Here is a 57,671-nt window from a genome sequence, read left to right on the forward strand (position 1 = left end):
GTTCAGGCTTAGCGGCTGCGCGTAGTTGCCTTCGTTGCTGATGCTATCGACCCGCGCACCATCCACAAAAAACAGGGCACGACCGCCATTTACCACAAACTGGTCTATTTTGAATAAGTCGTCGTCAGTGAAAGGTTTGTCGGGTTTGGGCACTAAAATAGCGTCGAGACCGGCGATGGGGCCGGGCTTGGTCATGTCGATGAAAAACAGGTCGTAATTTTCCTGCACCGACGCCAGCAAATCGGCGAAGCGCGAGGGCGGCACCTGCGTATTTCCGTAAAGCAGGCCCACTTTTCGGCGGTTGCCTTCGGTTTGGGTCAGCTTCCGAATCGCCGATGCCAGTTGAAATTCTACGCCCTCATACGACTGGTTCAACTGCTCTTCTTTCGAGGCTGCTTTATTACCTTTCAGCAGCAGCACCGCCGTTTCCCGGCCTTTGTACGACACGACCGCTCCCGGAAAAATCAGCTTTTCGGTGCGTTTGCCGCCTTCGTTCGCTACCAGGTTGGTGGGGAGCAACCCCTTCTGTTGCAGCCGGTCGATGAGTTTGTTTTTCTCGTCGGGCGTTGTGATAGCGTCAGGGTCAACAAACCGATACGTGACGGTTTTGCCTGCGTTGGCCGCGAACTCATCGAGGGTTTCGCGCACGGCATTCTCCAGCCGCTTGAAAGCGGGAGGCAAATCGCCGGTCAGATACACGTCAACATGAACGTCGTCGGGCAGGTCGGCGAGCAGCGTTTGGGTGGCGTCGGAGAGGGTGTAGCGTTTCTCTTCGGTCAGGTCGAGCCGGAAAAACACAAACGCCGACAACACATTGACGGCGACGAGTGCAAACACGACAAGCAACGTTCGTAATGAAGCGGATTTCATACGAGATTATAACGAACTAATTCCACCGCTGTTGTGGAATGGTAATCAGGTTAAGGGCGCGGGCATCGTCTAAAGCGGCCTGGAGGGAATCAACCTGATCGGCAGGCATACCAAGTTCTTTGAGAATCCGATGCTGACGGGCTTCAATGTACGCTAATTTCAACGCCAACTGTTGCAGTTTGGCCTCCTGTTCATCTTGCCGGGCCATTAACAGGGCTGTTTTCAGTTCCAGTTCGTCTAAGCGTTGTTTATCGCGGTCGTTCATCGGTGGTAGTTGGTTTTAGGCAGGCAAGTTACGCATTTGATATGAGGTTGTGACACAGAGATGCGCAGAGAAACGAGAGATACGCAGAGAAATATATCACTCTGTGTATCTCCTTTCTCTTGGTGAATCTCTGTGTCCTATTTCCCACAATCTCGCTCCATCAGATTTTGCAACAATCCCCGTTTAGCCGTGTTGGTTAATAGAGTTATGAAAAACCCAATCATCATGGCAAAAACAACTGATTTAGCGAAAAGCGGCATCATCGACATGGCCCCCGTCGATCCGATAGCAAGCGGGTCGAGTCGTATCAACATCGGCGAAACCGAGCGGTATATTTCCGTTGGGGGCGGGGCGTTACTGACCACCGTTGGGCTGAAAACGGGCGGTTTCGGTGGCCTGATGCTGACCGCACTGGGTGGCTATTTGGTTTATCGCGGAGCCACGGGATACTGCGCCGTTAGCCATTCTCTGAACCGTGATACGTCGGAAGAAAAAACGGAAACCGACGTGCTGGAGATTAGCAAGAGCCTGACTATCAACAAGCCCCGTGCCGAAGTTTATGCCTTCTGGCGCAAGCTGGAAAATCTGCCCAAGTTTATGCAGCATCTTGAGTCGGTAACGGAACACGACAACAAACGCTCGCATTGGGTGGCTAAGGTTAGCACAGGCAATAAAATAGCCAGAGCCTTGCCCGCTGTTGAGTGGGATGCCGAGATTGTGGAAGAAGACGAAAACAGCCGCATCGTCTGGCGTTCGGTGCCGGGTGCTACCGTCGATAATTCGGGCGAGGTGCGGTTCGTAGATGCGCCCGGCAATCGGGGCACCGAAGTACATGCCACCATAAAATACCGCGCTCCCGAAGGAATTGTGGGGGAGGCCGTGCTGAAACTGCTGAATCCGGCTCTGAAACAAATGGTTAAAGAAGACATCCGGCGATTTAAACGACTGCTCGAAGCGGGCGAAATCCCAACGCTCGAAGGTCAGCCGTCGGGCCGCGAAAAAGAAGGCGAAGCATTTTACAAAAAACAACCTACTCAACACAAAGAATATGAAGGCGTTGTGCTATAACGGAAAATACGACCTGCGCGTAGAACGCGTACCCGACCCCGAAATTCTGAATCCACGCGATGCGATTATCAAAGTGAGCAAAACCGCTGTCTGCGGCTCCGACCTGCACCTCATCAACGGCTACATTCCGACCATGAAAGAGGGCGACATCATCGGTCACGAGTTTATGGGCGAGGTTGTGGAAACCGGCAAGGGTGTAACGAATCTGAAGAAGGGCGACCGCGTATCGGTGGCGGCAACCATCAGTTGCGGGCATTGCAATTACTGCTCAACCGGCTCCTACTCCCTCTGCGACAACTCGAACCCGAACGCGTTTATGCCCGAAAAAATCATGGGCGACTCCCCGGCGGCTATCTTCGGCTATACACACTCGTTTGGTGGCTATGCGGGCGGTCATGCCGAATACGTGCGGGTGCCGTTTGCCGACGTGGGCATGTTTAAAGTAGACGAACGTTTGACCGACGAGCAGGCCGTTTTCTTAGGCGATGCTTTTCCAACGGGCTTCATGGGTGCCGATATGGCAGGCATTCAGCCGGGCGATACGGTGGCCGTGTGGGGTTGTGGAGGAGTTGGGCAAATGGCTATTCAAAGTGCGTTTCTGCTGGGTGCCGAGCGCGTAATTGCCATTGACCGCGAACCCAGCCGGCTCGAAACAGCCCGACGTGTGGGCAGAGCCGAAACGCTCGATTTCTCGAAAGTCGACGTGCTTGAAGCCCTGCGCGAGATGACCGGCGGGCGTGGCCCCGACCGCTGTATCGACTGTGTGGGTTTAGAAGCCGTTGACGATAGCGCACAGTATTACTACGACAAAGCCAAGCAGTTTCTGGGGCTGGAAATTGACCGGGCCATTGTGCTGCGCCAAGCTATTATGGCCTGTCGGAAAGGTGGTACTGTGTCAATTCTGGGCGTTTATGCCGGGTTTGTGGATAGTGTTCCGATGGGCGCAGCCATGAACAAAGGGCTGACGTTTAAGATGGGGCAGCTTCACGCCCAGAAATACATTCCACGATTGATGGAATACGTTGCCAACGGGCAGGCCGACACCAGCTTTTTAGCGACGCACAGCCTTAGCCTTGAAGAAGGTATGAAAGGCTACGACATGTTCAACAAACGCACCGACGACGTAATGCGGGTCGTGTTTACGCCGTGATTGAATGATTGAATGATAGAGTGATAGAATGATTGAATGGATTAGCTACCTGACTGCTCCATTCAATCATTCAATCATTCAATCATTCAATCATTCTATCATTCAATTTTTAAAACCCTCCCCGGTCGTAGAAGCTTCGGCGACGGCTAAGCTTCAATTCCTGCAAAATGGCCGACCGAACGCGTAGGTCGAACGAGTAATTGCCCGACCGCAGGTTGCTGCCGGAGAAGGGTGTCCAGTTGAAGGCCATATCCCAGCAATGTAGGTCGCGGGTGATACCCACTTGCGTTAGTGTGGGTCGGCTAAACTGAAAGTCGTAGCCCGTGCTGAGCGTGAATTTCCATTTTGGCGTCAGGCTGAAGTCGCCCGTCAGTGTCAGCGCCTGAATCACCTGCGAACGTTTTGGGGTTAGCTTGGTTAAGCCGAAGGTGTAGCTGATGTTGAACGACCACGGAATGTCGAAATCAACGTACAGGTCAGGATTGTTGTTGATTGACTTCATGGTTTGGTCATTGGCATTGGGGCTGTTTTTGGGCTTATCGGCCCGTTTGGGCGCAAACCGGGCACTGACGAACGCCTGCAGGTTGGTGAGCCGAAGCAGGCCCTGCCCATTCTGAATGGCAAACAGATTCGGTACGCGTTCAAACTGAACGGTTTCTTCAATAAACTCGTCCGTTGGCCGTACCAGCAGGGGCGAATATGTCAGCGGAGTGCCTGTGATGGGCAGCGGGTAAATGGGCGTACCACCATAGGGCCGAAAGGCGTAAGGGTCGAACGTTGACGATAGGTTGAAGCTGATGTTTTTGGCAATCTGCGTGGTAGCATTGACCGAAATGGGCGATAGCTGATAATCGGGTGCCAATATGTTGTAACTGCCCTGAAGGCTGATATTGTCGAAAATGGGTATCTTTTTAAAGTCCTGCCCGGCTGAATCGCCCCGCGTTCGGACCTTCATTTCCAACTGATTTACCAGGCCAAACGTAATAAATGCCGACTCAGTTGTGCCTGTACCCGAACTGCCGCCCAGCCCCCGGAATCGCGACAGCGTTCGGCGATATTCAGGCAGATTTGCCAGCGAACCCACGGCAGGCAGTATCTGAAACTGCCCAAAAGCCGGATTGGTGAAGTCGGGTACGTAGCTGAACGAAATAGACGGCGCTACCGTGTGCCGGATGGCTTCGACGCGCTTGCCCCGAATGAAAAACGTGCCGTAGAAGCGCGTGTTCATGCTGGCGTTTACCGAGAAGTTGTACGATGGGAAAAAGCCCCGCGCCGTATCGATGCGTACGGCATCTTCTGAGGCAATGTAGTTATAATCTAATCGGCGGGTGAAGATGTCGCCCTGCAACGAGAAGCCTGGTGTTAAGTTGATGTAGCGGGCCAGTTTCACGTTTGGCAGTGAAATGGGAATGCTGTATCGGGCCTGAATGACTCGGTTGGCCCAGATGCGGTTGAGGTTCTGGAGGTTGAACGGAATCAGGTTTGGGTCGGGTTCTACAATGCCCAAGCGCAGGTTGTTGGCCCGGTCGATGCTGTCGAGGGTACGCTGTAACTGACTGATGGCCGGAATGTCGGATATGATTGGAAAGCCCAGCCCGGTGGTATCGACCTGCCGCCGGATGGTGTTGCTCACGCCGATAGAACCGCTGATGTCAAGCCCGACCCGGAAACTCTCGTACCACCGCCCCGACCCGCCTTTGAGCGCGAACGGCGCAATCTGATTCACGCCAATCGTGAAATCAGACGACACGTCGGTTTTGCCGTTTGTTCGCACGTTCGTGATCGGGTTTAATTGCCCAAACTGCTGATTCACCCGCACGTTGGCCCCGGCCCGCACGTATTGCCCAAACGTGCGGTTGTACTGCACCGACGACCCGGCCACGTTCGACGTATACTGCTGCGTACTGAACGAGTTGAACTGATTGAAACTGTTGCTGCTGACGTTGACGTTGGCCGAGAAATTACCCCGCCCGCGCGGCACCGGCGAGTGCGACCACGAAAACGAAAAGTCGTTGCGGGGCGTTTGGGTGGTATCGACGCGGTCGCCGGAGCGGTTGCGGTTAAATTGCAGGTTCACGCTGCCACTCAATTTGTAACGCACGTTGTAGGCCGACGACACACCCAGCCCCCAGCTACCCCGCGAATAAATCTGCCCCCGAAACTGCATTCCTACGTTTTCATTCACAGCCCAGTAGTAGCCGCCGTCGCGCAGATAGAAGCCGCGCCCGTTGGGTTCTTCGCCGTATTGCGGCACCAACACACCCGACACGCCAATTTCTTTTCGCTTCGGAAACGGGAAAAAACCGAACGGTAGCCCTATAGGCAACGGTATTTGATTGATGACTAAGTTAAATGGTCCGGCCACCACCTGTTTATTGTTAATAACTTTCAGCTTGCTGGCGTTAATATGAAAGTGGGGCGTAGCAAGATTACAGGTCGTGTAGATGGCTTTGCCAATATACAGGTTATCTTCGGCGTCTTTTTTCACGTTCTGACCGCGAATGTTACCCTCGCCCTGTTGCGTGATAACGCCCTGAATCTTGCCCCGTTTCGATTTGAAGTTGTACCGAATCTCTTTGGTGTCGTACTGCCCTTCGCCGTCTTTGAAAATGGGCCGTCCAATCAGTTTTTGGGCTGTTGAGTCATAGCGGCCTTTGGCATACACTTCATTGGTCAGGTAATTTATTCGGATAAAATCAGCTTTCAATGAAATGTCGCCGTACTCAACACTGGCATCGCCGAAGAGTTCAACGGTTTGTCCATCGGCTGCATAGATTGTCGAATCTTTGGCCTGATATTTGACCGTAGTTTTGAACGAATCGGCAGATTGAACAGAGTCTTTACGGGACGAATCGCGGGTGGCTATCTGCAACGAATCGGCCCGTAAACCGGCAACTGACTGAGGGCGAACGGTATTGGGGCTTACAAGGCCGGGCGTAATACGTCGATTGCCGGTTGGGGCCGTCTGCGAACGGGGTGTAGTGGCGGTGCCGCCTGCCCGTTTCACTGCCGGATTGCTCGACGAAGGTGCGTCAGTCACGCGTTGAGCGGGTTCGGTGGCCGGTGGCAGACCCCCTTTGGCGGGGTCTTTTCGGAGTGAGTCGCTTTGCCCCAATGCGTTGACAGACCAAATCAAACCGAGCAGGAAGCAGAACGCCCGAAGCCGGGTTCGTTGGAAATGCAGGAGCCGCAAAATAAAGTACTTGTTTTTCAGTTGTATCAAAAAAATTACATTTGCCAAAAGGCCGTTGAGCAGATAGCTTACAAAGTTATTCACGAACATTTATCCCGCTATCGCTTTGAAACGTTTTCGGCTGTTAAAAATTATTAACGCTATGAACCGGTTGACCCGCTTTTCTGCTCCCGGAATAGTGACAACAGGAGCACTGTTGGTGCTGCCTTTTCTGTTTGTGCTGATGCTGTCGGCCTGGGTTTCAGTGGTTCCGCAACTGCCGCAGGACACTGTGCGCCGGGCCGATTCGGAAGCCGAACCCGAAAGTATTCCCAATAAGCTCCGCACCGTTGTCATCGACGCCGGACATGGCGGCAAAGACCCCGGTTGCGTTGGCCGCCGAACGCGCGAATCGCGGGTGGTGCTCAAACTTGCGCTGCAATTAGGCCGCAAAATTAAACGCGAGATGCCGAATGTACGGGTTATTTACACGCGTTCGACCGATCATTTTGTAGAATTAGCCGAACGCTCAGCCATTGCCAACCGAAACCGCGCCGATCTGTTCATCTCGATTCACTGCAACGCCAGCCCGAGCAGCAGCCGGGTCTATGGCACAGAAACCTATACGATGGGTCTGCATAAGACGCAGGGGAACCTCGACGTAGCCAAGCGCGAAAACAACGTTATTTTGCAGGAAAGCAACTACCAGCAGACATATAAAGGCTTTAACCCCAATTCACCCCTGGCCCACATCATGCTGGCAAACTATCAGCACGCCTTCATGGGCAGCAGTATCAACTTCGCCGAGAAAGTTGAACGCAGTTTCCGGCGACATGCCGACCGGAAAAGCAACGGCGTAAAACAGGCTGGTTTTCTGGTACTCTGGCGCACAACCATGCCGAGCGTACTGATCGAAACGGGATACCTCACTAACCCAACCGAAGAATTGTATCTGATGTCGGAAGATGGGCAGGAACAGATTGCCGGTGCTATCTTCAAAGCCTTCGCCCAGTATAAAGAAGAAATCGAAGCGGGGGGCTAATTCGCGCTTCTTTGGCACAAACTGAGCCGAAACAGAGTTATACGGTCAACCAGACGGGTTGTTGCGTCCGCCGGGCGTTCCCTCAAACACACATGAAAATTTCTCAGGAAGTAAAAGTTGGCCTGTTGGGCGTTGTTGCGCTGCTGATGCTGTATTTCGGATTCAACTTCCTCAAAGGCTCCGATTTTTTCTCGTCAACGAGCAAATACAAGGTCGTTTATGATAACATCGACGGCCTGACAGCCTCAAACCCGGTCCGAATCAATGGTCTGGTAGTCGGGCAGGTAAAGAGCATCGATATTTTGCAGGATCAGAACAACAAACTGCTCGTTACGCTCGAATTGAAAAAAGAAATCGTCGTAACGCAGGGAACGCAGGCTATTTTGGCCGACGATGGACTGCTGGGCGGCAAGTCGATCCGGTTGGCTGTGGCCCCCGGTAAGCCCCAGCTTAAGGATGGCGGTATGCTTATCGCAACGAAAGAAACGGGCATTGCCAATCTGGTTCGGGAAAAAACGTTGCCCGTACTGGCAAACGTCGATTCGCTGACGTATCAGTTGAACAAGATTGTGAAGCAGTTCGACCAGACGGGGCTTGTGCTGAACAGAACCCTCACGACTGCCAATGCCGCCGTTGGTACGCTCGACCTGACCATTGCCGAAAACCGGGCTGGCCTGAAGGCGACGCTCGCCAACGTAAACCGACTGTCGGCGTCGTTGATCGAAACAGAAAAGCAGTTGAAACCCATTCTGGCAAAAGCCGATAATCTGGCCGATTCGCTGCAAAGTCTGCAACTCAAACAAACGCTGGGCAACGTCAATAAAACCGTCGATAATCTGCAAAAACTGTTGGCAGGCATTCAGCAGGGGCGCGGTTCGCTGGGTAAACTCACCTCCGACGAGCAATTGTACACGAACGTAAACGCCACCACGGCCAGCCTCGAAAAGCTCCTGACCGACCTGCGCGAGAACCCAAAACGGTACGTGCATTTCTCACTCTTTGGCCGCAAAGACAAAAAAGCCGACCCTGCTAAAGCTGGCAGCACCACCGTAGTATCGGCAACCATAACGGCTGATTCGGTGCAGTGACCAGCAGCGAGTGCTCGCGCCAGCGAACAACATCATCCGTCAATATATACAGGCTCTATGTGCCGGCTTCCGTTTACACCATACCGTTCAGCACACAAAACCACAATATGCAAATCTTTCTTGACGAACTACAGACCCGCACTGCTCAGACTAAACTCGGTGGTGGACCAAAACGCATTGACGATCAACACAAGAAAGGCAAACTAACCGCCCGCGAACGCATCGATTACCTGACCGATTCTGAAAAACCGTTCGTTGAAATTGGTCTTTTTGCGGGCGAAGGATTATACGACGAACATGGCGGTTGCCCATCGGGGGGCGTTGTGGTGGGTATTGGCTATGTGTCGGGGCGGCAATGCGTTATCGTTGCCAACGACGCGACCGTAAAGGCCGGGGCATGGTTCCCGATTACGGCTAAAAAAAATCTCCGGGCGCAGGAAATCGCGATGGAAAACCGCCTGCCTGTTATTTACTTGGTCGATAGCGCGGGTGTGTATTTGCCGTTGCAAAACGAAGTGTTTGCCGATAAAGAGCACTTTGGCCGTACTTTCCGCAACAACGCGCAACTGTCGGCAATGGGCATTTTTCAGGTGGCTGCCATTATGGGTAGTTGTGTGGCGGGCGGGGCGTATCTGCCCATTATGTCCGACGAAAGCCTGATTGTAGAAGGCACGGGCAGTATTTTTCTGGCTGGGCCTTACCTCGTAAAAGCCAGCATCGGCGAAGACGTTGATGCCGAAACCCTCGGCGGAGCTATCACGCATACCGACATTTCTGGGGTAGTTGATAATCGCTATCCCGATGATAGAAGCTGCCTGGATGCTATCAAACGCATGTTCGATAAACTGGGCCGTGCCGATACTGCCGGTTTCGACCGCGTTCAACCGGCTCTACCCGCCAAAGACACCGCCGAAATTCATCAGCTTCTGCCCCTCGACCGCACCAAACCCTACGACATGCGTGAGATTGTGGATAGACTTGTGGATAGCTCTGAATTCGATGTTTATAAACCCGGCTACGGGCAGTCGTTACTCTGTGGCTATGCCCGCATCGACGGTTGGGCGGTCGGTATTGTGGCGAATCAGCGTAAGGTCGTAAAAGCGAAGGGCCGCACCGGACCCGGAACGCCGGACCGACCCGCCGAAATGCAGATGGGGGGCGTTATCTATGGCGATGCTGCTGACAAAGCCGCCCGGTTTATTATGAACTGCAATCAGAAACGGATACCGCTGGTGTTTTTGCAGGACGTATCGGGCTTTATGGTCGGGAGCCGGGCCGAGCAGGGGGGTATTATCAAAGACGGAGCCAAGATGGTGAGTGCGATGGCAAACTCAGTAGTACCCAAATTTACGGTGGTGGTGGGCAACAGCTACGGTGCGGGCAACTACGCCATGTGCGGCAAAGCCTATGACCCGCGCCTGATGCTGGCCTGGCCCACGGCGCAAATGGCCGTAATGAGCGGAGCCTCTGCCGCTAAAACGCTGGTGCAGATTCAGGTAGCTTCGTTGAAAGCCAAAGGCGAAGTGATTACGCCCGATGCCGAACAAGCCTTGTTACAGAAAATCACCGACCAGTACAACGCCCAGCTATCACCTTATTATGCAGCCGCCCGCCTGTGGGTCGATGCCGTAATTGACCCCCTCGACACCCGACAAATTCTTTCGGAAGGTATCGCTGCCGCCAATCACGCGCCTATTACAAAACCGTATTCTGTCGGCGTGATTCAGACGTAGCAAGGGCAGTGGCTTATGCGTCGTAAGTCAATCAGTTTCGCCATTTGAGCGTTTGAAGTAGATGCAGTACATCTTTCCGAATGTACTGAATAACAGGCTGGAGCGAGTCGTTCTGTGTGGCTGTGTTGAAATACAACGCCCCGCGAAGAAAGTGTTTCGTAGAATCCGTTACCACGAACTGCACTTGGCTCGGCACCTCACCCGACAGGTCGATCAGGCTTGCTTCCAGCCCCGATTTGAGCCGGATGGTACGCTGCTCAATCGAATACGCTTTTATATTGTGTCGGGCGGCTAATTTGTATGAATCTTCGAGCATGGCCCGCAGCCGGTTCTCGTCGTTGCCAACGGGCTTGTAGGTCAACTGGACACTTGCCTGAAATTTTGGATAATGGATAAAAATCCAATGCGGTTCCGAGCGGGCAAACGAATCGGGTCGAAGCTGAGCTATCTTGTTATACTCAAACTGATACGGATGCACGGGCGGCAACGGCACATACTGGTGCGCGGGCAAATCGAGCCGGGGGTAGCCTTTCGGCTTGGGAATGTAAGTAGTGGCCGATTCGCTACCGCAGGCAGTAAGCAAAAGCACAACAGGAAACAGAAAAATTCTCATCATAACCTCAATTAAACGGCGTGTCGCGGAAGCGGTCACGTTTTTTGGCAAAAAACGTCAGGCCAAACTGGTAATACAACAGGCGGGGCTGGAAGCTGGGCAAATCAGCTACGGAACCATCATTCAATGCCCATTTTCTGTCCGTAAGCAGAAACGGCAACTGATAACCAACGCGCCCACCCAACCGGATTTCTTCATAAACCTTTCTTAACCAATAAAGCCGAACATCGGCTCCAATAGCACCGTGCAAATTCAAATTGAACCCCTGGTGCAGGTTAGTAACTGAAAACGTGGCCGGATTATTAACGACCGTAGCCAATGGTACATTGTTGCGCTGAACGGGCAATAGTGCCAGCCGATACCACATGATGTCATAACCCAATGTGTGGCCCATCTTCGCCCGTTAGTGTGCCGACAAAGCGCGTTTCGCTTGTATTACGGCGACCGTCGCGTACAAACGAAATCACAAAGTTGCCGAACGTATCGCCCACACCATCGGCATCGACGTTGGTCTGGAGCAGCTTATCCTGAATAGTCTGCAAACTGCTGTTACGCATCAGGGGTGCTTCCACTCCTATTCTCAATCCAACCAGTGTTTTTGTTTGCGTAGAGTCCTGCCCGAAGCTGGCAAACGAACCAATAAAAACCGACAAAAAGATCAAAGTTGAACGCGTTTTCATAGTTGAGTTTATTAGTTAAGTTGATGATTATTGGTAAAAATAGACAAGTAAAAACCTGCCCTGATGACATAGAGCAGGTTTACGTAAAATTTAATGCGATGATGTCAAACTTTCACATCTTCCAGTTCTTCCTGCCGCACGGGCTGACCGAGCAGTGTAGCAAAGCGGTTGATGTTGAACGTCGGCTCAAACCATTGTACGCCCAGCACGGGGTGTTTTACGGGCACGTCGGGGTTTTGGATCTCATTGAGCAGCACGCCCGTGTCGCCGGTAGTGTGGCGTTTCACCTGCCGGATGCTGTAGAGCTGATCGCGCTTAGGCGTTTGTACGCCATATTCGGCATAAAAAGCCAGCACCTCAGCCGGAAAATTGTCGTTTATGCAAATAACTTCCATGCCCTTCGGTAATGAAAAATGTATAGTGAAAAATGAATAATGACGTAAGTGAAAGAACATTATTCATTTTTCACTATACATTTTTCATTAAAACTTTGTTCAGTCCAGCAGCCCGCCTAACTGACCCAGTACCGAGCCGCCTTCTTTGTGTGATTGAACACTCCCGACCGACAGCCGCTGTACGAGTTTGGAAATCGGCATACTCTGAATCCATACTTTGCCCGAACCACGCAGCGTAGCCAAGAATAGCCCTTCTCCGCCGAAAATCATGCTTTTCAGACCTCCTGACCGCTGAATGTCGAAGTTGATACTGGGTTCAAAACCTACGACACAGCCTGTATCGACCCTTAGCATTTCGTTGTTCAGGGTGCGTTCAATTACCACGCCCCCGGCATGAATGAAGGCCAGGCCATCGCCCTGAATTTTTTGAAGAATAAATCCCTCGCCCCCAAAGAAGCCCGCGCCAATGCGTTGATTCAAATGAATGCTCATTTTGGTGCCGAGAGCCGCGCAGAGAAACGAGTCTTTTTGCACAATGAGCGTATTGCCGTAAACGCTGGAAAGATTAATGGGTTTCACAGTGCCGGGGTAGGGGGCCGAGAACGTGACTTTTCGCTTGCCAACGCCCCGATTGGTAAAGTGTGTCATGAACAACGACTCGCCCGTGACCAGCCGTGAGCCGGCCTGCAGAAGCTTGCCCATAAAACCCTGGTCGGGCTGTGAGCCGTCGCCCATTTTGGTTTCAAACTGGATTCCGTCTTCCATATAGAGCATGGAACCGGCCTCGGCAATGACAGTCTCGTTGGGGTCGAGTTCAATTTCAACGATCTGAATGTCTTCGCCAATAATTTTGTAATCGATCTCGTGAGAATACATAATCAGTAAGTAGTTAGTACCAGACTGGCGCACCAGCCAGGAATAGAACAGTGGGCGAAAGCTACGATTTTTGGAAAAATGGGTGAATCGGTTTTCGTACTAACGGCTAAAAAAAAGCCCGACCGGGCGTTTTGGCGGGTCGGGCGTCAGGGCTTCTCGTCGTCCAGATTCAAATCACCGTCTATGTTTAATTCCTCATCCTCCGCCTGCTCCTGCTCGTCGGATTCGTCGGGAGGTGTTTCGCCTTTGAGATTCAAATCCGTGCGATGACGCAGTTTTTTGTCATCGACGGTTTTGTTCAGAAACTGGTTGATTTTGTCGATATCGAAACTCGTCGTGATTTCGCCGAACGAGTTGATCTGAATGTCAAAGCCTTCGAGTTCTTTGTGAACGCGTGGCTTGTCGTTTTCGTCGGGTGATTTTTTCTTTGCCATATCTCTGGTCTTTTTGGGTTAACTGACCGGTGTCTTCAGTGTTTCGAGTGCCTGTTCCAGTCGGGCCATTGTTTCGGCTTTACCGATAATTTCGAGCGTCAGCATCAGGTCAGGGCCGGCACCAACGCCTGTGAGGGCCAGCCGCATAGCCTGCATGATTTTGCCCTGCTTGATGCCTGCCTGTGTAAGCGTATCAGACAGTAGATGTTTGATGTCGTCGGCCACAAACAGGCCGCTATAGCGTTGCAGCGCGTCGCGGAAGGCCGTTACTGCCCGCACGGCGTCGGCGTTCCACTTGGCGGTTGCCACGGTTTCATCATACGAAGTCGGCGCGTTAAAAATTGTACTGGCTTCATCGAAAATTTCGCGGGCGAAACTAACGCGGCCTTTCAGCAGCGACACGATTTTTTCGGCCCGTTCGAGTGGGCAGTCGTAACCGGCGGCTTCGGCCTGTTGCTGTACGGTTGGGGCCAGTTCGGCATCGGGCCGTTGCCGAATATACTGTTGGTTGAACCATTGCGCCTTCTGAATGTCGAACCGCGCCCCGGCTTTATGCACCTGGGCCAGATCGAAACTGGCAATTAGTTCGTCCATCGTAAACAGTTCCTGCTCGGTGCCGGGGTTCCAGCCCAGCAGAGCCAGAAAGTTGACCGTTGCTTCGGGGAGGTAGCCTTCTTCGCGAAAGCCCCGCGCCACCGTGCCCGTTTGGGGATCTGTCCATTCGAGCGGGAAAATAGGGAAGCCGCCGACATCGGCATCGCGTTTGCTGAGTTTGCCATTGCCTTCGGGTTTGAGCAGCAGCGGCAGGTGGGCAAACTGTGGCATCGTGCTTTCCCAGCCGAGGTAGCGGTACAGCAGCACGTGCAGCGGAGCCGAGGGCAACCACTCTTCTCCACGAATTACGTGGGTGATGCCCATCAGATGATCGTCAACGATATTGGCGAGATGGTAGGTCGGCAGGCCGTCGGACTTCAGCAGAATCTTGTCGTCGATAGCCGACGAATGCACGTTTACCCACCCCCGGATGATGTCGTTGAGCCGTACTTCTTCTTTGCGTGGCGTTTTGAGCCGAATCACATACGGCTCACCAGCGTCGATGCGGCTGCTGACCTCATCGGCTTTCATTGTCAGTGAGTTGCGCATTTGCATCCGCGTGATGGCATTGTACTGAGCAGCGGGCGCGTTGGCTGCTTCGAGCCGGGCACGCATGGCATCGAGTTCGTCGGCAGTATCGAAGGCGTAATACGCTTTGCCTTCGTCGACCAACCGCTGTGCTTCTTTCTGATAAATCTCGCGCCGTTCCGACTGGCGGTATGGCCCGTTGTCACCGCCAACGCCTTGCCCTTCATCAATCTGAATACCAGCCCAGCGCAGGCTTTCAATGATGTACTCTTCGGCTCCCGGCACAAACCGATTCTGATCGGTGTCTTCGATGCGGAGGAGCATTTTTCCGCCCATCTTGCGGGCGAACAGGTAATTGTATAGTGCCGTTCGCACCCCGCCAATGTGCAGCGGGCCGGTAGGGCTGGGCGCGAAACGAACGCGAACAGAGTTTTGCATAGGAAATGGTTCAATGACTGAATGATTGACTGATTGAATGAAGACCTGAACCACCTCATTCAATCAGTCAACTACTCAATCATTCAAAAAATGGCTATCACTGAAATTTCAACATTGACGTCTTTGGGCAGGCGGGCCACTTCAACCGTTTCGCGAGCCGGTGGGTTTTGGCTGAAAAACTGGCCGTATACCTCGTTGATGGCCGAGAAGTTGTTCATGTCTTTCACAAAAATGCTGGCTTTCACGATGTTGGCATAATCCATGTCGGCGGCTTTGAGAATGGCTCCGATGTTTTCCATTACCTTTTGCGTCTCGGCCCGGATGTCGCCCAGCGGGGCCAGTTCAATAGCTACCTGACCCGAAACGTACAGTGTGTTGTTGGCTTTTACTGCCTGACTATACGGACCGATAGGCGCGGGAGCCTGTTCGGTGTAAACAATTTGCTTGCTCATGGTTTTTACTATATCGTGCAAAGTTACCACCAAAGTGCGGCTTACCCGAAACAGCCTGTACCAACTTCATGTTTCCGATTTCTGCGTCATGACCGATCAATCTACCTTCGAGCGACTGAAAAACCGGCTGCTGGGCCGTCTCGATGCCCACAAGCCTTATAAAATTGTGTATTACCGGGGTTTTGGTTCACCAACGGCGGTGTGGCTCAAAGGCCGCGTGCTGCGTGAGCGCGACCTCAGTACGCCTTCCGACAACGACACGTTTATCGAGAATCTGCTGGCAACGTATCAGCGTTTTGAAAGCGATGAAGTGCCGGGCGTAACGGTGAGCGTCGAAGCATTTGGACAAACACACACCACCGTGACGGATAGCGAAGGCTATTTTGAGGTGACAATTAACCCGCCCAACGACCTGTTGGCAGCATATCCCGGTCGGGTATGGTTTCCGGTGCGGTATGCACTCAACGGCATCATGCAACCGGTCACGGGCGAACCTGTCGTGAAAGATGGGCATCTGATGGTGTCACCCCCGTTTAGTCAGTTTGGCGTTATCTCCGATATTGATGATACTGTTTTGGTAACGGGAGCCACGAGCTTGGTGCAAACGGCGAAACTTACGTTTTTGGGCAATGCCTACACCCGTCTGCCGTTTGGTGGTGTGGCTGCGTTTTACCGGGCGTTGCAGAGCGGGCCGATCACAACCCTCTTTAACCCAATTTATTACGTGTCGAGTAGTCCGTGGAATTTGTATGATCTGCTGGTCGATTTTTTCCGTATCCAAGGCGTGCCAAAAGGGCCATTGCTGTTGCGTGACTTTGGCCTGAATCGCGAACTGCTGTCGTCGGGGGGGCACCACACGCACAAACTGGCGATGATTCGGAAGGTGCTGGACGTGAATCCGCAACTGGCGTTCGTGCTGATTGGCGATAGTGGGCAACAGGACCCCGAAATTTATACGCAGGTAGTAAAGGAAAATCCGGGTCGTATCCGGGCCATCTACATCCGCGACGTAACGGCGAAAGATCGGCGCGACGAGGCCGTGCGCGAACTAATTCGGGCTGCTGATGCGCAAAACGTGCCGATGCTGCTGGTGCCTGATACCGTTGCTGCCGCCGAACATGCCGCCCAGCTTGGCCTGATTGACCCCGACACGCTGCCCGAAATCCGCGCTGACCGGCAAGCCGATGAGGAGTGATGCTGCTGGCTAAACCTTGTCAATTGACGGTAGCAGCTTTTAAAATTCCTAAACAGCTTCTATATTTAGAAAATAAAGGCAAGTGAACCGACAGGGAAAAGAATGAAGATACTGGTTGTTGAAGATGATCCAAAGCTGGCATCGTTTGTCCGCAAAGGCTTTGAAGCTGAAGCCTGCGAGGTAGTGGTAGCTTACGATGGGCAGACGGGTCGGGCTATGTTCAACAAGCAACCTTACGATGTAATTATCCTCGACGTGAATATGCCACATATCAACGGGTTTGAGTTGTGTCGGCAAATCAGGCAGCATAATACGGAGATTCCTATCCTGATGCTGACCGCTCTGGATAGTTTAGACGACAAGGCCGAAGGCTTCGGTGCCGGAGCTGATGATTACCTGAGTAAGCCCTTTGAGTTCCGCGAGTTGTGGCTACGTACTCAGGCACTTACCCGTCGGCACCATACCGCTCCGCAGCGATCCCTCCAGTTGGCCGACCTGGTGCTGAATCCTGAATCTAAAATAGTTACGCGGGCGGGCAAACGCATTGACCTTACCACCCGCGAATACGCATTGCTGGAATACCTGCTGCGCAACCAGGGCCGGATTATTTCACGCGTCGATATTGCGGAGCGGGTATGGGACGTCAATTTTGATACGAATACTAATGTCATTGATGTGTACATTGGCTACCTGCGCCGTAAAATCGACCGGGATTTTACGCCTAAACTCGTGCATACGGTAGTGGGTATGGGATACGTACTTCGTGAATAACTGGTCATGCTTATTCGGAATAAACTGACGCTGCTGTTTACGATTCTGGTGCTGGCCATTCAGTTTACGTTCTCCGCTTTTGTTTACTCATTCTATTCGGTATACCGTCGGCAGGAGTTTTATGGGCAACTGCGGGCTAAGGCGCAGGTATTCGGGCGCGTGCTGATTGGGCGACAGGATGTGGCCCATTTGCTTAGTGCGCGTGTGCGGGCCAGCGACTTGCTCACCCTTACTGATGAGCAGATCAGTATTTATGATCGCCAGTTCCGCCCCCTGTTCGATAACCAGAATGCTTCTTATGAACATAAAGAACGGTCATTGCTGCCGACCTTGACGAAACAGCCGGTGGTGGCCTTCACTATTGATAAAGCTGAAGGCGTTGGCGTGGTGTTTCGTCAGGGAACCCAGCCATATTACGTTTTTGTGACAGGCTACGACGGGCTGGGCCGCTCCAAACGCGAAAACCTGCTGCTCATTATTCTGATTGGCAACCTCGGTGGCTTCGCGCTCATTCTGCTGGCTGGCTGGTACGTATCCGGGCGATTTTTGCAGCCCCTTGCCGATATGGCCCAGACCGTTCGTGAAGTATCGGCCAACCACCTCCATACCCGTGTCAACGAAGGCAACCGGCGCGATGAGATCGCTCAACTGGCTATCACCTTCAACGGCTTGCTGGGAGAACTGGAGCGGGCATTTGAGAGTCAGCGGCAGTTTGTAGCCCACGCATCGCATGAACTGCGAACACCCCTAACCAACGTACTGGGTACGCTCGACATCTCACTGACCTACGATACCGACCCGGCCCAATGGCGGCAGAGTATGCGCAGTGCTATAGACGAAATCAGAAAGCTAATTCAACTGACGAATAGCTTACTTAATTTAGCAAAAGCATCGGGTAGCTCCACCACAATGGCACCCATTCGGCTCGATGAGTGCCTGCTCGACGCCATTGCCCAGGTGCAACAGAAATATGCCGGACGGCAAATCAACCTGTCGTTTGGCACCTTATCCGACGATTATTACATCGTAACTGGAAATCAGTTACTGCTAACCACCGCTTTCGCGAACATTCTCGACAATGCCTGCAAGTATTCAGAGGCATCGGTGCGCGTAGTGCTGGAAAAGTTAACTGACGCCGACCGATATACTATTCAGGTAACTGATCAGGGGCGTGGCATTACCAGCGATGACCTGCCGCACGTTTTTAGCCCTTTAGTGCGGGGGCACAATGTGGCGGGGGTGCAGGGCTTTGGTGTAGGGCTGGCTATTACAAAGCAGCTTATCACGCTGCATCACGGAAGTATTCAGATTGAATCCAGCCCGGACGTAGGCACAACCGTTCATATTGAGTTGCCTGCTCTGCCCGCTGCGTGATATACAATCTCATATTGTTCTCATCTCGTTTTTAATCGGCCAACTGACTTTTGGGGCATTACACGCACAAAAGAACCTGTTGCCATGAAAACCCAACGCCCTTTCAATATCCTTCCGGCGGGTTTACTGCTGGGGTTAGCCGGCTCACTGCTACTGAATCTATATCAGCTCAATGAGCGAAATAGACAAACGGCTGGTATTCTGCCAGCAGAATCGAAAAATACGGGTCAAACGGCCATCGCCGAAGGTATGGCTGTGCATCGACGGCACAATACCCACAAAGACAGTCTGCCGCTGACCTCGCCACCCGGCTCCCTGATGAAACCCCATGCCCGTCGCTAAAGCCATTAACCTGATTCTAAGATACAGTAATGAACCGCTGCCACTTTTTCGTCTTCGGGTTGCTGCTGACCGGTACTCTGTTGCTGGGGCAACGGCGTCAGGCTGAAGCCGCTTCTCCTGCTGATACCCTGACGCTGACTCTGGCTCAGGCCGAAGCACAGTTTCGTTCGGGGAACCTGCAATTGCTTGCCTCTCAGGCCGGTATCAGTGAAAATCAAGCCTATGAATACCAGGCTCGGCTAATCAACAATCCCACCATTTATGTAGAACAAATGCCTTATAACCACCAAACGGGAGAGTTTATGCCGTTTCGGAGAACCAACTCCGAGCAGGTAGTGCAGGTGCAGCAACTGCTGCTGCTGGCAGGGAAGCGAAACAAGCAGTTAGCTATTGCCCGCCAGCAGACAACCTTAGCCGCCGACCGCTTTTATGACCTTATCCGAACGCTGACATATCAGGTACGGTCTACGTTCTACGATCTCTACTATGCCCGGCAGGCTCTCGGTGTGTATGGACAGGAAATCAGTACGTTACGCCAGACGGTGAACCTGTTTAAGCAACAGTACGATAAAGGCAACATACCACTGAAAGACCTTGCCCGCCTGAAAGCATACCTATTCAACCTGACTACCGAACAGCAACAATTTCTTCGCCGGGTTGCCGATGCTAATGCTGATCTGACAGTGCTGCTCAACGTGTCCCCAACCATAGCCATACAGCCAACGGTCGGCGAAACCGCAGCAACCGATTCGGCGACCGTAGCCCGGCTCAACGTAAGCGACTTGTATCAGACCGCCGAAAAAAGCCGATTCGACCTGAAAGCCTTTCGCGACGGGGTTAAACTGGAACAACAGAACCTGATTCTGCAAAAAGCACTGGCCGTGCCCGATCTGACGCTTCAGGGGACTTACGACCGTAATGCGGGCTTCATTCCCAACTATTTTGGGATTGGTGTGGGGAGCAGCCTGCCGTTTTTCAACAGAAATCAGGGCAACATTAAGGCGGCAGCCATCCGTACCCAGAGTAGTCAGCAATTGAGCCGGGCCTATCAGTTGCAGGTAGAGGGCGAGGTACAGCGGGCATACGAAAAAGCGCTGCAAACCGAACAGCTTTACTACACCTTCGATAATCGCTTCAACGCCGATTTTGCCCGGCTAATCGAAGGCGTGATTACCAACTACCGCAAGCAAAATATCGATGTAGTGGAGTTTCTGGACTTTTTCGATTCCTACAAAAACAGCCAGATTCAGTACAATCAACTACAGAACGACCGACAACAGAGCCTCGAAGCACTCAATTTTGCCGTGGGAGCCAATGTCTTAGTCGCAAAATAACCTGCTGTAAATCAATAACCTGATTCGTTATGAACAAGCATATTCATGCATACCTGATTCGGATGGTCTGGGCAACTCTTGCCCTACTAACAGGTGTTTTGGCCGGGTGTCAGTCGACGGCCAGATCAGATCAGTCGGCGCAGACCGACAAGCCAACCGTGAATCTGCTGGCAAATGCCCGTATCGACACGGCCCGCTTGGCCCCCGTTGCCGACGAGATTGCGCTGACGGGTAAAATCACCTTCAACCAGGACCGGATAGTCAAAGTATTTCCGCTGGTAGGCGGACATATCGAAACCGTCAGGGCCGACCTCGGCGACTACGTACGCAAAGGGCAGGTGCTGGCTATGCTTCGTTCCGGCGATCTGGCCGACCTCTCGCAGCAGGCTGTGGCGGCTCGCGGGCAGGTAGCCGTAGCGCAGAAAAACCTACAGGTGGCTGAAGACATGACAAAAGCCGGGCTTAGTTCGCAGCGCGACTTAGTGGCTGCCCGCGAGCAATTTCTGGCGGCCAAAGGCGAGCTGGCCCGCGTGGGCGAACGGCAGCGCATTATGGGCAGTGCGGGGTCGGCATACGCCGTTAAAGCCCCTATGAGCGGATTTGTAGTCGAAAAAAGCGCGTCGCCCGGTATGGAACTCCGCTCCGACGACCCCGAAAACCTGTTCACCATCTCAAATCTTGATCAGGTCTGGGTTATAGCCAACGTATATGAGTCTGATCTGTCGCATATCCAGGTAGGCAATCAGGCAACCATAACCACCCTCTCATATCCTGACCGCGTGTTTCGGGGAAAAATCGACAAGGTATTCAACATGCTCGATCCCGACAGCAAGACCCTCCGGGTGCGCGTCACACTGCCCAACCCCGATTTCACGCTCAAACCTGAAATGTTTGCCAACGTAAGCGTACAGTACGCCGGACACGAGCAGCGGGTGGCTATTCCGGCCAACGCAGTTTTGTTCGACAAGAGCCGCAACTTCGTGGTAGCCGTTACGCAGCAGGGGCAACCGGTGGTGCGGGAGGTGAACGTCTTCAAAACTATTGGTGATAGAACCTACCTGACCAGCGGCCTACAGGCGGGTGAGCGGGTGGTATCACAAAACGGATTACTCATTTACAATGCACTGAGCAACTAACCGGGTAATCACGCCATGACGACATTCATCAAAGCAATCATTTCCTTTTCGCTCAGAAACCGCTTCTTCGTGTTCTTTCTGACGGCATTGGCCGTTGTGGCTGGCTGGTTCTGCTACCAGCATACGCCCATCGAAGCCTTCCCCGACGTAACCAATACACAGATCACCCTCATCACGCAGTGGCCTGGCCGCTCGGCAGAGGAGATTGAAAAGTTCGTGACCATACCACTGGAAATCGGGCTGAACCCCGTACAGAAGAAAACGGACATCCGCTCTACTACCCTTTTCGGGCTATCGGTGGTAAAGATTATGTTCGAGGATGGGGTCGATGACAGTTTTGCCCGACAGCAGGTCAACAACCTGCTTGGCAGCGTTGATCTGCCCGATGGCATCCGGCCCGACGTGCAGCCACCCTACGGCCCGACCGGCGAAATATTCCGCTACACGCTCCGCTCACCCACCCGCTCGGCCCGTGAACTGAAAACCATCCAGGACTGGACCATTGAGCGGCAACTGAAAAGCATACCGGGCGTAGCCGACGTGGTAAGCTTCGGCGGGGAGGTGAAAACCTACGAAATATCAGTTAATCCGCACCGTCTGCTCGATTACAACATTACACCCCTTCAACTCTACCAGGCCGTTGCCAACGCCAACGTTAACGTGGGGGGCGACGTAATCGAGAAAAATTCTGAAGCCTACGTAGTGCGCGGCATTGGGCTGTTGCGTAACCAGCAGGACATCGGCAACATTGTTATCAAAAACGTGAACGGTACGCCCATTATGGTCCGTAACGTAGCGCAGGTGGCCGAGTCGGCCCTGCCGCGCCTGGGGCAGGCAGGTCGCGACAATCAGAACGACGTAGTAGAGTGCATTGTGGTGATGCGGAAGGGCGAAAACCCCAGCGAGGTAATCGAACGGGTAAAAGCCAAAATCGACGAACTGAACACGAACATTCTGCCCGCCGATGTCCGGCTCGATACGTTCTATAACCGCGAAACGCTCATTCATTTTGCCACGCACACCGTCACCCATAACCTGCTGGAAGGAATTGTGCTGGTAACGGTCATTGTGTTTCTGTTTATGGCCGACTGGCGCACCACACTCACCGTATCGATCATCATTCCACTGGCTCTGCTGTTTGCTTTCATTTGCCTGCGGCTCAAGGGCATGTCGGCCAACCTGCTGTCGATGGGTGCCATCGATTTCGGGATTATTGTCGATGGTGCTGTGGTGATGGTCGAGGGAATCTTTGTGACACTTGATGAACTGGCACACAAGGAAGGGATGACCAGATTCAATAAACTGGCTAAGCTGGGCATTCTGCGAAAAACCGGCGTTGAGATGGGCAAGGCCATTTTCTTTTCCAAACTCATTATCATCACCTGCCTGATTCCTATTTTCTCGTTTCAGCAGGTGGAAGGCAAAATGTTTTCTCCACTGGCCTGGACGCTGGGTTTCGCCCTGCTGGGAGCCTTGATTTTTACGCTGACGCTGGTGCCGGTGCTCGCCAGTTTTCTGCTTCGCCACAATGTACGGGAGAAACACAACCCGTTTGTCGCCTTCATTACCCGCAACGCCACCCGCGCCTTTGGCTATACGTTTGCCCATAAGCGGATGAGCCTGCTCGCAGCAGCCGTGTTGGTAGTGGTTGGGCTGTCGGGCTTTAGCCTGCTCGGTACGGAGTTTTTGCCGGAACTGGACGAAGGCTCAATCTACATCCGGGCCTCGATGCCGATGAGCATATCACTGCCCGAATCGGTTCGGCTGACTACGCAGATGCGCCATATCTTCGATCAGTTTCCTGAGGTGAAGGGGGTTGTGTCGCAAACGGGGCGGCCCAACGATGGCACTGACCCAACGGGCTTTTATAACGTCGAATTTCTGGTCAGCATCTTCCCCAAAGAAGACTGGAAACGCAGCCTTACCAAAGCGCAACTGATTGAGCAGATGCAGGCGAAGTTAAGGGCATTTCCGGGCGTTGATTTCAGCTTTTCGCAACCCATCATGGACAATGTGGCCGAAGCGGTATCGGGGGTGAAGGGGTCTATTGCCGTGAAGGTGTACGGCCCCGACCTGTACACCTTAGAGCGCAAAGCGGGCGAAATTCAGCAGCAGTTAGCCACCGTATCGGGTATCAGCGACCTGGGCGTTATCCGCAACATCGGTCAGCCAGAGTTGCGGGTCGAACTGGACGAGCAGAAACTGGCCCTCTACGGCGTAAACAAAGCCGAAGCTGAAGCAGTGGTCGAGATGGCAATTGGCGGCAAAGCAGCCACCCAGATTTATGAAGGCGAACGTAAGTTTGACCTTCGTATTCGGTACGAAAAACCGTTTCGCTCCGACGAAACCGAACTGGCCGCCCTGATGGTGCCAACCCAGAACGGGGCACAGATACCAATTCGGGAATTGGGCCGCATCTACGCCCAGACCGGCCCAATTCTGATTTACCGCGAGGGCAACCAGCGGTATGGTGCCGTGAAGTTTTCGGTGCGGGGGCGCGATATGGGCGGGGCCGTTGCCGAAGCGCAGCAAAAAGTAGCGGCTCACGTCCGATTACCGGCGGGTTACTCGGTCAAGTGGGCGGGCGATTTTGAGAATCAGCAACGGGCCACCCTCCGGCTTGAGCAGGTAGTGCCTATTAGTTTGCTGGGTATTTTCCTGATTCTGTTCGTGCTGTTTGGTAATGCCCGCGACGCTGGTCTGGTGTTGCTCAATGTGCCGTTTGCCATCATCGGCGGTATTGCGGCCCTGCTCATAACCCACGTCAACTTCAGTATTTCGGCGGGTATCGGGTTCATTGCCCTATTCGGTATCTGCATCCAGAACGGGGTAATCCTGATTTCAGTATTCAAGAAAAACCTGCACAACCGGCTGTTGCTGAACGACGCCATTCGGGAAGGCGTCATCTCCCGCATTCGGCCCGTAGTGATGACAGCCCTAATGGCTACCATCGGACTGATCCCAGCCGCCGTTTCCACGGGTATCGGCTCCGAAACGTCCAGACCGCTGGCTATTGTGGTTATCGGTGGCCTGATAACCGCCACCCTGCTCACCCTGCTCGTGTTTCCGCTGATGTTCTACGCATTCTACCGGGGCCGCATAATCGGATCAATTCAATAGAAAATAGTACTATTTATGGTTTATTGCGCTCATACGAGGGCGTCGAAGCCCTTTGCTTTACATTTTTCTAATTCATTTCTCATGCGGTTCTCATCTGGCAAAGGCTCTTTTGTACCCGTAAGTACGCATGTTCGGGCCCATTGGCCGTACTGTATTTGCAAAACCTGGTTCGACCCGATAAACGTGAAAATCTATATGAATCGATACCTCCCGCTCATTAGCTTATGCAGTTTGCTGAGCCTTGCCAGTTGCCAGAAGAAGGAAGAAAAGAAGGAAGAACTGGTCGAGTTCATGGTTACCAGCCCCTTGAAAAGAGACACGACGATCACGAAAGAGTACGTGTCTCAGATTCACTCGTTCCGCCACATTGAATTACGGGCGCAGCAGCGCGGCTATATACAGAATGTCTTTGTTGATGAAGGGCAGTTTGTGCGGCAGGGGCAGCTCATGTTTCAGATCATGCCCAAACTCTACGAAGCCGAACTGAAGAAAGCGCAGGCAGAAGTTAACTTCGCCGGTATCGAATACCAGAATACTAAAAAACTGGCCGACAACAAGATCGTGGCTCCTAACGAGCTGGCTATGGTAGGGGCCAAGTTAGACAAAGCAAAAGCCGAAGCAACCTTAGCCCAGACGCATCTGGAGTTTACAAAGATTAAAGCACCTTTTTCGGGTATCATGGACCACTTTCAGGTCCGGCTGGGGAGCTTAGTCGATGAAGGCGATTTGCTGACAACGTTGTCGGACAACAGCAAAATGTGGGTGTATTTCAACGTGCCGGAAGCTGAATACCTCGATTACAAAACGCACCAGCAAAACAACCAGGTACACGTGAACTTAGTGATGGCGAACAACGAACTGTTCGCCTATCCGGGCGTGGTGCAAACTATCGAGGCCGACTTTAACAATCAGACCGGCAACATCGCCTTTCGCGCCACCTTCCCCAATCCGAAAGGACTCCTGCGGCACGGTGAAACTGGTAATGTCCGAATGACCGTACCGCTCAAAAATGCCCTGATTATTCCGCAGAAAGCCACCTTCGAGGTTCTGGAAAAAAAGTATGTGTACGTGGTGGATAAAAACAACGTGATTCGATCCAGAGAAATCACCATAGCCGCCGAAATGCCACACATTTTCGTGGTGCAGAGCGGGCTGAAAAAAGACGACCGGATTCTGCTGGAAGGGCTGCGTCAGGTAAAGGAGAACGAAAAAATACACGCCAAATTCATGCAGCCTGAGTCGGTTATAGCTCATTTGGGTCTGTATGCTGAATAGAAGAATGCGCATTCATCATTGCGCATTACACATTAATATATTGACGTTATGTTCACCAAATTCATACGCAGACCAGTATTCGCTATTGTGATTTCAATCATGATAGTTTTCGTAGGTACTCTGGCTATCAAGCAGTTGCCCATTTCTCAGTTTCCCGATATTGCTCCTACCACTGTCAATATATTTATTGCGTATCCTGGAGCGAGTGCCGATGTATTGGTTAAATCCACGCTGATTACGCTGGAGCAGGCCATCAACGGCGTTCAGGACATGCGCTACATCGCTACCGATGCCACCAGCGCAGGTGAGGCTACCCTTCGCATTATTTTTGAGCCTGGTACCGACCCGAACGATGCCGTTATCCGGGTGAAAACAAGGGTCGATCAGGTGATGCCGCTTTTGCCCGAACTGGTGCAGCGTGAAGGCGTTATCATCACGCCAATCCAGCCCAGTATGTTGATGTACGTCAACCTCTATTCTAAAGATAAGAGTATCGACGAAAAATTCCTGTTCAACTACGCTACCGTCAAAATGATCCCTGAAATACAGCGGACGAGAGGGGTAGCGAGGGCACAGATACTGGGAAGCCGACGCTATGCGATGCGCGTTTGGCTAAATCCCGAACGGATGCGGGCCTACAACATCTCCGTTGAGGAGGTCATGAAGGCTATTGGCGAACAAAGCATTATTGGTCGACCGGGCCGGATCGGTCAAAGCTCTGGTATTGCTGCCCAGTCGCTGGAATATGTACTTACCTACAAAGGAAGGTATAACAAGCCGGAAGAGTATGAGGGCATTATAATTCGGGCCAATTCGGAGGGGGAAAGCATACACCTGAAAGATATAGCCAGGGTTGAACTGGGCAGTGAGTTTTTTGATATCTATTCCAATTTAGATGGCAAAGCTTCGGCGGCTATCGTGCTGAAACAGAATTATGGCAGCAACGCGAGTGATGTCATAGCCGAGGTGAAAGCGAAGCTGGAAGTGATGAAAGCCTCTTTCCCGCCGGGCGTAGATTACAAAATAAGCTATGATGTTTCTCAGTTCCTCGATGCGTCCATCGAGCAGGTCATCGACACGCTGCGCGATGCGTTTATCCTGGTCGCTTTAGTTGTTTTTATCTTTCTGGGCGATTGGCGTTCTACACTGATACCAATTCTGGCGGTTCCGGTATCGTTGATTGGAGCGTTTTTTGTCATTCAGTTTTTTGGTCTTTCCATCAATTTAGTGACGCTGTTTGCCTTAGTGCTGGCTATCGGTATTGTGGTCGATGATGCGATAGTGGTGGTAGAGGCCGTACACGCCAAGATGGAGGAAGAGCCGCACCTGTCTCCGTTTAACGCGGTCAGAAAAGTGCTGGGCGAAATCAGCGGAGCCATTATCGCCATCACTGCCGTTATGGTGTCGGTGTTCCTGCCTATTTCATTTATGTCGGGGCCGGTCGGTACGTTCTACCGCCAATTCTCCATCACGATGGCCAGTTCCATTGTAATCTCGGCCCTCATCGCGCTAACACTCACGCCCGTGTTGTGCGCCATGTTGCTGAAAAACAATCATGGAACTGGCCGGAAGAAAAACCTGCTGACCCGCCTGCTCGACCGGTTCAACCGGGGGTTTGATACCCTGACAGGACGTTATGTGAGTCTGCTGAAAATAATTGTCAACCGCCGAGTTCTTACGTTTGGTATCCTGCTCGCGTTCGGGTTGGGAATCGTCTATGAGAATACTGTTCTGCCCGCCGGGTTTATCCCGAACGAAGATCAGGGTACGATTTACGCCATTATCCAGACGCCACCGGGGTCAACCCTGGAAAAAACCAATGAAGTGTCGCAGCGGCTCCAGAAAATCTGTGAGGAAATCGAGGGAGTAGAAACGGTGTCTTCGCTGGCTGGTTACGAGATTATGACCGAAGGACGTGGTTCTAACGCCGGTACGTGTCTGATCAACCTGAAAAACTGGTCGGATCGCAAGCATACCGTCAAGGAAATCATGGAAGAACTGGAGGAGAAATCGAAGAGCCTTGGGGCCGTTGTTGAATTCTTTGAACCACCAGCCATTCCCGGATTTGGTACGTCGGGCGGTTTTTCGATGCGTTTATTAGACAAAACCACCGATACGGACTATCGTGAATTCGACAAAATCAACAAGCAATTCATGGATAATCTGGGCAAGCGGAAAGAACTAACGGGCCTGTTTACCTTTTTTGCCGCCAATTACCCGCAATACGAACTTGAAATCGATAATAAGCTGGCAATGCAAAAAGGCGTGTCTATCGGCAAAGCGATGGACAACCTCAACATTATGATTGGCAGCACCTACGAACAGGGATTTATTAAGTTCAACCAGTTTTTCAAAGTCTACGTGCAGTCTGATCCGAGCTTCAGAAGGTTGCCCTCCGATATTCTGAAGCTGTTTGTTAAAAACGACGAAGGCGAAATGGTGCCCTACTCAGCCTTCATGACGCTGAAAAAAGGGCAGGGGCCGAATGAAATCACCCGGTTCAATTTGTACAACTCAGCAGCCATACAGGGGCTTCCGGCGAAGGGCTATACCACCGCCGATGCCATACAGGCCATTCGGGAAGTAGCCAGTCAGACATTGCCAAGGGGCTACGACATTGCTTTTGAAGGGCTATCCTACGACGAGTCGATTCGGGGGAACGAGGCTCTTTATGTATTCCTGATTGTATTGGCTTTCGTTTATTTTGTTTTAGCTGCCCAGTACGAAAGTTTTATCATTCCATTGGCAGTAGTGTTTTCATTGCCGGTTGGCGTATTTGGTTCGTTTCTGGTACTCAAGCTGATGGGGCTGGAAAACAACATCTATGCTCAGATTGGCCTTATCATGCTGATCGGTCTGCTGGGTAAAAACGCCGTATTGATCGTTGAGTTTGCCGTTCAGAAGCGGCAGCAGGGCGAAACTATTCTAAACGCGGCCATTGAAGGGGCAAGGGTCCGTTTCCGCCCAATTCTGATGACCTCCTTCGCCTTTGTAGCGGGGTTGATTCCGCTGCTCATTGCAACCGGCGCGGGAGCAATTGGCAACCGTACCATTGGCGCATCGGCCCTGGGGGGCATGCTGTTCGGAACCGTTTTCGGGGTTATCATCATCCCTGGCCTGTACTACATATTTGGCAGTCTGGCCGATGGCCGGAAAATGATTAAAGACGAAGATGACGAGTCGCTGAGCGACAATCTGGTTCATCAATTAGATGCTTTTCCCATACCTGAAGAAAGTACCAATCATGCTGAAAAGACGCATATATAACTGCCTGGCAGTGGGTTCGCTGGCGGTAGCAATAATGGCCTGCAAAACTCCCGCTTTGACTACCCGGACAGAGAACCGCGCTGTTCCGGTACAGTATGGCAATTCGACCGACTCAACCAATTCGGCTCAGCTAAAGTGGCAGACGTTTTTCACCGATGCCAACTTGGTAGCCCTGATCGACACGGCCCTTCGTAACAATCAGGAACTGAACATTACAGCGCAGGAAATTCAGATTGCCCAGAACGAGATTCGAACCCGAACCGGCGAATACCTGCCCTTTGTAGGGCTGCGGGGCGGGGCGGGTATCGAGAAGATAGGCCGTTATACGCTGCTTGGTGCCACCGAAGCGGGTGCCGAAATCCGGCCCGGCAAAGAAATTCCCGAACCGTTGCCCAACTTTTCGGGCGGTGCTTTTGCCACCTGGGAGGTAGACATCTGGCATAGGTTGCGGAACGCCAAGAAAGCAGCCGTGAATCGGTATCTGGCGAGCGTAGAAGGGCGTAATTTCACCGCAACAAATCTGATTGCCGAGATTGCTACGTCGTACTATGAGCTGCTGGCCCTTGATAATCAGCTCGATATTGTTCGGCAAAACATCGAGATTCAGACCAATGCGCTGAAGATCGTTCGGTTGCAGAAAGAAGCCACCCGAGTAACCGAGTTGGCAGTGCGCCGGTTTGAAGCGCAGGTACTCAACACGCAGAATATCCAGTATGGCATTCAGCAGCGTATTGTAGAAACGGAGAACCATATCAATTTTCTGGCAGGGCGGTATCCGCAACCTGTTGCCCGCAACTCAGCGGCATTTAATACGCTGTTGCCAGCTACTATCCACACTGGCATCCCGGCGCAACTACTGGCTAACCGCCCGGACATTCGTCAGGCCGAACAGGAACTGGCGGCTGCCAAATTAGACGTGCAGGTAGCCAGAGCAAGGTTTTACCCATCGCTGGGTATTTCGGCTGGACTTGGTTATCAGGCATTCAATCCGGCGTATTTACTGAAAACACCTCAGTCGCTGTTGTTTTCGCTGGCGGGCGACGTAGCGGGACCGCTGATCAACAGGAATGCAATCATTGCCACGTATTACAGTGCCAACGCCCGGCAGATTCAGGCCGTTTATAACTACGAGCGTACTATTCTTAACGCTTATGTCGAGGTTGCCAATCAGCTTGCCAGAATTGGTAATCTTGAGAAAAGTTACGATACCAAATCGAAAGAGGTAGAGGCACTGACCCAGTCGATTACGATTTCCAACACGCTGTTCAACTCGGCCCGCGCCGACTATATGGAAGTCTTGCTAACCCAGCGCGAGGCCGTACAGTCGCGGTTCGAACTGGTCGATACCCGGATGCAGCAGATGAACGCAGTAGTCACTATTTATCGGGCGTTGGGGGGCGGATGGAAGTAAGCGGCAAAAACCATGTGATGAATTTGTTGCCATTGACTGCATAGAATTACTATTTTGTTAAGGTTGCTATCGGAAGTGGTTTGGAGCAGGGCATGTCCCAATTTTGTGCCCTCAACCAACATAGCACATTCGATGCATACCGAACTTTACCGACGATTTTTCAGGCTTGTCTACGTTCTGTGGGCGGGCCTTTTTTGTGGCTGCATGGCCCAGGCGCAAACTCCGCTGAATAGCACGTCTGGCTCGTTTACACTGACCTGGAAGCCCCGCGAGGATGTCAATGTGCTTTTACCGGGCAGCATTCGTGTGTTCGATACATACATGCCGTTGCCGGGTACGTCGGCCCCTATCCGGGCGATGTACGCCGTAATCCGTACCGACGACCCAAACCTGCGTCTGCGGGCCGTTGGCGAACCCCGTGGTGCTACCTTCCGACTCGAAACAACCAAACAGGCGTCGGAACGAAACCGGGGCATTTTCGCTGTAAACGGCGGTTTTTTCTCATCGAATGAATCGGTTAGTCTGATTATCCGCGATGGAGAGTCCGTTGCCAGCAATATTCTCTCGCTCGTCCGCAACGGTCGTACTTACTTCCCAACGCGGGGCGCGTTCGGTCTCGTTAATCGCCGACCCGACGTTGCCTGGGTCTATACGTTGCCCGATGGGCAGGTGGTGCAGTATGCCAGTCCCAGCCCCATCAACGATACCCAGCCCGCTCCCGCTCAGCCTACGTCAACTACGCCAACCGCAGCCACCGCCTGGAATCCCAGTCAGGCCGTTGGGGGTGGTCCTGTGCTGGTACAGGGTGGTCAGATTCGTCTGACCGCCAACGAAGAGTTATTTAATGATGCGGCATTTGTCGATGTTAACCCGCGCACAGCCATCGGCTACCGCGACGATAATGCGCTTATCGTACTGGTGGTCGACGGGCGACAACGGGCCAGTGCCGGTGTGACCTTGCCTCAGTTGGCCGGTATGATGCAGGCATTAGGCTGTCGTGAGGCTCTGAACCTCGACGGTGGAGGCTCATCGACTATGCTCGCTCGCGACGAAGTAGTGAACAACCCAACCAATGTCGACGGGGGCGACCGCAACAACCTGCGCGCCAATGCATCGGCTTTGGTATGGACAGAGGCTACCGAAACGCCCCCGCGTGAGGTACAGATTTATGATACCGACAGCCCCAATTATGCCGAAACGGGGTTATGGTCGCGGCTGAATCAGTCGAGTTTTTACGGCAGCACGCCCGCTCGCGGAACGGCTCCGGGGCAAGGCAATAAAGCGGTGTATCGGTTCAACGGACTGGCCGCCGGACGCTACCAACTTGCCGCCTGGTGGACGGTCAATGAAGCCAATGCCGCCAACGTGCCGCTCGTATTGCACCGGATGGGCGGTCGGCGCGATACAATCCGCGTCAATCAGAACGACTATGAAACGGTAGCCAAATGGAACGTACTGGGCTACTTTGAGCTGGCTGCTGGCGATTACCTCGAACTACTGGGGCAGGGGCGTGGCAACCGGGTGTCGGTCGATGCTATCCGGCTCGTAACGATGGAGAAGTTTCCGGCTCTGCCTCAGCGGGGCGACGTTCGGATTGCCGTAGTGAGCGACCTGAACTCCGGCTTAGGTTCGGCAACCTACGAATGGCAGGTAGACAGCATCATGCAGCGCATCCCGCGTATCTGGCGACCCGACCTCGTTCTTTGCGGGGGCGATATGGTGGCCGGGCAGGGACCTATCACCAGCACAACCGTGATTCAGGGCATGTGGCGCGGCTTCGACCGGAGTGTGATGACACCGTTCCGTGCCAGTAAAACACCGTTTGGTTTCACGATTGGCAATCACGATGGCATCCGGTCGGCGGCTTTTGCTACGGAGCGTAATCTGACCAAAACCTATTGGGATACTACGCAGACGAACCTGCCTTTCGTTGACCGCAGCAACTTTCCGTTCTATTACTCGTTCAAGGTAAGAGACCTGTTTGTTGCCTCCTGGGACGCGTCTTCATCGACCATTACGAACGATAACCTGAACTGGTTACGCACGCAGTTGGCTACCCCCGAAGCCCGGTCGGCCCGGATGCGGTTTGTGGTCGGGCATTTGCCGCTGTACAGTGTAGCGCAGGAACGCGATGCGCCCGGCAACATTCTCGACCGTGCCGATTCGTTGCGGAGTATACTGGAGACAAACAATGTTCAGACCTATGTGAGTGGGCACCACCACGCCTACTACCCCGGCAAACGCGGTAAGCTTGAACTGCTCAACGCGGGCGCGGCTGGTTCAGGGCCGCGTCAGTGGCTCTTTCTGGATCGGGCTGCCACCAACACCGTAACGATTATGGACGTGTTCTATGCCAACGGCACCACCCGCCTGCGCGATACAACCGTGTATACAACCTACGAAATTGCTTACCGAGACCCTGCCGACATGCCGCTGTTCGATTACAAGGTGTTGCCCCGAATCATCTATGGCTATAACGGTACGTACTCGGTTCGTCGGGATATTCTGTCGAATCAGCGCGAGGCTAATGCACGCCTGTCGGCTCTGAACCGCGAAGTGGCCCAGCCCGAACAGGCCGTAGGCAATGCCCACGCCAGCATTACCGGAAACCGTATTCTCATCGATGGCGATTTCAAAAACCTGAAGGGTAATTTGCTAAATCGGCCCGATGCTGTTGCGCTCTATGCCGGACGTAACGGCGACGCAGGACGGCTACTCTTCCCTATGGCCGTTAGCAGCCCTGATCGCCGAAACGGGACCTATTCATTTGCCCAGGATAACGCATCCGACGATCTGGTCGAGCAATTGAAAGCGGGAGCCGTGTTCATTCGCATTCGCACCGAGGCCGACACCACTGGCGAAATCAGGAGTCAGTTGTATGAACCCAACAATCGGCCTCCTATGACTACGAAGGTTGCTAATCGACCCGAGCGCAATGTATTTGCAGTACGCAACATCGAGGCTATTTTCGAGATCAACTGGGACGAAGCTACCGACGCCGAGGGCGATGCCGTAAGTTATTTCTATCAGGTAGCCACCGACTCTATGTTTACCAACGTAGTTTACCAGGCTGGCACCGGACGCGTGCGAAATCTCAAACAAACCGAAGCCGATTGGTATAACCTGCTGGGCAATACGCCCGCTGGACAGTCTCGCACGTTCTTCCACCGCCTGATTACATCAGACGGGCGCAACCTAACGAATGGTCCGGCTACGCGCATTACCCTGACGAAGAGCGATGCACCCTTAGATGAACTGGTTGAAGTACCCGCGCCAGCGTATCGCTACGCCGGTCGGCTACCCAACGCGCCGAATGGTTATGGAGCAACCTTCGACAGAAATGGTAATCTGTGGTACGTTGACTTTAGCGCGTCGGGTGGTGCCGTGTACATAGAGCGACCCAACGGAACTCCGCTACCATTTTCTCCGATTATCGGGTCGGCTTTGGGGGGCAACAGTAATAACACCGGTATTGGCACTGACACAGATGGTAACATTTTGCTATCGCGCAACAGTCGCCTGTTTAAGCTGGATGCCCGCACGGGTCGAATTATCGCGTCGTGGCAATCGCCGGTACGCTCGAACGGGAGTGCCAACACGCTGACGGTGCCGCAGCCGAGCAGCACGGGCGACGTGTATGTGCCAAGTTTATGGGGAGAAGATTTTCTGTACGTGCTGAAGCAAACCCAGATAAGCGGGCGCGATACCTTTCAGTTGGTACGCCGGATTACCTTGCCCGGTCGGATTCTGTCGCGTTCATTTGCTATGGAACCCGATGGGCGGGTGGTATATCTGCCCAATCCCGGCTCGGCACAGGTGCAGAAGTTCGTTAGCACCAACGGCGTTACCTACACGCTGGCTGAAGAAATCAACAGCATAGCCGCCGGTAGCAGCGGAATACGGGTTACAAACGATAAGAAAGCCTATTTTGCTGTACGGGCCAGCGGAGTCTTACCCGCCACGTTCCACTTTCGGGATGAAGTTAACAAACGACTCTGGACCCTGCCGCTGCCTGACCTGGGCAACATTGAAGCACGCGGTCTGGGCGTATCGCCCACTGGCGACACGCTGATTTTCTGTGGCTGGAACAGCACGGGCACTCACCGCTATGTGCGCAATCGCCCGAACGCTCCCGCCCAGGAGACGCAGCCCGATTCGGCAACGGCGTCTGCCGACACAACATCCCAGGCCCGTTCAGCCGCCCGGCAGGCCAGTACTGAGACCAATGCTGAACAGTTGATTACGCTGTTTCCAAATCCGGTAAACGAGGTGCTCGAGGTTCGCGCCGACGGACTGGCTATCGAAACCGTGATTGTGACAGACGTGCAGGGCCGAACCATGCTGGAGCCGTTTCGCCCTGGTAGCGGAACAATCCGGTTATCTGTACAGCAACTCCCCACCGGAACCTATCTGCTGGTACTACACACGGCCACGGGGGGCATTAGCCGCCGATTTGTAAAACAATAAGTCTTATGTTTTCCTGAAAATTATGCGGGCCGACGTTGCTATTCACAACGTCGGCCCGCACGTTATCAAAAGTTAGCATATAGGAAAATCGCAGAAAAAATTTGCGTAGTTAAATGACTACACGTATATTTGTAGTCAAATAGCTACATAATGAATTTACGACGAGACGTATTCCAGGCTATAGCAGACCCGACAAGACGGGCTATACTTCTGTTGGTGGCATCACAATCTATGACAGCCGGTGCAATAGCGGCAAACTTCGACACAGCCAGGCCGACTGTTTCAAAGCACCTGCAAATACTCACCGAATGTGAATTAGTTGAACAAGAACAGAGCGGCAGGGAGGTTTACTACCATATTAATGCAAAAAAAATGAAAGAGGTAGCCGACTTCATCGAGCCGTTCCGCATAATGTGGGACGATCAATTCAACAAACTGGAAACGATTATGAAGCAGTACCAATCAAAACAATAAACTACGTGGAACGAAAAACGAAGATAAATGCCGAAAGTGGCAAACAGGAATTGACGATTACGCGGGAGTTCGATTTGCCGTTGGAATTGCTTTTTAAAGCGTATGCAGAGGCCGAACTTATTGAGCAGTGGATGGGAACAAAAGTGCTGAAACTGGAAAGTAAAAAACATGGCAGTTATCAATTTGAAACAACTGACGCTGAGGGTAATACCATATTCAGGGCGAATGGAGTGATCCATGAGTTTAGCTCAAATCAGAAAATCACCCGCACATTTGAAATAGAGAATACCCCCTTCCCCATCCAGCTTGAGTTCCTTGAATTTCAGAAGCTCACCGATCATGCCAGTAAACTAAGTATTCATATACTATACAGGTCGGTTGCTCACAGAGACCAAGTGTTGCAATTACCTTTCGGCCACGGTATGAACATGGCACACAACCGATTACAGGACATCGCAAACAAGCTAAAGTAACTCATCATGAATCCTAAGGTTGATTGGTACTACAATAAAGCCAGGAAGTGGCAGGAAGAACTGGAGCAGTTGAGAATAATTGCTCTTGACTGTGGGCTGACCGAAGACTTAAAGTGGGGCGTTCCTTGTTACACGTTTCAAAAAAGTAATATTCTTTTAATTCATGTGTTCAAAGAATACTGTGCCTTTTTGTTTGTTAAAGGTGCTTTGTTACATGATGCCGAAGGTATTCTAATCCAACAAACGGAGAATGTGCAGGCCGCCCGCCAGATTCGATTTACCAGTGTTCAGGAAATAGTTAAGATGAAACCTACCCTGAAAGCCTACATTTTTGAAGCGATAGAAGCGGAGAAAGCTGGTTTAAAGGTAAATTTCAAGGAAAGAACAGAATTTGTAATTCCTGAAGAATTCCAACAGACATTAGATGAAATGCCTGCCCTCAAAACTGCGTTCGAGACATTGACACCAGGGCGGCAAAAAGCGTATCTCCTTCATTTCTCTGCGCCTAAACAAGCCAAAACCCGGCAGTCAAGGGTTGAAAAATGTGTACAACAAATTCTTGATGGGAAAGGATTGAACGATTGAAGCTTCTGATTCATCAGATTTTCCTCAGTACAACATTTACAGAACGCCACCGATAGTGTGGCTTTTTTGTATCATAGGCGCAGGTGACTATCCCATATCGGGGTGATAAAAAATTTTTGACCCAACGCAACCTGTTTGGGCAAGCGTCCGTATAGCTGATAAACCGGTTCGAGTGCTCAGTTTTTCACCTGTCTAACCCAGTCACCGCAATGAAACCATTCGCTTATTCCAACCGCCTGTTGCTATCGGTAGCTCTGTTGCTGACGTGCCTGCTGGCCTGCACCAACGAAGACCCAACGTTGCCCGTCGCCGATGTGGCCCTGCGTTCTACGTCGCTCGGTCGGGTGCTGACCGGGCCTGATGGTAAAACGCTCTATGTGTTTGCCCCCGATGCCAATGGGCAGTCGAACTGCGCCGGTAATTGCCTGACCAACTGGCCCATTTATTATAAAGAAAATCCGGTAGTAGGGTCAGGCATGGTGGCGTCCGATTTTACGACGATCACCCGCGCCGACGGCAGCAAACAAACCGCGTATCAGGGCTGGCCGCTGTACTATTTTAAAAATGATGTGAAGCCGGGCGACGTGGTGGGCGAAAACGTAGGGAATGTCTGGTTTGTTGCCAAGCCAAACTACAATATCCTGATTGCCTCGCGGCAGTTGGTAGGGATGGACGGAAAAAATTATACCTTCGATATGAGAGAAGGAACCGGCAATTCGCTATATTTAACTGACGGCCAGGGGCGAACACTCTACGCATTCATTAACGACCGGCGTAATAAAAACAATTACACCCGCGCCGATCTGAGCAATAACCCCACCTGGCCCATTTTTGAATTGCCTTCGGGGCAGACTGCCATTGGTGAACTACCCTCTACACTGAATCGGGCCGACTTTACTACGACTACCATACATGGCAAAACACAGGTGACGTATAAGGGTTGGCCGTTATATTATTTCGGGGGCGATCAGGGGCAGCGTGGTAGTAATAAAGGCGTAAGCGTACCTCGTCCTGGTGTGTGGCCTGTTGTATTCAAAAATACGCCCGAAGCACCAGTCCAATAGGTTTTGGCTGGCAGAGATTAATGCCAAAAGCACCGACGACTGCTAACAAAAGACCGCCAACTATACCATGGCTAACGCTTCTGTCATACCAGCTTTGCCTGACTTGCTGGCGGGTTGTTTACGCAACCACCGCAGGAGCCAGGAGTTGCTGTACCGGCAGTTCTACGGCTATGCCATGAGCGTTTGCCTGCGCTATGCGCCTACCCGCGAAGGTGCGCTGGAGGTGTTGAACGATGGATTTTTGAAGGTTTTTACGCGTTTGGAGCAGTACGACCCCACGCAGCCGTTCAAAGGCTGGCTTCGGCGGATTCTGATCAATGCCGCCGTTGATCACTACCGACAGGAAGTACGGCATCATTACCACGAAGACGTAGAAAAAACCAGCCAGACGCTGGCTACTAATGCCGCCGACGCAAACAGCCAACTCGCCCACGAAGAATTACTGGGTCTGATTCAGCAGTTATCGCCCGGATATCGGTTGGTATTTAATCTCTACGTTATGGATGGGTTTACGCACGAAGAAATTGCCACACAACTTGGCATTTCGGTGGGTGCCTCGAAGTCGAATCTGGCGCGGGCGCGCGAAAATCTGCGCCTGTTGATTAAACAAGTAAACTACGACGAGTATGCAAGAGCTAACCGATGACCAATTGGACGGACTCTTCAGAAAGTCGACTGAAGAGTTTACCCCACCTTTCGACCCGCTGGCCTGGCAGGACATGCAACGGCGGTTGGATACGCACGAAAAAACCCGGTTAGTGCCAACGCCCCTTTGGGAGCATTTTATTCGCTGGGGAATACCGATGTTGCTGTTACTATTGCTGACCGGGGGGGGCTGGTATGCGTATGACAAAAACCATCGTGGCCCAACGCCCGCCCGTGTGGCATCGGCCCCTGTCGTTCGCAGCGAGACGGACCAACAAACGAAGCAGAGCAATCGGCGAACTGTTCCAGATCAGGTTGGCGAGCCGGGGCGTTTGCCAACAGCGAATGCGGTCGTAAACGAACCCGTGTCTGGAAATGCGGTCGAGTCGGCCACACAAACGACTCTGCCGGAGCAGGTTGCTTCATCTCCCAAACCCGTGATTAAGGGCCGGACTCAGATTCCGGTCGTTACTCGAAGAATGGATAATGAAAAACCGACTGAGAAAACCACGGACGGGTTAACCGAAAATGCGGACAGGCAACGCCCGGCTGCGAATCGGCGTATTCGTAAAAGCCAGCGAGCCAACGATTTACTTTTTGCCGATTCGCGCAATCGAAAGCCAGTTGTCGGTATTGAGTATATTCGCCAGAATGGGCAGGCCGAATTAGCGGTAAACTCGACGAACGCGCCGATGCGTAATCTGGATACAGCCACAACTAACGCCGAATTGATGATACCGGCAACGACGTCTTTTGAGAACCTGACACCCAAACCCGCCCGGTGGCCGAATGCGTTGCCGTTCGTGGGTCGCCCTGTGGTGGCTCCTGCCCAACCCGCAACAGAAACCGAACAGCCTGCGCGTCGACCGGTAGTTTCGGAGCGGGGGTTGAGCATTCGGTTTGTCGTTTCGCCGGATTTGAGCGCGGTGGGGCTGCGTAATTTTGAGCGGCCCGGCACCAATATTGGGCTAATGGCCGAGTATCGGCTGGCAACGCGCTGGAGCGTTCAGGCAGGCGTATTGCGTAGCACGAAAGTCTACCGCGCCTTGCCGTCAGACTATCAACTACCCTACAATTACAAATACTGGCCAGTAAAACCCGAGAGTATCAGCGGGCAATGTGACATGCTCGACATACCGATCAACCTGCGCTACGACGTTATTCGGCGGGCCGATGCCGACGGGCAGGTACGCAGCCGCTGGTTTGTGAGTGCAGGCGGCACCAGCTACATCCTGAACCGCGAAGAGTACACGTATAATTACGCCAACCCCGACGACCCGGCAATTCGTAACACGAATAAACTGATCGATAGTACGAGCCGTTACGGGTTTAGCCAGTTGAATCTGTCGGTAGGCTATGAGCGAACCATTAACCGGCGGCTGTCGTGGCAGGTGGAGCCGTTTCTGAAAATGCCGCTGAAAGGCGTTGGTTTTTACAAGGTTAACCTGCTCAGCACAGGTGCGTTTTTTTCTGTTCGTTATAAATTTTAATCCTGTTTGCCACAGAATGGCATAACTCAGACCCAGTGTAAACCGTTATTGATGTAACTACACGAAAATCAGATTATGGAAACCAAACCAACTATCAACAATCAACAAAGCCGGGCCGAATTTCTGCGGAGCCTCGGACTAAGCAGCGCGGCTCTGATGGCCTTCTACTGCATGGGAACGCTCACGTCCTGCTCCAGCGACAGCGATGACCCTGCCCCCGCTCCGGCTCCCCCCAGTAATGTTGACTTTACGCTTGATCTGACTACCAGCGACTTCAGCAAACTCAAAACAATCGGTCAGTTTGCATATCGCGACAGCATTATTGTGGCGCGGGTCAAAGACGGGAGCTATGTTGCGCTCTCGAAAGCCTGCACCCACCAGGGCACCGACGTGCAGTATCGACTGAATGAAGATGATTTCTGGTGCAGTAATCATGGCTCTGAATTTGGTGCCAATGGGGTAGTACAGGTTGGCCCGGCAGCCCGTGCGCTGACGGTGTACAAAACAGCGTTGAGTACCGACGGAAATCGTCTTCGGGTCACAGCCTAACAGCGTTACTGCTTATCTTGCCATCATGCGCTATACTCTGCTGCTTGTTTGCTGTTTTCTGATGGGGCCGTGTTGGGGTCGAAACGCCATTCGGTTGCCATTTGCCGATTCGGTTGGGTTGCTGGCTCCGGTTGGAATAGTAGCCGACGCCGACACATTGCCAGCCCCCGCCGATTCGGCGGCCACTTCTGCCGACGACCTGCTGGCCGACCTGACCGAACCGGCTGAAAAACAGCCGCTGTTGCCAGACCGCATGATTTTTACGCAGCGGGCTTTCTGGGGGCCAAAGGGACTACTACGGGCTATGAACGTAGCCCCGCTGACCATCGAGGGCCGGGCAAAGGAGCTGAAAATCAGGCGAACGATGCTGGTAGCGCATCAGATTGGCGGATTCATTACATTGGCCGGTTTTGTGGCGCAGGGTCTGCTGGGTGCCAAACTTTATAATGCCCAGGGGCAGGAGTACGTCGATACAAAACGCTGGCACGAACGAACGGCTACGTTCATCAACATCTCGTATGCCACCACCATGACGCTTTCGCTCACCGCTCCGCCCCCGGCAGTGGGTGCCCGGCGCGGGTTTACCTGGATAAAGGCGCATAAGTATCTGGCAATTGTGCATATCGCCGGTATGATTGCCACCAACGTGCTGGCACACCAGATTGAAAATGATTTTAGCCTGAAACCCTACCATCGGGCTGCGGCTTACACTACGTTTGGGGCATATGCACTCTCGGTTGTGGCGTTAACTTTTTGATTGTCCGTTTTTTATGAAACAGCTACTAATTGGCAGTCTGGCTGCAATGCTGCTGTGTGCATTTGTGGCACCGCTGGCAAAGCGAAAGCTCATGGCCGACAAATCACTGTCGACCGTTACATATGCGGCCAGTCATCCGCTGCATAAGTGGGAGGGAGTGAGCCGCGAAGTCAACTGCGCGTTAATCTACAACGATGAAACCAAACAGCCCGAAAGCGTGGCCGTGTCAATTAAAGTGACGTCGTTCGACAGTAAGAACAACAACCGCGATTCGCACGCTATTGAAGTACTCGATGGATTGAAGTACCCAAACGTAACCTTCACCAGTTCAGACATCAAAGCAGGCGAAGGCGGAACACTGGTTGCTACTGGTAATCTTACGTTTCACGGCGTTGCAAGGCCCGTTACGCTGCGGGCCAACCGCAAAGATGCCGCCGGTAAAATGACGATTACCGGTGGGTTTCCGATAACGATGAGTGCGCATAACATTGAACGCCCCTCACTGATGGGCCTGAAAACCGACGACGAAATGACACTGTCGTTTAACGTAGTATTTCCATTGTAGACAGCATAGACACGGTTCATTCGTTACGTCTGAGTACAAAAAAAGCTGCATTTATGCGGCTTTTTTTGTGTAACATACCGACCGTTCAGTGAATCTTATGTTGATTAATAACAAATTTATATTGGAAAAAGAATAAATTGTTTATACTTGCCATTCACTCATAAACCCTCCTTTTGTATGAAAAGATTATACTACATCGTCAGTTTGACGCTGGCTCTCTATGCATGTCAGGGCCGTCTGGAGCCGGTAGTGCCAGTAGCCGAAACCGCTAACTCGTCGGAAGACATCGACGGGTTTATCCGCGAAACGATGCGAACGAAGGGCGACTTTCGCTGGTCAATGGCCTCGGATCAACTGATCTGGCAGGCACTGCGCGAATCAGACGGTATTTTATCCATCGGCTACAAACCGGCCAGCATGTCTGCCGATCTGCGCGAAACGATTCATACCATCGACATTACTGCGGCCAACTGGCGGCAGGCCCGGCAACAACTTTTCGAGCTGGCTTTTGCGGAAGAACGCAAACTGAACCCGGCTCTCACCGCAGCCGATCTTGAAGCTTTCGCTGAAACCACGCTGCCTGTCATGGACTTACGCGTGAGCAGTATAGAAACCATTCGGAAGTTGCGACAGTCGAATGCAGTGCGGTATGTGGAGCCGATGGGGTATCAGCCCGGTCAGGCTTCGGGCAGCCGGGCAAAGACCGCATCGAGCAGCGGTTGTGGCTCCAACATTGCCGATATTCCGCTTTTCGAGGGGCAGGACTATAACACTGTTTCACCCAACACCAAATCGCCGTGGCATCATCCGTTTCATGGCATCCGCGACGGATGGAGTCGCAGCACGGGTGCGGGTATGAACGTGCTGCTGATCGATACCGGCGTTAGCAATGATCAGGATAACCTCGGAAGCGCGTTCAATCAGGGCAGCTCGTCGGGCCGGCGTGTTGAAAAATTAGTCACACTCGGCAAAGCATGGCCGTGGTCTTCGGCAGAAACGCCGAACGACGGCTGCGGGCATGGCACATCGATGGCGGGTGTATTGACCGGGCCACGCGGCACCGACGGAGCCGCCGTGGGCGTGGCCTACAACGCGGGTCTGGTGTCAGTACGGGCGGCTGTCGATGTGGTTTTGAACGAATCGCGCGAGATGAAAGGGGTAGCAGATGCATACGTGCTGGCGGGCAATCGGGCCGATGTTAAGATTACGAGTATGTCGTTGGGAACGCCATTGTACAATTCACAGGTGGCTGATGCCGTTCGATACGCCTACAACCGGGGCAAGCTGATGTTCTGCGCGGGTGGCACTTCGTTTGGCTGGTCGGCGGGCTGGGTTGGGGTTATTTTTCCGGCCAGTATGGATGAAGTTCAGGCTGTTACGGGCGTTAAAGATAACCTGAACCAACGCTGCGATGCCTGCCACGACGGTAGTCAGATCGATTTTGTGGTGGTGATGGAAAAAGCCAGCAACGGGCGTCATATTCCCACGTTGGCTATGAGCGGAAATCCGCCCTCAACGGTTGGTGGCTCGTCGGCGGCAACGGCCACAACAGCGGGTATGGCTGCACTGGTGTGGGCGCAAAACCCCGGTCAGACGCGTGAGCAGGTGGTCGAAAAACTCGTTCGGGCCTCATCGAATTACCCCAACCGCAGCGGCAATTTCGGCTGGGGTCGCATTAACGTCAACGCAGCTTTGGGCGGAGTGAGCCAGTAGAACTATCTGCACTCAACGGCCCGACAGAATCTTCTTTTGTCGGGCCGTTGAGTTGTAGTAAGGTCAAGAAGTCATTGACCCACGCCGATTGACCCTGCGGGCGAAAATTTTGGTTATCTTTGGATAAGAGCAACGAATGTAGCAGATGATTGCAACCAAATCGGGCGTGCAGACCAGAAAGCCCAAAGCTAAAGTGCCGGAGTACCTCATCTATGAAATCATGGATGGCAAGCCTATTCATTACAAAGGCTATCGCGACGTATTGGGCGGCACAAAAACGTATTCGGAAATTATGGGGTCAAGTTCTTTACAATCATTAATTGTTACACACCTTGTTATTTGGCTTGGCAAGCAAATAGACGATAGTCAATTCACCATTTTATCGAGCGAAGCAGGATTGCATCTCGACAGGCGAAACAATCTGGCGGGCGATATTCTGGTTTTCGACAACGCTACGTTACCCATTGAAGCCATTGACGAATTTTATGCGCAGGTTCCGCCAAAAATCGTTATCGAAGTAGACATATCAGCCGATCCTACTGATATGGATACTGACAGTTATATTTTCAAGAAGACCCAAAAACTGCTCAACTTCGGCGTCGAACGCGTGATCTGGATTACAACCCAGGCCAAAAAAGTAACCGTCGCAACCCCGCACGACGATTGGCAGGTCAAGGACTGGCACAAAGACATCGAGGTTATGGAGGGCCTATCGTTTAACGTAGGCCGTTACCTGACGCAAAAAGGTTCTCCTTTCGCCTGAGCAGGATGTCACAAGTGTAAATTTTGATTAAATACACTACGTTTCGGCCACGCCAAACGCCCGCTCGGGCGAACCGCTGTCGGCCAGCAGAAAAGTGTTGGGACTAAGGCTCGTGAACTCAATCGGGTTTGAGACTGGGTCCGAGAATCTTCATACCGTGTTTTTCGGCAATTATTTTGCGGTTTTCGAGGCTTTGGTTGGGTAATTGGCTCGTTTGCTGAAAAAACTCTTCCATTGTACCAGCGGGTTGGTGCATCACCAGAAGCCGGGCCGTGCCTTCGCTGGTTTTGACAAACGCATGGGCCATATTGCGCGGCACAAACAGCGAGTCGCCGGGGTTCAAACGCAGGGTGTCGTTGTCCGCCTGAAATTTAAACGTACCACTGACCACATAAAACCATTCGTCTACGTCGGTATGCAGATGCAGGGCTGGCCCCGATGGCCCGTGCCGGAGCGTGTCGAATAATACGCACTGGCCGTTGCTGTCTTTTGTTGACACAACAATATGAAATTCAGAGTCCTGGATGCGTAACGGTTTTTCATTGCGGCCCTCTCCCGACCGTACCAGCACGTACTGGTTGGGCGGGGTGGTCCCAATTTCGGCAAATACAGCGGGCAGGGCCGAAGCCACTAAAGGAAATGGTAGAAACGAACGGCGTTGCATGATTCAGAAATTAGGGTTATCAATCAGCAGTCATATGTAAACGTTACGACTTTCTGTTTTTTCTCGGTGTTGGTAAAGGTTCGCCCGTCGTCTAAGTGGGTGACGGTGTTTTTCTCTTCCGTATCAATCTGGATGCGGCTCACGCGGCCCTTTCCGTCGTATTGATACGAATAAATAACGGTTCGGTTCATCACGGCTTTTATGTCGGGGTCGTCAATCCGCTCGAAGGTGAGTTTTTCGCTCTCAGTGAGGTGGCTGTTGGTGTGGCCCCCGGCACTCCAGGCCGACTCAATCAACCATTGAAAAGGCTTACCGGCAAAGGGCGCGGGCTTATCGGCGAAGTACTTGAAATCGGCGGTGTATTTGGCCGTTGTTACGCCGTCAATTGTCACATTACCGTTGGTTAGTTGAACACAATCGCCGTTGGCGTTGTAGGTGTAATCTTCATGTGTAGAGGTTACTACCTGCCCATCTTCAAAGCCCAACGATGTCCACGAGTCTATTTTCTGGCCTTTGCCGTTATCGGTAGGGAAGAAAGTTTGTTCAAAGCCATTTTTAGAGCCATCGAGCATATCGTATGCCCAGCTTTCATTACTGCGGCTCAGGGTGATGGTGCTGCCTTCATAGCTCCACTGCCGTTTGAAGCTAAAGTTGTTTTTGTAATAATCAGCCAGCGACTCGCCCAGATAGCTGCTCAAACGGCCCTGCTCGTCGAATTCGTATTCCGTTTCGTCGCCATCTTCACTCACCACAATTTTACGACAACCGGCTATCTGCGGCTGAACGTTGCTGGTAGCGTTGGTGCAGCCGATATCGGCCCCGGCAAACAGCAGAAGCAGGTAAAAAGAGAGTATCATTTTCATGGCTTTAGATGCGTGAAAGAAGTAAAAAATAGTATCTGTTGAGCCAGCAGATACCCAGTAACCTGGTGGGGCATCTGCTGGTTGAGTAAAGCATTTGAACATGGTGGCCCGCCGTTCGTTCGCGTCAAAACTGAAGCGGTGGCCCCACCACCTGCATATCGTGGTCGGCAAAAATTTTCGCGCCCTGCTCGGGTGCTGGCGGCTGTTTCAGTGCAGCAAGCACCCGGAAATAATCTTCCATTTTACCCGAAGGCTGAAATAGAAAAAACATTTTTCCGCGTGCCGATGTCTGAGCAAACGTATGCGGCACATTGCGGGGTAGAAAAATGGTGTCGCCTGCCTGCAAACGGTGCGTATCGTTACCTACCTGAAACAGATAATCGCCTTCTACAATAAAGAAGATTTCGTCCTGATGGGGGTGTACGTGCAGGGGTGGCCCGCCTTTCTCATTGCCGGCATATTCGAATAGGGTAAGCAGCCCGTCGGTGTCTTTACCCGACACCTTGATGTCGTTGGGGCTTGTTCCGTAAAGTTTGGTCGATTCGTTGAAGCGGCTCTGCTTTGCTTTCACCACAAAGCCTTTGTCGTGGCGGGCGGTCGTGGCGGTCAGGTTTTCGCCCAGTGCTACGGCTGGCATGGCCGCTATGGTGGCAGCCATGAAGGTTCGTCTTTGCATTGTCATGTTGGTTTATGTTTAGGCAAAAATGAACCGCCCGTCGGGCTGTTTGGTGGTAAAAACACGACAAGTTTTAGTACGTATCGGCTTCGCCAAACAAGCGTTCGGGGCCGCTTAGGTCAATCTGGTGAAATGCGTTGGGGCCGTAGCCGGTCAGGGTTTTATAGTCTTTCGCTAAATGCTGATAGTCGTAAAAACCACACTGAAGGGCAATAGATAGCCAGTCGGCGTTGGGGTATTTGTTGCGGAGCCGGAAAGCGTTTTCAAACCGCAGCACTTTCAGGTAAAATTTGGGCGAAACACCCATGCGCTCGTTGAAAGCCCGCTCAAACTGCCGCACCGACAAGCACGACCGCCCCGCCAGCCAATCGACGCCCGGCACGGCATCGTTGCCAAAGAGCGTCCCAAGCGCGCAATCGAGCGCGTGAACGGGCCGGATGGCTTTGCGTGCGAGTTCGCCGAGCAGAAATTGCTCAACCACCCCAATCATCTGGACGTATGTAGCGCAGTCGTTAATCTGGTCGTTAACGAATTTAATGTTGGTCGAAAACACCGTTTCGGCGTCGATGTACTGATTCGTTAACTCACCCGACGGAATGCCCGTGAGCCGGAACAGCGCACCGGGTTTGAACACCACCTGAATCAGCAAAAAAACGTTGCCAACCAGTCGGTTGCTCACTTCGGTTTGCTGCCCGAACAAAACGGTTCGCATGTTGCCTGTTTTTACACGGCTATAATCGTATTCGACCTGTTCAACATCGCGGGCGTAGAAGCTCAGGCAGTGTTCGGGGCGGGGCGGGTAAGCCTTAACCGGAAGGCTACCATCTACTTTATACTCGTATTGAACGAGTCTGAACGTGCGAATGTAGGCTGAGAGGGCCGGGCTGGGTTTGTATTCCTGAAGTACCATATTTCTCGTTTTTTTCGGCACATTACCCACGCAGGCCGTATTGGTCGATGATGGCCTGTCGTTTTTCAGGAAACTGCGTCAGGCCAAATCGTTTGTTGAGGTCGGCGCGTTGCCGAACAGCCTCTGACGACCCACGCCCAATGCCCTGCTCGCGCCAACGGGGCATAAGTTTATAAAATAACTCCTCGAAGAAGTCGTCAAAGTTCTGGTTAAAAAACAGGTCGGTAAAGCGGGCGGGCTGGTCAGAAGCGTTCCAGAAGCAGTGTATGATGCCGTGCGGACGCATGTGGTAGCCACCGGCTTTTACGATCGTTACCTCATTGCCCACCATCACGTGCATTTCGCCTTCGTGCACAAACATGATTTCGTCTAAATTTTCGTGAACGTGCGGAATCGGCCCAATCGTTTTGGGAGCAATAGCAAACTCAACCGAGCCAAACTGATTGTCGGTATCACGGGTTCGTACTTTCAGGCGCAGGCTGATTCCCTCTTCGCCAGGCATCAGCGGTTCCGAATGGGGCGGCACGTAGAACGGGGCCAGTTTTTTGCGCGGTACGTCGGGGGAGACTAATGTCGGTTTTTGGCTGATAGCCGGGCCAGCCAGTAAAGCGGACAACAAAAACTCGTTACGCTTCATAACGAATAGGTTTGGAACACTACAAACCTGTTCGTATGGAATGAAATAACAAAGTTTTTTTGCGTGAACGGTATGAAAACTAATTAGTTAGCTAAAAAAATACCTGTGTGCTTACTCCTTCCACCGCCATTCGTTGGCAATTTGCAGGGGCGTTCGCAATCCCTGCGCCACGAGGAAATCGCGGGTTTGGGTGTCGGTTTGTCGGCGCGTTGGAATATTTTCGGCATCGGCGAGGGCATACAGCAGCATACTGGCGTAGCGAACCGTATTTCGCATCTGTTCGCGGTCAACGAGATTGATTCGGTCGCAGTTGGCATGGTAGCAGTCGAGTACCGACCGGTCGAGGTGGCCGTTCATGCCCACTACCGGCACCCCTTCGAGCATAAATGGCTGATGGTCGGAGTGCAGCCCGGCCTGATTCATCATTTGGTTGGCAAAGGTGGGTTCGGTGCGTTTCATGCTCTCGCCCACGCTGCTCAGAAAGGTCGTCATGTCGCTGCGACCAAAGGCGTTCAGGCCGGTGGGGTCGTTGGTCATGTCGAGGTTCAGCATGTAGCGAACGTTGTCTAACTGCCCCGCTTTTTTCAGATTCTCGACCATCGCCCGCGAACCGAGCAACCCCTGTTCTTCGCCCATAAACAGCACAAACTCGATGGTGCGCCGGGGTTTCAGCTTTAAGGCCCGGAACGTGCGGGCAATGTCCATCACGGCAAACGAACCGATGCCATTGTCGATAGCCCCCGTCGCCAAATCCCACGAATCCAAATGCCCACCAACGATGATTTTTTCGTCGGGAAATTTCGACCCTTTGAGCGTGGCAATCACATTACGGGCGCGAATTTTGCGGCTCGTGTTGGTCATGTCGATCAGGGCATGGAGTCGGCTGGGTTCTTCCTGCATCCACGACCGCAGCGCCTGCCCGCTTTCGAGCGAGATACAGACCGATGGAATCGGAATGAGTTTGCCCGTTACCGAAGCCGTGCCGGTCAGTAGTACGTTGCCTGGCACGAGGTTCACCATAATTACGCCCGATGCGCCGTACTGAATTGCCAATGCGGTTTTTTCGGAGCGATGCAGGTTACGTGCCCCTTTCGTTGGAGCCGCCAGCCCGATGTTTACTAATACGACTTTGCCCTTGATTTTGTCTTTCAGAGCCGCAAAGTCACCTTCTAATCCGTTGCCTACGTCGATGATTTCGCCCTTCACATGCGCCTGCACGGGCGAGTGCGCCAGAGCCACCACCGGCACGTCGCGGAAATTGTCGCTGCGATTCGGCACCACAGACAGCGTAGCCGTGTCGCGGGCCCAGGCTTCAACCTCAAACGGCTCGTACCGAACCTCTTTAAAGTCATACGACGACAGCAAATCGAAGGCGTATTGCTCGGCGCGGGTGCCGTTTGCACTACCCGTCAGGCGGTGGCCGATTTTTTCGGATGCATCGGCCAACGTTTCGTAAGCACGGCTGTTCTGTTGCACCTCGCGGTTGATGCGGGCGAACGTTTTTTCAAGTGAGGGTTTATTCGGGAAAAAAGCGGTCAGCAGACCAACCGTGCCTAAGCCAGCAAGGGTGGCTGAGAAGCGAGACACGTAAAACGTTCGGCGCATGGAAGAGGATAAATTCGTTGCGAAAGATACGAAAAAACAGCGTTTTTGGATGGCTGCTTTTCTTAGACGCGTTGTATGGCAAAAGGGTTGAGTCCGAACGATAAATATTTTTTGGCGGTAGTTTTATCGCCTGTAACAAAAAACGGGCGACTCAGTGTTGAGTTGCCCGCCCTTCGTGGCGCAAACAGGCTCCCGGCTGTTTGCTTTATTATTCGTTGAAACAGTCGGAAGCCTGTTTAAGCCGTTTTTTTAAGCGATTGCGACCTGTTGTGTGGGCGTTTCGGGTTTTTTAGGCAGCGTCACAATCAGTACGCCGTTTTCCTGCCGGGCCGAAATGCCTGCCACATCAACTTTATCATTGAGTTGCACTACACGCTCAAATGTCTTCACCGGATACTCCTGCCGAACGAAATTCGGCTCCTGATCGGCGTCAAGCGAACGCGTGCCGCTGATATGCAACAGATCGTCGGCTACAGAAACTGTTATATTCTCTTTGTCAAAGCCTAAAGCGTAGACGTAAACGTCGAACGCGTCGCCCCGGTCGAGAATGTTGATCGGTACGTTGTATTTTGGCCGACGAACCATCGCCGGGCCAGTCCAGGCCGGGCCACCGAACTTGCCGTAAAAAGGGCTACCATACTGTTGACGGGCTGAGCCGTAGCCCGGATTGCATTGTCCTCGCATTGCGTTTGTTGTTTATTGAGTAATTGAATTCGATTCAGGTTTGGCCGGGGCCGCGTCGCGCCAGTTGCCATCGCAGTGGCCACGACCCAATCCGTGTTGCCGTTCGTAGCCGTACCGACCGCCCCAGCGGTGGTCGAACGAACGGGGGCCGACGAAAGCCAGCAGGCTCCCGAAGGTGAGGGCCGCTGTCAGGGCAACGACCCAGGGGTTTACGCGTCTTTGCATGATTGGGTTTGTTTATGCATTGGTGGTTTCGGTTGATTGATTCGATTGAGCCGGAGCGTCACCGCAGCGATTCCAGCCGCGTTCTTTGAAGGCGGTATATTCTTCGTCGCTCATTTGCCGAACCCGGTCGGCAAACCCGAACGGCCCGCCATAAGCAAAACCCCGGCGACCATAACCGAATCCACGGGGTCCGAATCCACGGCGGCCTCGGATGAGCCGGAACAGTCCGCCAATGAGCAGAAAAAACAGGAATACCCGAAGCAAAAAGAAGGGCAGAATAAACAGAGCCGCGCCAAGCAGCAGACCGGCCAGAATTGACTTTAGGATGATATTCATCGTCTTGATCGAACGCAGTTTAACAGGCGTTCAATCAGGATGACGGAGAAGCGGAGAAATTACTTTAAACGGATTGTGATTTTTTTTAAATGGGAACACGGATTAGACGGATGTTACAGATTGATACGGATTTCTGCTTGGGGTACAATCAAAATCTGTGTTCATCTGTAGTATCCGTCTAATCCGTGTTCCCCTTATAACCATGCCGCCGTCGCCATTCGGCTTTGAACTTTTCGCGCTCTTCGGCACTCATCGACTGCCACTTTTGCCGCCAGGGCGGGCCGCCAAATCCGGGGCCACCACCCGGTGGCCCAAACCGAAATCCGCCAAACAGTAGCCGTGCCAACACGAGCAGGCCCATTGCCTGCCAGTAACCGACGGGTTTCACGGCCACAACTGCTACCAGCACGTTATTCCAGAGCCAGAACACCGCTGCCGACGTTGCCAGCAGGGCGATGAGCAGGAATGGTAGAAAAAAGAAACGTCGTCGCGGGTTGTGGTTCATAGCGAATCGAGTTCGTCGTAAAGAGTTTTCAGCCGTTTGCGCAGGTGCTGAACGGCGTATCGTTTGCGCGAAATAATGGTTTTCAGGTTTTCGCCAGTTTCGTCGGCAATCTCCTGCAACGTGCGGTCTTCCAGTTCGTTCTGTACGAATACGGTACGCTGATTTTCGGGTAGTTCACTGAGCGCGGCCATCAGTTCGTTCCAGAACAAATCTTTGAAATACTGATCGTCGGGCGTTTCGGCGTCGGTCAGAAGCACATCGCGGAAACTAATGCTGTCGTCGTCGTCCAGCGTCAGGTCGCTCAGGCTGTCTTCGGGGCGTCGGCGATAAAGGTCGGTAATGCGGTTGCGGGCCACCTGATACAGCCAGCCGCTCATACTCTCAATCGATTCTAAATCAACAACGTTGCTCAACTGATACCAGACATCCTGCAAAATATCATCGGCATCTTCACCTGATCTTACTCGCCCACGAATAAATTTCGACAGTTTGCTGCCGTATTGTTTTACGGTAGACAAAATGGTTCGTTTGGGCGCGTCGGCCATGCGGCAGGCTGGTTATGGGTGGCGGCTCAACCTCATAATTCCTTTAGCACTAATTTCCGCCAGCGTACTTTAATGCCACCCCCGCTGTGAATTTGGAGCGCGATGGAGCCATTGGCCGCGCCAATTTTTTCGTCACGCATGTCTACCATCGGCTTACCGTTCAGGAACGTCTGCACATGGTCGCCCTCGACCCGAATGCGCATGGTGTTCCAGTCGTCGGGTTTCAGGATCGACTCTTTTTCGTCGGGAATCTGCTGGAGCCAGCCTCGGCCATATGACTCGTAGATTCCGCCGGTATCGTGGTTTTTGGGAGCCACTTCTACCTGCCAGCCGCTGATTTTGGTGCCTTCGATAGTGGAGCGGAAAAACACGCCACTGTTGCCATTGGCTTCCTGTTTGAATTGTAGCGAGAGGTCGAAGTTTTTGTAGAACTGCTCAGTAGCTAAATAGCCGTATTCTTTATCAGGGCCACTTTCGCAAATGAGTTCGCCGTTATCGACGTACCATTTTTCGGTGCCGTAGACCTTCCAGCCGGTCAGGTCTTTGCCGTTGAACAGCGTCACTTTTTTGGTCGGGGCGATGAACGCAAAAAGGGCTAAGAGGACGAAGTATTTCATAGTACAGTAACGCGGCTGGAAAGCCGCAACTTTAATTCGTTGACGGGCAAGCTTTAGTTCGTTAACGGGCGGCTTTCCAGCCGCGTTACTTTGTTATTAAACAAACCGGAGCCGGAACGCTGACCGATTGACCGGTGTAGGTGAGCAAACCGGTTTGCTGGTTTCGGCGAAAAATGGTGATGTTGTCCGAATCCTGATGCGCCACCAGCACGAACTCGCCCGATGGGTGAATCATGAAGTTGCGGGGCGTTTTGCCCATCGTTGGCTGATCGCCTACCTTGGTCAGTTTACCATCGGCACCGATGCTAAAAATAGCCAGCGCGTTATGACCCCGATTCGACTGATATAAAAATTTGCCCGATGGATCGATGTGAATATCGGCACTGGTGTTTTGACCTGTAAAATCAGCAGGCAATGTTTTTACTCCTTTCTGAACGGTCGTCAACGCACCAGTTTTAGCGTCTCGGCTGAACACGCTCACCGACGAAGTCAGTTCTTCAACTACGTACAAAAACTTGCCGTTCGGGTGAATTGCCACATGGCGCGGCCCTGCACCGGGCGTAAGCGATACATAGGCAGGCTGACCGGGGTTTACTTTCCTCGATTTGGCATCGATTTCGTAGGTATGCAGTTTATCCGTGCCTAAGTCAGCCACGTACACGGCCCGACCACCGGGTGCAGGTGTGGCTGAGTGAGCATGGGCTTTATCCTGTCGTTTGGTATTTGGACCGCTACCCGTGTGCTGAGCCGTGTCGGATGGGGGGCAAGCTTACCGTCTGATTCAATTGGCAACACCGTCAGGTTGCCCCCGCCGTAGTTTGATACGAAAGCCAGTTGGCCGGTCGGGTGGAGGCTGATGTGGCATGGTCCACCCCCCAACGATGGCTGACTGTTGAGATAAGTAAGTTTGCCGGTAGCCTGATCAACGGCATAGGCACTGACGCCCCCGTGCTTTTCGGCTCCTTCGTTGACCGAATACAGAAACCGCCCCGACGGATGCAGGGCCAGAAACGACGGGCTTTTGTCGTTCTGAACTGCCTGAAGCGGCTGCATGGTGCCGGTTTTTCGATCAAAACGGAACACGTAAATGCCTTCGCTGCCCCGGAGCGAGTAGGTGCCAACGTAGATAATATCTGTGTTTGACTGAGCCATAGTCTGTTGCACAATTATGGCACAAAGTACAATCAAAAGAAAACGAGTCATTGCAAGGCTACGTTGGTAGGAGAATGATTTGCCTGATAAAGATTTTTTGGGTTGCGTTTTACCGTCTCAAAAAACGCCAAATACCGCCGTTCGTGGCTTCTGAGCGTGTACGGGCAAAAAATTGTACTATTTTTTGAAATAAATAAGGAAACATAGTTCGTTGATGCGTTTTAGAGTTGATAGACAGGCTAACACCGTAATGGCGAATCACTTACTTTTGTGCCGCGATTGCGCTATGGTGGCGTAAACTATCGTTCTCTTGATCAATTTTGTTTCTTAATTAACATTTCCACTAAGTAGTATGAAACGCGTTTTGATTCTGATGACTGCCGTTGCTATGCTGGGTGCCTGCAATAGCAAAAAACGTCAGGCCGAGATTACCGCCCTTCAGGAAGCCCGTGACAAAGCCATCGCTTCATTGAGCGATTGCGACAAGCGCACGGCAGACCTACGCACGCAACTGGCGTCGAAAGACAATGATCTGCAAGGTAAAGACAAACAAATGAGCGATTTGCAGGCGCAAATCGATTATCTGAAAAAACGAACACCAATCTGCTCGACCGCATGTCGGACCTGTCGATTGTAAGCAAATCGGGAGCCGAAAGCATCAAGAAATCGCTGGAAACGCTCAACGAACAAACCAAGTACGTAAACAACCTGAACCAGAGCATTCAGCGGAAAGATTCGCTGAATCTGGCCCTGGTAATGAACCTCAAACGTTCATTGGCCGACATCAACGATCAGGACGTGCAGGTAGAGGTGAAGAAGGGCGTCGTCTACGTGTCGCTGTCCGACAAGCTGCTGTTCCGGTCGGGTAGTTACGAGGTGCTGCCAGCCGCCGAAACGGTGCTGGAAAAGGTTGCCCGCGTAGTGAACGATCATAAAGACCTCGACATTCTGGTAGAAGGTCATACCGACAATGTACCTATTGCCACCACATCGATCAAAGACAACTGGGACCTGAGCGCACTGCGGGCTACGTCGGTAGTACGGTTGCTGCAACGGAAGTTTGGCATTTCGCCGGAGCGTCTGACGGCTGGCGGTCGTTCGGAGTACATCTCGAAAGATGACAATGCTACCCCTGTTGGTCGGCAGCAAAACCGCCGTACTGAAATCATCATTACGCCCAAACTCGATCAGTTTTTCAACCTGCTGACCAACGGGCAGGCGGGGAAATAGACCTCACCCCGGCCCCTCTCCTAAAACAGGAGAGGGGAGCGAACCGGCCTTAAGCCCCTCTCCCGTTCTGGGAGAGGGGTTGGGGTGAGGGTAACGCAAAACGAGCAGCCACCGTGGCTGCTCGTTTTTGTTAATGCCTTTCTGCGGGTCTTACAGCACTACTACCGAGTTCTCTTCGCCCGATACACCGCTGGCTACGTATTTATCAGCAGCCCAATCGTTTTCCCATTTTGTGCCATCAAGGATGTAGCGAAATTGATATTCGCCACCTACGGGCAATTCGACGGTGGTTTTGTAGGAACCGTCTTTCTGTTTTTTCAGAACCTGGGCAGCGGGGTCCCAGTTGTTGAACTCACCGGCCAGGGCGACCGATTTAGCACCATTAACGGCCTCAGCCGGCAATTCAAACGTTACTTTAGCAATAGGTTTGCTTTTGAGAAATTGCTTGGCAACTGCCATAATATATCACTGTTTGGTTTCTACTGCAAAATTATATATCTAAAACATTAATATCATAATTATCAGCTTGTTAAAGTGCAAATTTATTTCTTTTGTGCAATTTTATGCAATCTATTTTATACTTGTCGACAAAACTACCAGATTGATTCTGCTAATCGGCGAGCCAATCCCCCATAATTTCGCGCACGTCTGCAAGTCGCTTTGACTATGAGCCACTTACAAATACTTGAAGGGGTATAAATTTGCCAAAAATCAAGCCGGTTGTCATGATACGGATGTCGGCTGAGCGGGGTAGCTTCGATATTCTTTCGTCCAGTTATACGCCCCAAACGCGGCAATGAAACAAAACGCGAAGTACTCGACCGCTACCAGCTTCACGCCTTTTACAAAATAGATATACGTCAGAATCAGATCGACCAGTAACCACACATACCAGCACTCAACGCGCTTTTCGATCATCAGAAACGTGGCTACAATGCTCATCACGGTCGTAAACGAATCGATATACGGAAACGCACTGGGCTGGCTGAACAGCACCGGAAACCATTCATGCAGGTTGCTGGCGAACGTACCGAGCAGCCCTGTTGCCACTACGCCCGTGCCCGTCCAGATGACAAGCTGACGAATGGGCATTCTGGTGATTCGTAGTTCCTGCGCTGCGTTTTCTTCGCCGGGTTTTGGGTGTGTCCATCGCCACCAGCCCTGCAGGTTTGTAACAAAGAAAAAGACCTGCAAAAACATGTCGGGATATAGCTGAATCTGGTAGAACAGAAAGAAAAACAGCACTACACTGGCCGCGCCAATGGGCCAGCTCCAGACGTTGGCCCGCGCCGACAACCACACCGCCACCGCCCCGCTTACGACACCAAAAAATTCGAGGTAACTCATGTCGTAGCCCCAGAGCGAGAAGAAAATTGTATCAATATCGAGAACGTCAGGCATGAGAACGGGGCGAATTTTGCTTTTATCGACAAAGAACTAAATCATTATGCAGAAAATAGCCATGCTTGGGGGCGGTTTTATTGGCCGCTTCTATGCCGAGTCGCTCCACGGCCAGCGCAGCCGCGATAAGGTCATTGCCATCTACGCCCGGCGTGAAGAAACCGCACAAAAATTCGCCGATGACTACGGCTGCTCGTTCTGGTCGACCAATATGGAAGAGGTAATTGCCCATCCCGACGTGAATATGGTGTGTATTGCCCTGCCCAACAACCTTCATGCGCCCGCCGTTGAGCTTTGCGCCAAACACAAAAAAAACGTGGTTTGCACCAAGCCGCTGGGCCGCACCGCCGACGAAGCACTGCGAATGATGAAGATGGTAGAAGAAGCGGGCATCTTCGGCGGCTACCTCGAAGACCTGTGCTATTCGCCCAAGTTTCTGAAAGCCCTCGACACCGTAAAAGCCGGTTCGCTGGGCCGTATTTTGTGGGCCAAATCGCGCGAAACGCACCCCGGTCCGCACTCCAACTGGTTCTGGGATAAAGAACAGGCCGGGGGCGGCTGTATGCTCGATCTGGGTTGCCATTGCGTTGAAATTGCCCGAAATTTTATTGGCAAAGACATACGGCCCGTTGAGGTCATGTGCTGGGCCGCCACGCAGGTAAAACCCATCGATGCCGAAGACCATGCCATCGCGCTCGTGAAATATGAAAACGGAGCTATTGGGCAGTTTGAGGTAAGCTGGACATTCCGGGGCGGCATGGACCTCCGCGACGAGGTAATGGGCACCGAAGGCACCATCTGGATCAACAACTTCCTGCGCACGGGCTTCGAGATGTTTACCACCGGCAAAGCAGGCGATTACGTAGCCGAAAAAGCCGAAAGCAACGCCGGTTGGTTGTTTCCGGTCGGCGATGAGGTCAATGATCTGGGCTACAACCATATGTTTACCGACATGTTTAAAGCCGCCGAGCAGGGCCGCGAACCCGCCGAAACCTTCTATGATGGCTACGTGGTAAACGCCGTGCTGGATGCGGCCTATAAATCGGCCCGAACCAAACAGTGGGAGCCAGTGCAGTTGCCCGTATGGCGTGGTAAAGAAGGCGTTTCAGCAGGCACCGACTTAGTGGAATACGACGCCGACCATTACCTCATCAAAGAAGAAGTGACGCACGACGGTCGGCACAAAGTCATTCTGAAAGAGAAGGCGAGTGGCAAAATTGTGGAGCGTGATTTGGTGTGATGGCACACGGATTAGGCGGATGGTGCGGATTTTCACGGATTATAGTTGAAGAATATCCGTGAAAATCTGCACCATCCGTCCAATCCGTGTGCCATCTTTACCGAAATAGATACCCCAAATCCACCTCTACGCCCGTCACAGGGTCGTGGAGGGTGCCGCTTGTGTGGGTCTGCATGGAGCCATCGGGCAGAAGCGTCTGAACAATGCGTAAGG

Annotated in this window: 55 protein-coding genes and 2 pseudogenes (2 of these 57 only partly in view); 29 read left to right on the top strand and 28 right to left on the bottom strand. The window is 52.5% G+C overall.

What is annotated here, in order from left to right; all coding sequences use genetic code 11:
* Both gldG and AWR27_RS23075 read right to left on the bottom strand, forming a co-directional pair.
* Positions 1-870, bottom strand: partial view of a gliding motility-associated ABC transporter substrate-binding protein GldG gene (gldG, locus tag AWR27_RS23070; protein WP_077133365.1) — the 5' portion only. It extends 798 nt beyond the left edge of the window; only the first 870 of its 1,668 coding nucleotides appear in the window; its start codon is at positions 868-870; its stop codon lies beyond the left edge, outside the window.
* 16 nt (positions 871-886) lie between these two features.
* On the bottom strand, positions 887-1,135 hold the full coding sequence (locus tag AWR27_RS23075) for a hypothetical protein (RefSeq protein WP_077133366.1): 249 nt from the start codon (positions 1,133-1,135) through the stop codon (positions 887-889).
* Positions 1,136-1,360: 225 nt separating this feature from the next.
* Between AWR27_RS23075 and AWR27_RS23080 the strand changes: the two genes are divergently transcribed.
* Positions 1,361-2,203, top strand: coding sequence for an SRPBCC family protein (locus AWR27_RS23080; protein ID WP_077134162.1), 843 nt, complete (start codon positions 1,361-1,363; stop codon positions 2,201-2,203).
* On the top strand, positions 2,184-3,353 hold the full coding sequence (locus tag AWR27_RS23085; RefSeq protein WP_077133367.1) for a zinc-dependent alcohol dehydrogenase: 1,170 nt from the start codon (positions 2,184-2,186) through the stop codon (positions 3,351-3,353). The genes AWR27_RS23080 and AWR27_RS23085 overlap by 20 nt, the downstream gene beginning before the upstream one ends.
* A 109-nt stretch (positions 3,354-3,462) precedes the next feature.
* On the opposite strand, the gene AWR27_RS23090 is transcribed toward AWR27_RS23085, so the two are convergent.
* Positions 3,463-6,636: a putative LPS assembly protein LptD gene (locus tag AWR27_RS23090; protein WP_232325909.1), complete on the bottom strand. Its 3,174-nt coding sequence runs from the start codon at positions 6,634-6,636 to the stop codon at positions 3,463-3,465.
* A 133-nt stretch (positions 6,637-6,769) separates the two neighbouring features.
* Here AWR27_RS23090 and AWR27_RS23095 point away from each other — a divergent pair, with 133 nt between their 5' ends.
* The 3 genes from AWR27_RS23095 to AWR27_RS23105 all read left to right on the top strand — a co-directional run bounded on the left by AWR27_RS23095 (position 6,770) and on the right by AWR27_RS23105 (position 10,388).
* Complete coding sequence (locus tag AWR27_RS23095; protein ID WP_157579341.1) at positions 6,770-7,567, top strand: N-acetylmuramoyl-L-alanine amidase family protein; 798 nt, start codon at positions 6,770-6,772, stop codon at positions 7,565-7,567.
* 92 nt (positions 7,568-7,659) lie between these two features.
* Positions 7,660-8,655: an MlaD family protein gene (locus AWR27_RS23100; protein WP_077133368.1), complete on the top strand. Its 996-nt coding sequence runs from the start codon at positions 7,660-7,662 to the stop codon at positions 8,653-8,655.
* A 107-nt stretch (positions 8,656-8,762) separates the two neighbouring features.
* On the top strand, positions 8,763-10,388 hold the full coding sequence (locus AWR27_RS23105) for an acyl-CoA carboxylase subunit beta (RefSeq protein WP_077133369.1): 1,626 nt from the start codon (positions 8,763-8,765) through the stop codon (positions 10,386-10,388).
* 31 nt (positions 10,389-10,419) lie between these two features.
* Here the strand turns inward: AWR27_RS23105 and gldD are convergent, their stop codons facing one another.
* The 8 genes from gldD to AWR27_RS23145 form a co-directional block, all read right to left on the bottom strand.
* A complete protein-coding gene (gldD, locus tag AWR27_RS23110; protein WP_077133370.1) occupies positions 10,420-11,004 on the bottom strand; it encodes a gliding motility lipoprotein GldD in 585 nt (194 codons plus the stop codon).
* Between the two features lie 4 nt (positions 11,005-11,008).
* Positions 11,009-11,395 (bottom strand): hypothetical protein, encoded by a 387-nt coding sequence (locus AWR27_RS23115; RefSeq protein WP_077133371.1) that lies wholly within the window; start codon positions 11,393-11,395, stop codon positions 11,009-11,011.
* Positions 11,373-11,681, bottom strand: a complete 309-nt coding sequence (locus tag AWR27_RS23120) for a hypothetical protein (RefSeq protein WP_077133372.1) — start codon at positions 11,679-11,681, stop codon at positions 11,373-11,375. Before AWR27_RS23120 ends, AWR27_RS23115 begins: the two co-directional genes overlap by 23 nt.
* 104 nt (positions 11,682-11,785) lie before the next feature.
* Positions 11,786-12,076, bottom strand: coding sequence for a hypothetical protein (locus tag AWR27_RS23125; protein ID WP_077133373.1), 291 nt, complete (start codon positions 12,074-12,076; stop codon positions 11,786-11,788).
* Between the two features lie 99 nt (positions 12,077-12,175).
* Positions 12,176-12,952, bottom strand: a complete 777-nt coding sequence (locus AWR27_RS23130; protein WP_077133374.1) for a TIGR00266 family protein — start codon at positions 12,950-12,952, stop codon at positions 12,176-12,178.
* 146 nt (positions 12,953-13,098) lie between these two features.
* Entirely contained in the window at positions 13,099-13,386 is a 288-nt protein-coding gene (locus tag AWR27_RS23135) for a hypothetical protein (RefSeq protein ID WP_077133375.1), read from the bottom strand.
* An 18-nt stretch (positions 13,387-13,404) separates the two neighbouring features.
* A complete protein-coding gene (gene gltX / locus AWR27_RS23140) occupies positions 13,405-14,946 on the bottom strand; it encodes a glutamate--tRNA ligase (RefSeq protein WP_077133376.1) in 1,542 nt (513 codons plus the stop codon).
* Positions 14,947-15,029: 83 nt separating this feature from the next.
* A complete protein-coding gene (locus AWR27_RS23145; RefSeq protein ID WP_077133377.1) occupies positions 15,030-15,398 on the bottom strand; it encodes a Rid family detoxifying hydrolase in 369 nt (122 codons plus the stop codon).
* A gap of 88 nt (positions 15,399-15,486) precedes the next feature.
* On the opposite strand from AWR27_RS23145, the gene AWR27_RS23150 reads away from it, so the two are divergent.
* From AWR27_RS23150 to AWR27_RS23225, 16 genes are all read left to right on the top strand, one after another.
* Complete coding sequence (locus tag AWR27_RS23150) at positions 15,487-16,593, top strand: App1 family protein (RefSeq protein WP_077134165.1); 1,107 nt, start codon at positions 15,487-15,489, stop codon at positions 16,591-16,593.
* 102 nt (positions 16,594-16,695) lie between these two features.
* On the top strand, positions 16,696-17,364 hold the full coding sequence (locus AWR27_RS23155) for a response regulator transcription factor (RefSeq protein ID WP_077133378.1): 669 nt from the start codon (positions 16,696-16,698) through the stop codon (positions 17,362-17,364).
* A 6-nt stretch (positions 17,365-17,370) separates the two neighbouring features.
* Positions 17,371-18,738, top strand: coding sequence for a sensor histidine kinase (locus AWR27_RS23160; RefSeq protein WP_077133379.1), 1,368 nt, complete (start codon positions 17,371-17,373; stop codon positions 18,736-18,738).
* 84 nt (positions 18,739-18,822) lie between these two features.
* Positions 18,823-19,080, top strand: a complete 258-nt coding sequence (locus AWR27_RS23165) for a hypothetical protein (protein WP_077133380.1) — start codon at positions 18,823-18,825, stop codon at positions 19,078-19,080.
* A gap of 29 nt (positions 19,081-19,109) precedes the next feature.
* A complete protein-coding gene (locus tag AWR27_RS23170; RefSeq protein ID WP_077133381.1) occupies positions 19,110-20,414 on the top strand; it encodes a TolC family protein in 1,305 nt (434 codons plus the stop codon).
* Between the two features lie 29 nt (positions 20,415-20,443).
* Positions 20,444-21,550, top strand: a complete 1,107-nt coding sequence (locus AWR27_RS23175; RefSeq protein WP_083732948.1) for an efflux RND transporter periplasmic adaptor subunit — start codon at positions 20,444-20,446, stop codon at positions 21,548-21,550.
* A gap of 15 nt (positions 21,551-21,565) precedes the next feature.
* The gene (locus AWR27_RS23180) at positions 21,566-24,670 is read left to right on the top strand and encodes an efflux RND transporter permease subunit (protein ID WP_077133382.1); all 3,105 of its coding nucleotides are present in this window, start codon (positions 21,566-21,568) and stop codon (positions 24,668-24,670) included.
* A gap of 195 nt (positions 24,671-24,865) precedes the next feature.
* Complete coding sequence (locus tag AWR27_RS23185) at positions 24,866-25,945, top strand: efflux RND transporter periplasmic adaptor subunit (protein ID WP_077134167.1); 1,080 nt, start codon at positions 24,866-24,868, stop codon at positions 25,943-25,945.
* Between the two features lie 48 nt (positions 25,946-25,993).
* A complete protein-coding gene (locus AWR27_RS23190) occupies positions 25,994-29,212 on the top strand; it encodes an efflux RND transporter permease subunit (RefSeq protein WP_077133383.1) in 3,219 nt (1,072 codons plus the stop codon).
* Positions 29,190-30,623 (top strand): TolC family protein, encoded by a 1,434-nt coding sequence (locus AWR27_RS23195; protein ID WP_077133384.1) that lies wholly within the window; start codon positions 29,190-29,192, stop codon positions 30,621-30,623. Before AWR27_RS23190 ends, AWR27_RS23195 begins: the two co-directional genes overlap by 23 nt.
* Before the next feature lie 132 nt (positions 30,624-30,755).
* Entirely contained in the window at positions 30,756-35,090 is a 4,335-nt protein-coding gene (locus AWR27_RS23200) for a phosphodiester glycosidase family protein (RefSeq protein ID WP_077133385.1), read from the top strand.
* A 150-nt stretch (positions 35,091-35,240) separates the two neighbouring features.
* Positions 35,241-35,564: an ArsR/SmtB family transcription factor gene (locus tag AWR27_RS23205; protein ID WP_077133386.1), complete on the top strand. Its 324-nt coding sequence runs from the start codon at positions 35,241-35,243 to the stop codon at positions 35,562-35,564.
* Between the two features lie 5 nt (positions 35,565-35,569).
* A complete protein-coding gene (locus tag AWR27_RS23210) occupies positions 35,570-36,037 on the top strand; it encodes an SRPBCC family protein (protein WP_077133387.1) in 468 nt (155 codons plus the stop codon).
* A gap of 6 nt (positions 36,038-36,043) precedes the next feature.
* A complete protein-coding gene (locus AWR27_RS23215) occupies positions 36,044-36,622 on the top strand; it encodes a YdeI/OmpD-associated family protein (RefSeq protein ID WP_077133388.1) in 579 nt (192 codons plus the stop codon).
* Positions 36,623-36,831: 209 nt separating this feature from the next.
* Positions 36,832-37,686 carry a hypothetical protein gene (locus AWR27_RS23220; RefSeq protein WP_077133389.1) on the top strand — a complete coding sequence of 285 codons (855 nt, stop codon included), beginning with the start codon at positions 36,832-36,834 and terminating at the stop codon, positions 37,684-37,686.
* Positions 37,687-37,753: 67 nt separating this feature from the next.
* Entirely contained in the window at positions 37,754-38,332 is a 579-nt protein-coding gene (locus AWR27_RS23225; RefSeq protein WP_077133390.1) for an RNA polymerase sigma factor, read from the top strand.
* Between the two features lie 137 nt (positions 38,333-38,469).
* On the opposite strand, the gene AWR27_RS26175 is transcribed toward AWR27_RS23225, so the two are convergent.
* On the bottom strand, positions 38,470-38,757 hold the full coding sequence (locus AWR27_RS26175; protein ID WP_418346594.1) for a hypothetical protein: 288 nt from the start codon (positions 38,755-38,757) through the stop codon (positions 38,470-38,472).
* A 266-nt stretch (positions 38,758-39,023) separates the two neighbouring features.
* On the opposite strand from AWR27_RS26175, the gene AWR27_RS26180 reads away from it, so the two are divergent.
* From AWR27_RS26180 to AWR27_RS23255, 6 genes are all read left to right on the top strand, one after another.
* The gene (locus AWR27_RS26180) at positions 39,024-39,821 is read left to right on the top strand and encodes a porin family protein (protein ID WP_418346595.1); all 798 of its coding nucleotides are present in this window, start codon (positions 39,024-39,026) and stop codon (positions 39,819-39,821) included.
* A 75-nt stretch (positions 39,822-39,896) separates the two neighbouring features.
* Complete coding sequence (locus AWR27_RS23235) at positions 39,897-40,370, top strand: QcrA and Rieske domain-containing protein (RefSeq protein WP_077133392.1); 474 nt, start codon at positions 39,897-39,899, stop codon at positions 40,368-40,370.
* A gap of 25 nt (positions 40,371-40,395) precedes the next feature.
* Positions 40,396-41,127, top strand: a complete 732-nt coding sequence (locus tag AWR27_RS23240; RefSeq protein ID WP_232325910.1) for a hypothetical protein — start codon at positions 40,396-40,398, stop codon at positions 41,125-41,127.
* Between the two features lie 13 nt (positions 41,128-41,140).
* Positions 41,141-41,692 (top strand): YceI family protein, encoded by a 552-nt coding sequence (locus tag AWR27_RS23245; protein ID WP_077133393.1) that lies wholly within the window; start codon positions 41,141-41,143, stop codon positions 41,690-41,692.
* A gap of 177 nt (positions 41,693-41,869) precedes the next feature.
* A complete protein-coding gene (locus AWR27_RS23250; protein WP_077133394.1) occupies positions 41,870-43,405 on the top strand; it encodes a S8 family peptidase in 1,536 nt (511 codons plus the stop codon).
* Between the two features lie 145 nt (positions 43,406-43,550).
* Positions 43,551-44,168, top strand: a complete 618-nt coding sequence (locus AWR27_RS23255; protein ID WP_077133395.1) for a Uma2 family endonuclease — start codon at positions 43,551-43,553, stop codon at positions 44,166-44,168.
* Between the two features lie 118 nt (positions 44,169-44,286).
* On the opposite strand, the gene AWR27_RS23260 is transcribed toward AWR27_RS23255, so the two are convergent.
* The 13 genes and pseudogenes from AWR27_RS23260 to AWR27_RS26185 form a co-directional block, all read right to left on the bottom strand.
* Positions 44,287-44,832, bottom strand: a complete 546-nt coding sequence (locus AWR27_RS23260; protein ID WP_077133396.1) for a cupin domain-containing protein — start codon at positions 44,830-44,832, stop codon at positions 44,287-44,289.
* 23 nt (positions 44,833-44,855) lie between these two features.
* Positions 44,856-45,695, bottom strand: a complete 840-nt coding sequence (locus tag AWR27_RS23265; protein ID WP_077133397.1) for a hypothetical protein — start codon at positions 45,693-45,695, stop codon at positions 44,856-44,858.
* Between the two features lie 124 nt (positions 45,696-45,819).
* Positions 45,820-46,371, bottom strand: coding sequence for a cupin domain-containing protein (locus tag AWR27_RS23270; RefSeq protein ID WP_077133398.1), 552 nt, complete (start codon positions 46,369-46,371; stop codon positions 45,820-45,822).
* Positions 46,372-46,444: 73 nt separating this feature from the next.
* Positions 46,445-47,281 (bottom strand): helix-turn-helix domain-containing protein, encoded by an 837-nt coding sequence (locus AWR27_RS23275; protein WP_077133399.1) that lies wholly within the window; start codon positions 47,279-47,281, stop codon positions 46,445-46,447.
* Between the two features lie 22 nt (positions 47,282-47,303).
* Positions 47,304-47,918 (bottom strand): cupin domain-containing protein, encoded by a 615-nt coding sequence (locus AWR27_RS23280; protein ID WP_077133400.1) that lies wholly within the window; start codon positions 47,916-47,918, stop codon positions 47,304-47,306.
* Positions 47,919-48,029: 111 nt separating this feature from the next.
* Positions 48,030-49,523 (bottom strand): M20/M25/M40 family metallo-hydrolase, encoded by a 1,494-nt coding sequence (locus tag AWR27_RS23285; RefSeq protein ID WP_077133401.1) that lies wholly within the window; start codon positions 49,521-49,523, stop codon positions 48,030-48,032.
* 249 nt (positions 49,524-49,772) lie between these two features.
* Positions 49,773-50,207 (bottom strand): Hsp20/alpha crystallin family protein, encoded by a 435-nt coding sequence (locus tag AWR27_RS23290; RefSeq protein WP_083732949.1) that lies wholly within the window; start codon positions 50,205-50,207, stop codon positions 49,773-49,775.
* A gap of 12 nt (positions 50,208-50,219) precedes the next feature.
* Positions 50,220-50,432 carry a hypothetical protein gene (locus AWR27_RS23295; RefSeq protein ID WP_077133402.1) on the bottom strand — a complete coding sequence of 71 codons (213 nt, stop codon included), beginning with the start codon at positions 50,430-50,432 and terminating at the stop codon, positions 50,220-50,222.
* A gap of 12 nt (positions 50,433-50,444) precedes the next feature.
* Positions 50,445-50,768 (bottom strand): hypothetical protein, encoded by a 324-nt coding sequence (locus tag AWR27_RS23300; RefSeq protein ID WP_077133403.1) that lies wholly within the window; start codon positions 50,766-50,768, stop codon positions 50,445-50,447.
* Positions 50,769-50,946: 178 nt separating this feature from the next.
* Positions 50,947-51,273, bottom strand: a complete 327-nt coding sequence (locus AWR27_RS23305) for a hypothetical protein (protein ID WP_077133404.1) — start codon at positions 51,271-51,273, stop codon at positions 50,947-50,949.
* A complete protein-coding gene (locus AWR27_RS23310) occupies positions 51,270-51,818 on the bottom strand; it encodes an RNA polymerase sigma factor (RefSeq protein ID WP_077133405.1) in 549 nt (182 codons plus the stop codon). The genes AWR27_RS23305 and AWR27_RS23310 overlap by 4 nt, the downstream gene beginning before the upstream one ends.
* Positions 51,819-51,850: 32 nt before the next feature.
* The gene (locus tag AWR27_RS23315) at positions 51,851-52,435 is read right to left on the bottom strand and encodes a 3-keto-disaccharide hydrolase (RefSeq protein WP_077133406.1); all 585 of its coding nucleotides are present in this window, start codon (positions 52,433-52,435) and stop codon (positions 51,851-51,853) included.
* A gap of 85 nt (positions 52,436-52,520) precedes the next feature.
* Positions 52,521-53,638: pseudogene (locus AWR27_RS26185) on the bottom strand (lactonase family protein).
* Positions 53,639-53,939: 301 nt separating this feature from the next.
* On the opposite strand from AWR27_RS26185, the pseudogene AWR27_RS23325 reads away from it, so the two are divergent.
* A pseudogene (locus tag AWR27_RS23325) lies at positions 53,940-54,817 on the top strand (OmpA family protein).
* A gap of 150 nt (positions 54,818-54,967) precedes the next feature.
* On the opposite strand, the gene AWR27_RS23330 reads toward AWR27_RS23325, so the two are convergent.
* Both AWR27_RS23330 and pnuC read right to left on the bottom strand, forming a co-directional pair.
* On the bottom strand, positions 54,968-55,276 hold the full coding sequence (locus tag AWR27_RS23330) for an isoamylase early set domain-containing protein (RefSeq protein ID WP_077133407.1): 309 nt from the start codon (positions 55,274-55,276) through the stop codon (positions 54,968-54,970).
* 264 nt (positions 55,277-55,540) lie between these two features.
* Positions 55,541-56,218 carry a nicotinamide riboside transporter PnuC gene (pnuC, locus tag AWR27_RS23335; RefSeq protein ID WP_077133408.1) on the bottom strand — a complete coding sequence of 226 codons (678 nt, stop codon included), beginning with the start codon at positions 56,216-56,218 and terminating at the stop codon, positions 55,541-55,543.
* A 46-nt stretch (positions 56,219-56,264) separates the two neighbouring features.
* Here pnuC and AWR27_RS23340 point away from each other — a divergent pair, with 46 nt between their 5' ends.
* Positions 56,265-57,458, top strand: a complete 1,194-nt coding sequence (locus AWR27_RS23340; protein ID WP_077133409.1) for a Gfo/Idh/MocA family protein — start codon at positions 56,265-56,267, stop codon at positions 57,456-57,458.
* Positions 57,459-57,555: 97 nt separating this feature from the next.
* Here the strand turns inward: AWR27_RS23340 and AWR27_RS23345 are convergent, their stop codons facing one another.
* Positions 57,556-57,671 carry the final stretch of a Uma2 family endonuclease gene (locus AWR27_RS23345; RefSeq protein ID WP_077133410.1) on the bottom strand. 352 nt of this gene lie beyond the right edge of the window, so 116 of the gene's 468 nt are visible here — the last part of the coding sequence; its start codon lies off the right edge, out of view — the gene reads right to left on this strand; its stop codon occupies positions 57,556-57,558.

The sequence above is a fragment of the Spirosoma montaniterrae genome (genome assembly GCF_001988955.1).
Taxonomy (GTDB): domain Bacteria; phylum Bacteroidota; class Bacteroidia; order Cytophagales; family Spirosomataceae; genus Spirosoma; species Spirosoma montaniterrae.

Coding starts and splice junctions, on each gene's coding strand:
- AWR27_RS23075 (WP_077133366.1), bottom strand. CDS start 1,135: ATGAACGACCGCGATAAACAACGCTTAGACGAACTGGAACTGAAAACA.
- AWR27_RS23080 (WP_077134162.1), top strand. CDS start 1,361: ATGGCAAAAACAACTGATTTAGCGAAAAGCGGCATCATCGACATGGCC.
- AWR27_RS23085 (WP_077133367.1), top strand. CDS start 2,184: ATGAAGGCGTTGTGCTATAACGGAAAATACGACCTGCGCGTAGAACGC.
- AWR27_RS23090 (WP_232325909.1), bottom strand. CDS start 6,636: ATGTTCGTGAATAACTTTGTAAGCTATCTGCTCAACGGCCTTTTGGCA.
- AWR27_RS23095 (WP_157579341.1), top strand. CDS start 6,770: ATGCTGTCGGCCTGGGTTTCAGTGGTTCCGCAACTGCCGCAGGACACT.
- AWR27_RS23100 (WP_077133368.1), top strand. CDS start 7,660: ATGAAAATTTCTCAGGAAGTAAAAGTTGGCCTGTTGGGCGTTGTTGCG.
- AWR27_RS23105 (WP_077133369.1), top strand. CDS start 8,763: ATGCAAATCTTTCTTGACGAACTACAGACCCGCACTGCTCAGACTAAA.
- gldD (WP_077133370.1), bottom strand. CDS start 11,004: ATGATGAGAATTTTTCTGTTTCCTGTTGTGCTTTTGCTTACTGCCTGC.
- AWR27_RS23115 (WP_077133371.1), bottom strand. CDS start 11,395: ATGGGCCACACATTGGGTTATGACATCATGTGGTATCGGCTGGCACTA.
- AWR27_RS23120 (WP_077133372.1), bottom strand. CDS start 11,681: ATGAAAACGCGTTCAACTTTGATCTTTTTGTCGGTTTTTATTGGTTCG.
- AWR27_RS23125 (WP_077133373.1), bottom strand. CDS start 12,076: ATGGAAGTTATTTGCATAAACGACAATTTTCCGGCTGAGGTGCTGGCT.
- AWR27_RS23130 (WP_077133374.1), bottom strand. CDS start 12,952: ATGTATTCTCACGAGATCGATTACAAAATTATTGGCGAAGACATTCAG.
- AWR27_RS23135 (WP_077133375.1), bottom strand. CDS start 13,386: ATGGCAAAGAAAAAATCACCCGACGAAAACGACAAGCCACGCGTTCAC.
- gltX (WP_077133376.1), bottom strand. CDS start 14,946: ATGCAAAACTCTGTTCGCGTTCGTTTCGCGCCCAGCCCTACCGGCCCG.
- AWR27_RS23145 (WP_077133377.1), bottom strand. CDS start 15,398: ATGAGCAAGCAAATTGTTTACACCGAACAGGCTCCCGCGCCTATCGGT.
- AWR27_RS23150 (WP_077134165.1), top strand. CDS start 15,487: ATGACCGATCAATCTACCTTCGAGCGACTGAAAAACCGGCTGCTGGGC.
- AWR27_RS23155 (WP_077133378.1), top strand. CDS start 16,696: ATGAAGATACTGGTTGTTGAAGATGATCCAAAGCTGGCATCGTTTGTC.
- AWR27_RS23160 (WP_077133379.1), top strand. CDS start 17,371: ATGCTTATTCGGAATAAACTGACGCTGCTGTTTACGATTCTGGTGCTG.
- AWR27_RS23165 (WP_077133380.1), top strand. CDS start 18,823: ATGAAAACCCAACGCCCTTTCAATATCCTTCCGGCGGGTTTACTGCTG.
- AWR27_RS23170 (WP_077133381.1), top strand. CDS start 19,110: ATGAACCGCTGCCACTTTTTCGTCTTCGGGTTGCTGCTGACCGGTACT.
- AWR27_RS23175 (WP_083732948.1), top strand. CDS start 20,444: ATGAACAAGCATATTCATGCATACCTGATTCGGATGGTCTGGGCAACT.
- AWR27_RS23180 (WP_077133382.1), top strand. CDS start 21,566: ATGACGACATTCATCAAAGCAATCATTTCCTTTTCGCTCAGAAACCGC.
- AWR27_RS23185 (WP_077134167.1), top strand. CDS start 24,866: ATGAATCGATACCTCCCGCTCATTAGCTTATGCAGTTTGCTGAGCCTT.
- AWR27_RS23190 (WP_077133383.1), top strand. CDS start 25,994: ATGTTCACCAAATTCATACGCAGACCAGTATTCGCTATTGTGATTTCA.
- AWR27_RS23195 (WP_077133384.1), top strand. CDS start 29,190: ATGCTGAAAAGACGCATATATAACTGCCTGGCAGTGGGTTCGCTGGCG.
- AWR27_RS23200 (WP_077133385.1), top strand. CDS start 30,756: ATGCATACCGAACTTTACCGACGATTTTTCAGGCTTGTCTACGTTCTG.
- AWR27_RS23205 (WP_077133386.1), top strand. CDS start 35,241: ATGAATTTACGACGAGACGTATTCCAGGCTATAGCAGACCCGACAAGA.
- AWR27_RS23215 (WP_077133388.1), top strand. CDS start 36,044: ATGAATCCTAAGGTTGATTGGTACTACAATAAAGCCAGGAAGTGGCAG.
- AWR27_RS23220 (WP_077133389.1), top strand. CDS start 36,832: ATGAAACCATTCGCTTATTCCAACCGCCTGTTGCTATCGGTAGCTCTG.
- AWR27_RS23225 (WP_077133390.1), top strand. CDS start 37,754: ATGGCTAACGCTTCTGTCATACCAGCTTTGCCTGACTTGCTGGCGGGT.
- AWR27_RS26175 (WP_418346594.1), bottom strand. CDS start 38,757: ATGAAGCAACCTGCTCCGGCAGAGTCGTTTGTGTGGCCGACTCGACCG.
- AWR27_RS26180 (WP_418346595.1), top strand. CDS start 39,024: ATGCGTAATCTGGATACAGCCACAACTAACGCCGAATTGATGATACCG.
- AWR27_RS23235 (WP_077133392.1), top strand. CDS start 39,897: ATGGAAACCAAACCAACTATCAACAATCAACAAAGCCGGGCCGAATTT.
- AWR27_RS23240 (WP_232325910.1), top strand. CDS start 40,396: ATGCGCTATACTCTGCTGCTTGTTTGCTGTTTTCTGATGGGGCCGTGT.
- AWR27_RS23245 (WP_077133393.1), top strand. CDS start 41,141: ATGAAACAGCTACTAATTGGCAGTCTGGCTGCAATGCTGCTGTGTGCA.
- AWR27_RS23250 (WP_077133394.1), top strand. CDS start 41,870: ATGAAAAGATTATACTACATCGTCAGTTTGACGCTGGCTCTCTATGCA.
- AWR27_RS23255 (WP_077133395.1), top strand. CDS start 43,551: ATGATTGCAACCAAATCGGGCGTGCAGACCAGAAAGCCCAAAGCTAAA.
- AWR27_RS23260 (WP_077133396.1), bottom strand. CDS start 44,832: ATGCAACGCCGTTCGTTTCTACCATTTCCTTTAGTGGCTTCGGCCCTG.
- AWR27_RS23265 (WP_077133397.1), bottom strand. CDS start 45,695: ATGAAAATGATACTCTCTTTTTACCTGCTTCTGCTGTTTGCCGGGGCC.
- AWR27_RS23270 (WP_077133398.1), bottom strand. CDS start 46,371: ATGCAAAGACGAACCTTCATGGCTGCCACCATAGCGGCCATGCCAGCC.
- AWR27_RS23275 (WP_077133399.1), bottom strand. CDS start 47,281: ATGGTACTTCAGGAATACAAACCCAGCCCGGCCCTCTCAGCCTACATT.
- AWR27_RS23280 (WP_077133400.1), bottom strand. CDS start 47,918: ATGAAGCGTAACGAGTTTTTGTTGTCCGCTTTACTGGCTGGCCCGGCT.
- AWR27_RS23285 (WP_077133401.1), bottom strand. CDS start 49,523: ATGCGCCGAACGTTTTACGTGTCTCGCTTCTCAGCCACCCTTGCTGGC.
- AWR27_RS23290 (WP_083732949.1), bottom strand. CDS start 50,207: ATGCGAGGACAATGCAATCCGGGCTACGGCTCAGCCCGTCAACAGTAT.
- AWR27_RS23295 (WP_077133402.1), bottom strand. CDS start 50,432: ATGCAAAGACGCGTAAACCCCTGGGTCGTTGCCCTGACAGCGGCCCTC.
- AWR27_RS23300 (WP_077133403.1), bottom strand. CDS start 50,768: ATGAATATCATCCTAAAGTCAATTCTGGCCGGTCTGCTGCTTGGCGCG.
- AWR27_RS23305 (WP_077133404.1), bottom strand. CDS start 51,273: ATGAACCACAACCCGCGACGACGTTTCTTTTTTCTACCATTCCTGCTC.
- AWR27_RS23310 (WP_077133405.1), bottom strand. CDS start 51,818: ATGGCCGACGCGCCCAAACGAACCATTTTGTCTACCGTAAAACAATAC.
- AWR27_RS23315 (WP_077133406.1), bottom strand. CDS start 52,435: ATGAAATACTTCGTCCTCTTAGCCCTTTTTGCGTTCATCGCCCCGACC.
- AWR27_RS23330 (WP_077133407.1), bottom strand. CDS start 55,276: ATGGCAGTTGCCAAGCAATTTCTCAAAAGCAAACCTATTGCTAAAGTA.
- pnuC (WP_077133408.1), bottom strand. CDS start 56,218: ATGCCTGACGTTCTCGATATTGATACAATTTTCTTCTCGCTCTGGGGC.
- AWR27_RS23340 (WP_077133409.1), top strand. CDS start 56,265: ATGCAGAAAATAGCCATGCTTGGGGGCGGTTTTATTGGCCGCTTCTAT.